Below are 57671 nucleotides of genomic sequence, written 5' to 3'. Positions count from 1 at the left end.
TTTCATCGCCAAGGTTTCGTTTGCCGCCCTTATCGCATTGGCATCGAACCCGTTCGGGGCACCGACCGCCTCGGCTTCGCAATGGGGACGTGCACCAGCTGTCGATGTCCAATACCGTCCCGTCTATGCCTGCTCGCCGGTGCAAGCTGTCCAGAAGGCACGTTGGACAGGTCTGCGCTACGCGCGCGTCACGAACGTCACGCCGCGGCGTGTGGTCGTTTCCGGCCGCAACTATTGGGGCTGGGACCGGATGGTGTTCGCCAACGTTGGCGGCTGCCCCTTGATCCGCCGCTGATTGGCGTCATCCACAATGGCGCCGTCAGCTTGCCTTGGCCGCGCCATTTTCGCCCTGCTTTGTGCGAATCGCATATGAATGCGCAGATCCGGAAAGGTTGGACCTGACCTTGCCGGTAAGAGTGTATCGAATGGGGAAGGGCTCTGCCGCACCCCGATGGAGAACTTTCGATGATGCAATTTCTGGCCAAGGCGGGGCTTGCGACGCTGCTCGCCGCCGGCACTGTTGCCGGGGCAGCTGCACCGGCATCCGCTCAGGTAGACGTCTACATTGGCAGTGGTCGCCCGCCACCGCCTCCCAGCTACTATCGCCCGCCACCGCCTGACTATGATCGCCCGCGGCCGCGTGCGCGTGGCTGTGACCCGCGGCTCGCAGAAGATATCGCGCGCGACTACGGCTTTCGTCGTGCCCGCGTGGTCGACGTCACGCCTCGCCGCGTGATCGTCGAGGGCTGGACGCGCCGTGGCGCCGATGAAATCAGCTTCGGCAATATCCGCGGCTGCCCGGTCCTGCGCCGCTAACGGTCCCGATCACCAGACTCTGAAAAAATAGAAGACCGCCTTTGCCAACGTCATTCGGTTCCGGCAAAGGCGGTTTTTTAGCGTTTAGGGGATCGCGTGCGCGGCCGATCGAGCTGGTTGCTCCACATCGCTGGCCTCCTCGCTCGATGTTGCAAGCGGCGCCTGGCTGTCGGCCGAAACGACGGCTCGCGGCAGCGGCGTGCCACGCTTCTTTTCACGCGCCAGCGTCAGCAAGCCCGAGCAGATAATGAGAACGATGCCGGCAGCCATCGGAAGGTCGATGGTGTCGTCGAAGATCAGATATCCGAATGCGATCGCCCACAGCATCTGGCTGTACTGCGGAGGGGCGACCAGATTTGCCGGTGCCAGCCGGGCGGCCGTCATCAGCAGCACGTTACCGGCCGCGCCAAGCAGGCCATAGCTTGCGATGAACAACCACTGGCGCGGGGTTGGAACGACCATCTCCGACAGCATCAGGATGCCACTGACGGCGAGTGTGCCAAGCAGGGCTGCGCCGTACAGCGACAGGCGCTTTTCGGCCGGACCCATCTTTCGCATGATGACGATCGAGATTGCTGCAGCCAGGCCGCCGATCGCCGCCGCAAGATGACCCACCGACAATTCGCGGAAGCCCGGACGGAGCACGACCAGAACGCCGATGAAGCCGACGATGACGGCGGCCCAGCGCTGCCAGCGTACGTCTTCCCCGAGAAAGATGACGGACAGAATGGTCACGAACGACGGCAGAAGGAACAGCAGGCAGAAGGCCTCAGCCATCGGCAGCTTCGTGAATGTGATGATCGAAGCGATTGCTCCGATTGCGCCGCAGCCGAACCGCAGCAGCCAAAGGGTGCGGTTCGTGCTTCTGACGACATCGCGCCAGGTATCATCTCTGCCTTTGATGAAGGGCAGCGCGGCGCAGCCGAACAGCGCGCCGATGAAGGCGATCTGATAGGCGGGCACGCCGCCATGCAATATCTTGATCGATGCATCGCTGAAGGCAAATACGGCATAGGCGCCAAACGCGACGAGAACACCGCGCAGCGGCGAAGAATGGGCTGTCATGGATTTAGAATCGTCCGGAGGAGAGTCTTTGAACTCTTACGGACCGCCGACGGCAACGCGAGAGCCGATTGCGAATAGCTGCCATGCACAATCGCAAGCCCGGCTGTCATCATCTATCAGCTCGCATATGCCTCCAGGGGACTTTGCGAGCGCCGTCGAAGGAAATCCACGAGCAGGGGGTGCTGACCTTTCAGGATCTTTCGCTCCGCATCCGCCAGCGTGAACCATTCGGCTCGATCCACTTCGGGAAATTCCACCATCACGCCGGAGCGCGGCGGCCACTCCATCCGGAAGCGATTGCTGGCAGTTGCTTCCAGATCGATGTCGGCCTCGACGGCCCAGGCAACAACGATCTTGCCACCGGGTTGCTTGTATTCCCCGAGATGATGAAAGCTTCCTTCGACGTCGATGCCCAGTTCTTCGCGGGCTTCACGTCTTGCCGCATCAAGTTCATCTTCGTCCTCGTCGACGAGGCCCTTGGGGATCGACCAGGCGCCGATGTCCTTCTTCGCCCAGTATGGTCCCCCCGGATGAACCAGGAGAACCTCGTAGCCACCATCGTGGAGGCGGTAAATCAGCAGGCCTGCACTTCGCTTCGCCATATCGACTGCATCCTTCTGCTTACGGGAAAGAGCACTGGGCGCGGTTCGCGCCCAGTGTGCTGTTTTAATTACGGGTCTGGCGAAGAGCCACGCCGTAGTCGCGGTAAACGCTCAGGCAATCGGTGTAGCTAAGCGAGCCGTTGTCGCCGTAAATGACATGGGCGCTGGATGCGCTGGTCGCCGCTTCTTCCGATACGAAGAGGATCGCCTCGCCAAGCGATTTTCCCGTGATCGGCTCTTCGGTGCCGTCTTCCTGCGTGATGCCTTCAATAATTGCCGCTATCTGGCGGTGGCTGAAAACCGCCCGTCTGTCTTCCGGTGTCATTGTCCTTACCTCTGCTTGAAATCAATGGATCTATCTGCCCAGCCGAAGCGGTTTCATGACTTCTTGCGCAGCTCTGCCGAAATAGCTGCTCCGCTCGTCGAATGCTCTAACAATGAGGGGCGGCAGGCGTTTTACCTGACCGTCGCCCGATATCGCCGTGCGCGCAAACCGCAGCTGCCGGCCGACTTAGGTCGCGATCCGCAACAGGTCGCGACAGGGCACTAGATAGAGTCGGATCATCGACCGACAAGATGGCTGCTGATAACTATCACCATCTAGTGACATGATGGTTCATCCTGCGCATAACGATTGCGTTTGGCAATCGGGATGCATGCCCCTATATCGACGCTCACCACGCAAACAGAAGCGACAACGGATATGTTTCAAACCGCGACCATAAATTCCGCCAGCAAGGTTGATTTCTACGCGGAGCTTTGCCAGCAGCTGAAGGGCCTGCTGCACGGTGAAAGCGATACGATCGCCAATGCCGCGAATACGGCGGCTCTGATGTTCGAAATGATGCCGGATCTGAACTGGGCAGGCTTCTACTTCCTCAAGTCGGATAGCGAGCTGGTTCTGGGACCGTTCCAGGGGAGGGCGGCATGTGTGCGCATTGCGGTCGGCCGCGGTGTTTGCGGGACGGCTGTGGAACAGGGGGCTTCGATCCTTGTCGAGGACGTACATACGTTTCCCGGGCATATCGCCTGTGACGCCGCGTCGCGTTCGGAACTCGTGGTACCGCTTCATCACGATGGTAAAATTCTTGGCGTCATCGATCTGGACAGCCCGACCGCGTCGCGCTTCGACGCCGAGGATCAGGCCGGCGTCGAAGCTCTGGCCCGGATTTTCGTCGAGGCGAGCTACTGAGCCTCTGCGGCTCGGTATCGCTCAAAGCAAAGGGACACGCTTCTAGGAAGCGCGTCCCTTCGTTGTTTTCAATGAGAGCTAAGCGCTACTGCTTTGGCTTCTTGGCCTCGTCGTCCATCAACTCATACCACATCGCGTTGAGGACGGCGAAGGCGGCGGCCAGAGGCAGGCCGAGGATCCATGCGAAATACCACATCGTCTTTCTCCTTCAGTAGGCGTGGCCGCTCTTGTCGGTGACCGTCTTCTCGTCGACCTTGCCCCAGAGGACTTTGTAAACCCAGGCGGTGTAGGCGACGATTATCGGCAGGAAAATCAGCGACACGACCAGCATGACGAACAGCGTCGTGTGGCTCGACGAGGCATCCCATACCGTCAGGCTCGACCTCGGGTCGAGCGAGGAGGGCAGGATGAACGGGAACATCGAGAGACCGACGGTCGAGATGATGCCGAAGATCGAGAGCTTGCTGAAGAGCAGGGTCGAGACTTCCCATTTTGCCCGGAGGGCGAGGAAGGCGGCTGCTGCTCCGAGGAAGCCGAGGATCGGCGCAATCAGCATCCACGAGTAGGTGCCATAGTTCGCCAGCCAGGAGCCATCGTGGGTGGCCGTCTTGAGCAGAGGGTTCGACGGGCCGGCCGGGTTGATCTCGCTGGTGATGCTGTAGCCGTTCACTGCGAGCGCCAGGAAGAGGCCACCGAGCGCGAAAAGGATGATGACGGCAAGCGCGGCGCGGCTGCCATAGCTTCTGGCCCGCTCGGCGACCGGGCCGCTTGCTTTCAGGACGAGCCAGGAAGCGCCGTGCATGACGAACATGGCGACCGAGAGCAGGCCACAAAGCAGAGCGTAAGGGTTGAGAAGGCCAAAGAACGAGCCCTCGTAGAAGATGCGCATGTCAGCCGGGTCGAAGCGGAACGGCACGCCTTGCAGCACGTTGCCAACGGCGACGCCGAAGATCAGCGACGGTACGAAACCGCCGACGAACAGCGCCCAGTCCCAGTTGTTGCGCCAGCGGGCGCTCTCGCGCTTCGAGCGGTACTTGAAGCCGACCGGGCGCAGGATGAGCGCGAACAGGATCGCGAACATCGCGAGGTAGAAGCCCGAGAACGACACCGCATAAAGCGGCGGCCAGGCGGCGAAAGTAGCGGCCCCGCCAACGATCAGCCACACCTGGTTTCCTTCCCAGACAGGGCCGATCGTGTTGATGGCGACGCGGCGCTCCGTATCGGTCTTGGCGACGAAAGGCAACAACGTGCCGACGCCGAGGTCGAAGCCATCCGTGACGGCAAAGCCGATCAGGAGTACGCCGAGTAGCAGCCACCAGATCAAGCGCAGGATTTCGTAGTCTATGAGTTCGTGCAGGATCATGACGGGTCACTCCGCGGCGGGAACGAGGGTTTCGGAAATAAGCTCTGCGTCCGGCTCGTCGTCCGGCTCCGGTCCCTTCTGGATGGCTCTGATCATAAGCGTCATCTCGACGATGATGAGCGTGGTGTAGAGCGCAGCAAAGCCGACGATGGTCAGCAGAACCGTGCTTGCGCCGAGGCTCGACACCGCCATTGCCGTCGGCAGAACGCCTTCGATAACCCACGGCTGACGGCCGATTTCGGCAACGATCCAGCCTGCTTCGATGGCAATCCAGGGAAGCGGGATCGCGAAAACGGCGATCTTCAGCAGGAGTGGGTACTTATCCAGGTGCCGTCGTGCCGATAGCCAAAAGAAGGTCGCCGTCAGGACGATGAAGAACATGCCGAGCCCGACCATGATGCGGAACGACCAGAAGAGGGTCGGCACATGCGGAATGGTATCATGTGCGGCCTGGGCGATCTGCGCCTCAGTCGCCTGGCGCGGATCGTCAACGTAGCGCTTCAGAAGAAGAGCGTAGCCGAGCTGGTGTCCCAGTTCCTCGAACGAGGTGCGGACCTGAGGCGCGATACCGTCCGGCGTTGCTGCAGCGCGGATCTGCATCAGCGCGTCATAGGCCTTGATGCCGTCGCGGATGCGGGCTTCCGCCTGCTGCTCGAGCTTGTCGATACCGGGTATCTCCGTCGTCAGCGAACGGGTGCCGATCAGACCCATGACCCACGGGATATGGACGGCGAAGTGCGTCTCGCGCGCTTCCTGATCCGGGAAGCCGAAGGCGGTGAAGGCGGCGGGTGCCGGTTCGGTCTCCCACATCGCTTCGATGGCGGCGAGCTTCATCTTCTGGTTTTCGGTGGCGAGGTAGCCGCTTTCGTCACCGAGGACGACGACCGAAAGCGCTGATGCCAGACCGAACGATGCCGCCACCGTCATTGAACGTTTGGCGACTTCGAGGTGCCGGCCCTTCAGCAGGTACCAGGCCGAGACGCCGAGCACGAAGATCGACGCACAGACATAACCGGCTGAGACGGTATGGACGAACTTCGCCTGGGCGACGGGGTTGAAGACCACGTCGAAGAAACTGGTGATTTCCATGCGCATTGTCTGCGGATTGAGCGCCGAGCCGACCGGGTTCTGCATCCAGCCGTTGGCAACGAGGATCCAGAGCGCCGAGAAGTTGGAGCCGAGCGCCACGCACCATGTCGCCACGAGGTGACCGACCTTCGAAAGCTTGTCCCATCCGAAGAAGAACAGGCCGACGAAGGTTGCCTCAAGGAAGAAGGCCATGAGACCCTCGATCGCCAGCGGGGCGCCGAAGATATCGCCGACGTAGTAGCTGTAGTAGCTCCAGTTCATGCCGAACTGGAACTCCATGACAATGCCGGTGGCGACGCCGATCGCAAAGTTGATGCCGAAGAGTACGCCCCAGAACTTCGTCATCTGCCGCCAGACCTGGCGCCCCGTCATGACGTAGACGGTTTCCATGATGGCAAGCAGCACGGAGAGCCCGAGCGTCAAAGGCACGAATAAAAAGTGGTAAAGCGCAGTCAGCGCAAATTGGAAGCGCGATAGCGCGACGATGTCTAGTTCCATTGTCTTTCTCCAACGATCCCACGGGGTACGAAGGGTTTCCGCCAAACCGGATTGCCTGGCGGTCGTGTGTGGTTCAGTCCGGTCTCAGCCGGTTCAAAGCCTTTTCGAACGCCGCCTCTCCACGGCGTGAAACTTCTGTGATGCGCCCGTCGTCCATGACCGCGATGATGTCCGCGATCGCGGCCTCCCGACGGATATGCGTGGCGATGACGAGCGAGCGTCCCTCCGCCTTTTGCGCCAGACGAATCATGACGTCGCGCGCGGTTGCGCCATCGAGGCCTTCCGTCGGCTCGTCCAGCAGCCAGAGCGGCGCGTCGTGCAGGAAGAGCCGGGCGAGGGCGAGGCGGCGCGATTGACCGCCCGAGAGTCCCATGCCGCCTTCGCCAAGCGGCGTGTCGAGGCCGCGCGGTAGAACGACGATATCGTGGAGGAGGCCTGCGGCGGCGAGTGCTTCACACAGCACTTCGTCGTCGGCGTCAGGTCGTGCCAGTTGGAGGTTGCAGCGGAGGCTGTCCCGGAAAAGCTCCGTGCGTTGGGTCAACAGCGTGGCGTTGAGACATTCGATGGATCCGTGAGTGGCCCACATTTCAGTTGCCAGGAGCGAAAGCAGGGTCGATTTTCCGGCGCCACTTGCGCCGATTAGAGCGAGCTTTTCGCCGGCCATCAGATCGAGGTTAATGTCGCGTAGCACAGGCATTTCCGCGTCATATCCCGCGGTCACTTCGCTCAGGCGAAATGCCACGCCGGGAGCCGATAAAGCATTGCGGTGCGCGCCTTCATTGGCCGACAAGCGCGGCGCGATGCGGCGGGCGGCGAGCAAGGTTCGGCCGAGCTCCATCGCACCGCGGCGCAGGGCGCCGAAGGGCTCGACCGCGGCGAAGGCAATCAGCACGCCAAGCGCGGCGACCGGCGGGCTGATCGTGCCTGCTCCGGCCAGGGCTGCAGCAGCCAGTAGCGAACCGCTAAGTAGGGCGGTTGACGTGAGCCCGAACCCGAATGTGACACCGGCTTCGATGCGGTTCAGGCGGTCGTCGGCGCCGGCGGCATAGTGATCGGCATCTGCGATCGCCGCACGCTGCGCGTCGAGGCGTCCGGCCATCAGCAAGTCGGTCTGGCCGGCGACGAGATCAATGGTGCGGGCGCGAACGGCCTCGATGCCGTGGGCGCGGCGGCGGGCATGCTTCATTGCCCGGCGTCCGGCGACGAAGGGAATGCCGAGACCGGCGGCAAGCAGCACGATGGCGACGGCCAGTGCGAAGAGCGGATGCATCAGCACAAGCGCTACGCTTGCGGCAATCGCCGCAGCGACCGCAACGCCGGCTGGAACCAGCACGCGCAGATAGAGGGAATCGAGCGCATCGATGTCGCCCGTTAGGCGGAAAAGCAGGCGTGCGGGCCGGCGAGCAAGCTCCCGTGCGGCACCGGGCATGGCCCATCCGCGGAACAGGCGCTCGCGCAAAGCGGCGAGTACGCTGAGCGTCGCGTCATGGGTCGTCAGCCGCTCGCCGTAGCGCGAGGCGGTCCGGCCGAGCGCAAGCAGGCGAATGCCGGCCGACGGCATGAAGACGTCGAAGGTGGCAATCGTTGCTGCCGAAAGTCCGGCGATGCCGGTTGCGGTAATGAACCAGCCCGAGAGGCCGAGCAAAGCAATTCCTGCGGATACCGTGGTCGCGGAGAGCGCTGCCCCGAGGAGCAAGCCCCGGCGGCGTTCGGCCAGGAAGAGCTTGACGATTGGCTTGAGGTTAAAAAGCGATGCGCTCATTCGGCTGCCTCGCGTGCAGTTTCGGGATCGAACACGACGGTCCGGTCCATGCGCGCGGCAAGCCGCGGATCATGGGTTGCAACGACAAGCGTGCGGCCCTTGGCAAGGGCAAGCAGGCTCTCGGTGATCTCGCTTGCGGTGTCAGCATCGAGGTGCGCGGTCGGCTCGTCCGCAAGTACGATGCAGGCTTCCCGATTGCAGGCGGCGCGGGCGATGGCGAGGCGCAGCGCTTCGCCGCCGGAAACTCCCATGCCACCATCGCCGAGCGGACGTCGAGCGTGGTTGCGGGCAAAGCGGCTGAGCTTGGCAAGATCGAGTGCTTCTGTCACGGCCCGCGTGGAAACGTCCGGCCGACCGAGCGAAATGTTGCCTGCGATGGTGCCCGCAAACATATGCGGCTTCTGGCCGACCCAGGCGACCTTGGCATGAAGGGTAGGATTGGCCGGCTGTTCGTCGATGGTGACGCTGCCGGTTTGGCAGGTCGCGTGGCCGGCGATCAGTGCGAGGAGGGTGGATTTTCCCGAGCCGCTGGCACCGAGCAGGGCAACGTGCTCGCCGGGACGGATGCGCAGATTGAACTCGTCGATGGCGGTGTTGCTGTTCTTGCCATAACGGAAGCTGACATTCTCCACTCGGATGGCGCAAAGCGCTGTTTCGGCCTTGGATGCATCGCTCGCAACGGGCAGCATCAGGCCATCCGCATTCAGCGCATCGATCGCCTTGATCGCAGCTTGGCCGGCGGCGCGGTCATGCCAGACGGCCGAGAGTTCGCGCAGCGGCTCGAAGAAAGCCGGCGCAAGCAGCAGCACGAAGAGGCCGGTCGTCAGATCGAGGCCGCCTGTCCAGGCGCCGAAGCGAATTTCTCCGAGCAGGGAAAAGCCGATATAGACGGCGACCAGCGCGACGCCCAAGGCCGCGAAGAGCTCGAGGGCGGCCGACGACAGGAAGGCAATCTTCAGCACAGCCATGGTGCGAGCCTTCAGCGAGCCGGCGTCGGCTCTCAACCTCGTTGCGGTCGCATCGACGGCGTCGAGTGAACGGATGGTCGCCATCCCACGCAGGCGGTCTAGGAGGAAGCCGTTGAGGCCGCCGGTTGCTGCCAGCTGCTTCTCGCTTGCAACCTGCGCGCGCCAGCCGATCAATGCCATGAAGACGGGGATCAACGGCATGGCGAAAAGGAGAATGAGAGCGGCAATCCAGGAAATCGGGAAGACGCAGGCAAGGATGACGAGCGGTACGGCACTTGCCTTGAAGCGGGCCGGCTGAAAACGCGAGAGGTAGGGAACGATCATCTCGGCCTGTTCGCCGATAACGCTTGCGGCCTCGCCCGAACTTGCCTTCGTGCTGTCGATCGGCGAGCGCCGGGCAAGGGCTGTGACGGCCAGTTCACGCCGGGCCGTCAGTTCGGCGCGGGCTGCGTGAAATGCCATGCGGCCGCCAACCGCCTCGAGACAGCTTTTCGCTATGCCAAGCAGCGCGATATAGACGGCAAACCACAAGACGTCGTTGAAGCCGCCGCCGTTTGCGATGCGACCGACTGCGGTGGCGAGAATTGCCGCCTGCGGTATCCATGTGAGCGATGCCAGGGTCTGGACGGCAGCTGCCTTTCGCAAGCCACCATGTCCGGGCACAGCTTTTCCCGGCTTGCCGAAAGCCTGCTTTCCTTTTGCGTCTAAGCAAGCACTCCCCATAGCGCTAACTCTTGTTCGCAGGATTGGGCCGGCGGCTGCGGCCGAGCGAAACGACTCGGTCCTTGGCCTCCAACAGCTTCGTCACTTTCGCACCTAAGGAGAGTAACGTCGCAAGCCGTTCGGTTTCAAGTTGTTTTACGTCCTCATACCAATGCGTTAGCTGTTCGATCAGCGCGTGCATCTCGCTCATACGTTCTTGCGCGTGGCGTTCTGCTTCGCTTGCCGGCCGCTGCATCAGGATTTCGCGGAGCACCGAGAGAGTGGGGTCGACCTCGCGCTTCTTGCGCTCTTCCGCCAGCGTCCGCAGGATCTGCCAGACGTCATCGGGTGTGGTGAAGAAGTCGCGCCGGTCATCCGGCTTGTGTTTGAGCAGAACGAGGTTCCAGGTCTGCAGTTCGCGTAGGCTCATCGAGACGTTCGAGCGGGAAATGCCAAGAGCGTCGGTGATCTCCTCGGCGCAGAGCGGCGATGGCGACACGTAGAGCAGGGCGTAGATCTGGCCGACAGTGCGGTTGATGCCCCAGCGCGAGCCCATTTCACCGAAGTGCAGGACGAAGGATTGAACAAGCGGCGGAAGGTTCATCTCGATTTCCGTTATGTCTGTGATTTCAGAAATTTCTGAAATCACTATAACTGGGTCGGCTCCACGGGCAATTGGCAAATGAGGGCTGCGGCAATTTGGTGTCGCGGCCACAAAAAGCCGCCGCAGCTCGCCCCGGATGACGACACTTTGATTTCAATCAAGAAAACGCTGTTCTCAATCGGTGGCCGTGGTCTATGTTTTTGCACGGAGCTAATTTGATGCGCAAAGACATACATAATTCAAACATACCAGTACGTTGCATGAGCTGTGAGGTTCGCCACAAGGGCATGTGCGGCGCACTCAGCGCCGACGAGTTGCTGGCCCTTTCCGCGCATACCCGCCTGGTCAATCATGAAGCCGGCGATGAGTTGGCCGGCGAGAAGATGCCGGCCGAATCCTATGCCACGGTGATCCGCGGCGTCGTGAAGCTTACGAAGACGCTGGAGGACGGGCGCCAGCAGATCGTCGGCTTGCAGTTCGCGCCTGATCTTCTCGGCAGGCTGAATGCGAATGAGAATGCCGTGTCGGTGGAGGCGGCTTCTGACGTCAATATCTGTCGCATTCCGAAGGCTGCGCTGGAGCGCATGGTCAAAAACAACCCTGCGCTTGCTGGGCGCCTCACGGCACAGACGCTGCGCGAGCTGGACGAAGCGCGGGACTGGATGGTAACACTCGGGCGTAAGACGGCGGCGGAGAAGGTCGCAAGTTTTCTGTTTCTGATCGCGACCCATCTCGATCCCGAGGCTGTCGGGGAAAAGCGCCAATTCGACCTGCCGCTGTCGCGGGCCGACATTGCCGATTTCCTGGGGCTGACGATCGAGACGGTCTCCCGCCAGATGTCGAAACTGAAAGCCGATGGCGTGATCTCGATTATCGCCAACAGACATATCAAGGTGGCGAAGTTATCGAAACTCAAGGCCTGCTGCGGCTCCTGAAGATCCCTGTGCGACATTCTTGAATGCATGTTGCCGAGCAGGCCCATTCCGTGCAGGAGTGACGGTTCACCTCGTTCGATAAGAGATCTGCATGTCTGCCTTTGCCAATCCGCTTGTTTCCCGCCTGTCTCCGCCACCCATTCCCTCGGTTCTTGCCTGGGCTCGCGAATACAAGGGCGCCAAGGGGTCGCTGGTCGATCTTTCGCAGGCGGTGCCCGGCTATCCAGCCCATCCCGAAATGCTGCGGTTGCTTGGCGAAGCGGCATCTTCGCCAAAGACTGCGGGCTATGGTCCGATCGAGGGTGAGGGCGTGCTGAGAGACGTCTATGCCCAGCATATGTCTGATGTCTATGGGGCGCAGGTTTGCGCCGCCAACATTCATATCACCGCGGGCTGCAACCAAGCCTTCATGTCAGCGGCAATCGCGCTTGCCGGCGCCGGCGATACGGTGGCGCTGACCAATCCGTTCTATTTCAATCAAGAGACGACGCTGTCGATGCTCGGCATCAAGCGTGTTCTGGTCGATTGCGACGCGGAAAATGGCTTCCTGCCCGAGGTTCAATCGGCAAAAAGGGCCCTGGTCGGCGGCGCCAAGGTGCTGGCGGTCGTGACGCCGAACAATCCGACGGGGGCGATCTATCCGCCTGAATTGCTGCTTGAGCTGTTCACGCTCTGCCGCAAGCATGGGGCATGGCTGATCGTCGACGAGACCTACCGCGACTTCCTTCCTAAGGGCTACGGCGCTCCGCATCCGCTGCTGACGATCCCGGGCTGGGAAGACACGCTGATCCTGCTCTATAGCTTCTCGAAGTCCTTCTGCATTCCCGGCCATCGTCTTGGAGCGATTACGGCTGGCGTCAACGTCGTCACCGAGATCACCAAGGTCATGGACAACATGCAGATTTGCGCGCCGCGCGCCGCGCAGGTCGCCGTTGCCAAGGCGATGCCGATCCTTGCGGATTGGCGGGCGGGGAACCGCCTGGAGATCGCGCGCCGTGCCGATGCCTTGCGGGCGGTGATGTCGGGACTGCCAGGCTGGGAGATCGGCGCGGTCGGCGCCTATTTCGCGTTTATCCGCCATCCCTTCGAGGATCTCAGCTCAACCGCTGTCGCAGAGCGTCTGGCGAAGGAAGTGGGCGTCGTTTGCCTGCCGGGAAGCTATTTCGGGGAAGGGCAGGAGCACTATCTCCGGCTCGCTTTCGCCAATGCCGATGCGGCTTCGATCGGCCTGCTCGCAGATCGCCTGCGGTAATTTCGAGTGACAAAGGCCCGCATGAGCGGGCCTTTGTTCTTTCTGGTTGGTTCTCGTATCAGACCACGGCAGTCAGCGGCGGTATCTGCTTGTCTGCCGGGCTATCCTGCTCGGAGGCCTCCAGCAGATTGAGCTCCCGCCGTTCCTTCTCCGACACAATCGCAAGGTCGATGACCTTCTGCAGGTTTGCGGCGTGGCGGAAGGTCGGGTCGTCCTGCTTTCCGGTTCTGACCGCTTCGGCAAAGCGCTGGTAATTTGTCAGCACTGCAGGGACCTCGATATCGCGCCAAATAGCGTTCTCGATGTCCTCGCCGAAGCAGCCGCGCAGTTCGGAACCGTCCGGACGGTGGATCACTTCCAGGCTGCCCCTTTCGCCGTAGATACGAAGCTTCAGCTCGTTGAGATGGCCGGTCGCCCAACGGGTGGCGTGGATGACGCCGAGTGCACCGTTGGTGAAATCGACCGACATGGTGAAGCTGTCGTTGGCATCCAGCAGATACTCGCCAATCTGGCCGCCCGGTGCCTTGTTGAAGGTCTTCAGGCGGGCAAAGACGTGGTCGATATCGGTCGCTGCTCCATAGGCCGCGAAGTCGAGGATGTGGATGCCGACATCGCCGAGCACGCCGTTCGAGCCGTGGCCGGTCGACAGGCGCCACAGCCAACGCGATTCCGTGCGCCAGTCGCCCCAGGCGCGCGAGACCAGCCAGCTTTGCAGGTAGGAGGCCTCGACGTGACGGATGGTGCCGAGTTCACCGGCCAGCACCATTTCGCGGGCGCGTTGCAGCGGAGCCACGTTGCGATAGGTGAGATTGACCATGTTGATGACGCCGGCAGCCTCTGCAGCCTCCGTCATCTCCAGCGCATCGGCATACTGCTCCGCCAGCGGCTTTTCGCAGAACACATGCTTGCCGGCGGCGATCAGCGCCAGACTGGTCGGGTGGTGGATACGATCCGGCGTTACGTTGGTGGCCGCGTCGAATTCACCCCAGGCGATCGCTTCCTCGAGCGTCTGGAAACGCTTCTCGATGTGGAAGTGATCGGCAAATTCGGCAAGGCGCGCCGGGTCAGTATCGACGGCGCCGACCACTTCCACGCCATCGATGGCGAGGAAGTTGGTAACCTGGTTTTTGGCCATCGTGCCTGTGCCAAGAACGAGTAGTCGCATATGTGTGCTCCTCAGCGGTAACCGGCTTCGCCGGCCTGATGCAGTCGCGGGCCGCGTTCGACGATGGGCTCGAGGGCCTTTTCGACCGGAACATTCGGGGCATCGGTGATGCTCTTCAGATCGCCCTGCGGGTTATAGGCCCATTTCACGCCGTTGATGAGTACCTTCTGAACGTTGGCATCATGATAGGTCGGATAGGTTTCATGGCCAGGGCGGAAGTAGAAAATGTTACCGGCCCCGCGGCGCCAGGTAAGGCCCGAGCGGAAGACTTCGCCGCCCTGGAACCAGGAGATGAAGACCGTTTCGAGCGGCTCCGGCACCGAGAACTGCTCGCCGTACATTTCCTCGTTCTCCAGCACGAAGTTTTCGTCGAGGCCGGCTGCGATCGGGTGGCGCGGGTTGATCGTCCAAAGACGCTCGCGCTCGCCGGCCTCGCGCCACTTCAGCGCGCAGGGCGTGCCCATCAGGCGCTTGAAGATCTTCGAGAAGTGGCCGGAATGCAGCACGAGGAGGCCCATGCCTTCCCAGACGCGCTTGGCGACGCGTTCGACGACGACGTCGGAAACGGCGCCGTGGTCCTTGTGGCCCCACCAGGTGAGCACGTCGGTTTCGGCAAGGCGTGCCTCGGTCAGGCCGTGTTCCGGTTCCTGCAGTGTCGCTGTCGTCGCACTGATACCAGGATCGGTGTTCAGCGCATTGGCGATGGTGGTGTGCATGCCTTCGGGATAGATGCCCCGAACGATGGCATTGGTTGTTTCGTGGATGTTTTCACCCCAGACGATGGTGCGAATGGCCAAGTTGCTGCTCCTTCATGCGATAGTGGACCGAAACCGATGGGAAAGCGGTCGGATCCTGTGGTTTGATTGGTGTCAGGCCGCGCCTTTGAGGGACATCCTCTCGAGCGCGCGTCCGGATTGGTCGAAGCGGTGAACGCAGCCCTGAACCGGTGCGACGCCGAGTTTCTGGCCGGGTTGATGGCTCGATACGCCCGTTTCGCGAACGACGAGCGGTTCCGGTATGCCGATGTCTAGATAGATGAAACTATCCGAGCCGAGGATTTCGGAATGGATGACGGTTCCCGTCCAGGCGGGCGCCTGCTGGACGATCTCGATGTGTTCGGCCCGCACGCCGATGGTGTGGGCGTTATAAGGTGCCGAAAATTCGCCCGTCAGAAAATTCATCTTCGGCGAACCGATGAAACCGGCGACGAAAACGGAATTCGGCGCCTCGTAGAGTTCAAGCGGGGTGCCGACCTGTTCGACAACGCCGTCGCGGAGCACGCAGATGCGGTCGGCAAGCGTCATTGCCTCGACTTGGTCGTGGGTGACGTAGATCATCGTCGTGCCGTGCATGCTGCGGTGAAGCTTTGCAATCTCCAGCCGCGTTGCGACGCGCAGAGCGGCATCTAGATTCGATAGCGGCTCGTCGAACAGGAACACCTTGGGGTCGCGGACGATGGCGCGACCGATCGCGACACGCTGACGCTGACCACCCGACAGTTGACGTGGCAGACGCTCAAGATAAGGCGACAGCTGCAGCATACAGGCAGCCTGCTCGACGCGGGCCTTGCACTCGTGCTTGGTGCGTCCCGACAGCTTCATGCCGAAGGCCATGTTCTCGAACACGGTCATATGCGGATAAAGCGCATAGGATTGGAAGACCATGGCAATGCCGCGCTTCGAAGGAGCGTCGCGGTTGACCGCCTCGCCATCGAAGGAAAGCGTGCCCGAGGTGATGTCCTCTAACCCGGAGATCAACCGCAGCAACGTCGACTTGCCGCAGCCGGACGGGCCGACGAAGACCATGAATTCGCCCTTGCGGATATCAAGCGAGACGCCCTTGATGACGTCAAGCGCACCGAAGCTCTTGCGGATATTATCGAGTCGAATCTGTGCCATATCGTGCTTTCTTCAACCTTTGACGCCGCCGGCTGTCAGGCCGGAGATAATGCGCCGCTGGAATATCAGGACCAGGACAACGACAGGGACCGTGACGATGACGGAGGCTGCCATGATGTTGCCCCAAGGGATTTCAAACTGGCTGCCGCCCGAAAGCAGGGCGATGGCAACCGGCACTGTTCGTTGAGCGTCCGATGAGGTGAATGTTAGGGCGAAGAGGAATTCATTCCAGGCCGTAATGAAGGCAAGCAGCCCGGTCGTCACCAGAGCCGGCCACATCAGCGGCATGAAAACCTTTGTGATGATGACCCATGGAGAGGCGCCGTCAACGATTGCCGCTTCCTCGATTTCGATCGGCAGGTCGCGCATGAAGGTGGTCAGAACCCAGACCGTAAAGGGCAGGGTAAAGATCATGTAGGAGAAGATCAGCGCGAAAGGCGTATTGAAGATGCCGATCCAGCGGATCAGCTCGAAAAGGCCGGCAAGCACGGCGATCTGCGGGAACATCGAGACCGACAGGATCGTCAGCATCAACAGCGCGCGGCCGCGGAAATTGACGCGGGCAAGCGCATAGGATGCGGTGACGGCGAGCAGCAGCGAGGCCGCGACAACGAGGATGGCAACCAGCAGCGAGTTGCCGAGACTGCGGATGAAGCTGCCCGTGGTCAGGACCGTCGTGTAGTTGGTAAGCGAGATCGAGGTCGGCCAGTAGTTGACCTCGAAAAGGGCGGTGCCGGCTTTGAAACTCGTCAGGATCGCATAGTAGAACGGAAAGACCGCGACGATGACGATAATGGTGACGAGCAGGTAGAAGAGGGTGTTCTTGGTCAGGGTCAGCAACATCAGCGATCGCTCCCACCGAGTTTGACGCGACCAAGCCACATGTAGAGCACGGTGATTGTCGCGATGATCAGGAAGAGCACGGTCGAGGCCGTCGCCCCATAGGCGAACTTGTCGAAGTCGAAGAGATTTTCGCGGGCCATGACGGACATGGTCTTGGTCTGCGCATTGTTCGGCGTCAGCACATAGATGAGGTCGAAGATGCGCATGGCGTCGAGCATCCGGAAGATCACGGCGACCATGATGGCCGGGCGAACCAGCGGCAGCGTCAGCCGCCAGAAGACGCGGATCGGGTTGATGCCGTCGATCTTGGCCGCCTCGTAGATATCGGCGGGGACCATCTGCAGCCCGGCGAGAATGAGCAGTGCCATGAAGGGCGTTGTCTTCCAGATGTCGACGATGAGGACCGCGACCATCGCGGTGTCGGGATTGGCCGTCCAGGCAATCTTCTGACTGATCAGCCCGAGGCCGAGCAGGATGTCGTTCAGGATGCCGAACTGGTCGTTGAGCATCCACGCCCACATCTTGGCGGAAACGATCGTCGGGATCGCCCAGGGAATGAGAATGGCGGCGCGTACGATGCCACGACCGGGGAAATTCGCGTTCAACACAAGGGCGACAACAAGGCCGAGGATCGTTTCGATGGTCACCGACAGGAACGCGAACTTCATCGTGTTCCATACCGCTTTCCACCAGTTCGGGTCGGCAAGCAGGCCACTATAGACGGTTCGCCCGCTCTTCAACGTGATCCAGGAGAGATAATTCTTGAAGCCGACGAACTGCGCCTCGCCGAGGCTCGTGAGCGATGCGTTCGTGAAGCTGAAATAGATCGTTCTGAAGAGGGGCCATCCGGCAACGACGGCCAGAATGAACAGGGTGGGGGCCAGGAATATCCAGGCGGAACGGACGCGCTCGGCGCGCAAGTCCGACGAGGTATTGACGGCGCGCGCTCGCGATCCGACGCTTTGGGAAACTGCGACTTCTGTCATGAGGTACCCGCTTCTTGAGGCGATTTGACGATGGCGTCTTCAGGCAAAGGCAGCGGCGGACGTCCGCCGCTGCCGATGCCGTCGATTACCAGTTCTCGCCCTTCAGCGTCGTCAGGTCGGCCTCGAGAAGCTCGAGGTTTTCTGCGGAGGTGCCGTTGCCCGAAAGCGCGTTGTGAACGGCGGTCCAGAACTTCGAGGAGACTTCGTTGTACTTGACCTTGGCGGATGCCGACGGACGCGGAACGGCGTTCTGGAAGATCGGCTTCCAGTTCGGCATGAACGGCTGTGCGGCCGCGATGTCCTTGTCATCATAGAGCGCCACAAGCGTCGGCAGGTTGGAGAGTTCGATCGCGCGCTGCTTCTGGCTTTCCTTGGAGGTCAGGAACTTGACGAGGGCAATCGCGGCGTCCTGGTTCTGCGAGTACTTGGAGACGGCAAGGTTCCAGCCGCCGAGCGTGGAGGACGGCGTGTCGCCCTCCTTGGCAACCGGAAGCGTCGTCACATCGAACTTGCCCTTGACGGCGCTGTCTCCACCATTGCCGAGAGCGTAAGCGTAGGGCCAGTTGCGCATGAAGACGGCATTGCCGGTCTGCCAGACGCCGCGGGACTCTTCTTCCTGGTAGGCCAGCACGCCGCCGGGTGAGATCGTTCCGACCCACGCCTTGGCGCGGTCAAGCGCTGCTGCTGCGTTTTCGTTGTTGATGGAGATCGTGCCATCGGCTTCGATGATCTGGCCACCGCCCGAGGACTTCACCCATTCGAGCGCGTTGCAGGTCAGGCCTTCATAGGCGTTGCCCTGGAAGACATAGCCCCACAGATCCTTCTGGCCGGCGGCGCGTTCCTTCTCCTGGATTTCCTTGGCGGTCGCCGCCATTTCGTCCCAGGTCTTCGGCGGCTGCTTTCCGTACTTGTCGAGCAGGTCCTTGCGGTAGAAGAGCGCCGGGGCATCGGTATAGAGCGGCATGGCGACGAGGCGACCGTTCACGGTCTGCGAGGCGATGATCGACGGGAAGAAATCGCCGACGACGTCCTTTGCCGCATCCTTCAGGTCGACGAACTGGTCGGCAAGCTGCGGCGCCCAGATGACGTCCGTCTGATAGACGTCGACGTCCTTGTTGCCGGCGGCGAGCCAGAGGCGATACTGCGAAAACTGCTCCGTCGACGACGACGGCATGGTCACGATGCTGACCTTGTTGCCGGTCGCCTTCTCGAACGCGTCGAGCTGCTTGCGAAACAGATCGAGATTCTTGCCGGTCGAGCTTGCGGAAATGCTGATATTGGCCGCGAACGAGGGCTGTGTGATACCGATCAGCGCGGCCGCGACGGCGACCGCTGTGAAACGAAACTTCATATCTTCCTCCCAAAAGAACCAAACATTGGAAAAATTGAAAACGGTTTGGCTGGAAAAAACTGTCAGAAGGTCGATATTGAGTCAAGCGGGTGCTCGTGTCAAAGTCGTACAACCGCGATCACATATTGATAACAAAGCAAAATCATAGGGATGCCGCTGAGTTCGGTTGTGGGAAAAGAGCAGGATCTTCCGCCGAGGAATATCTAAAATTGAAAACGGTTTGGCTGTTTGTATGCTGCTATGCTTAGGCCATAAGGGAAGACAGCACTTGCTGGCGCAGCCAGCTGGATCAGCACGAAAGACGCAATGTCGCATGAAGCTTAAAGAGTTCGCGAAACAGGTGGGATTGTCCCCGACAACAGTCAGTCGTGCCCTGAGTGGCTATCCCGAGGTGAGTGAGACGACACGCGCCCGTGTTGCGGAAGCCGCCGTCAAGTTGGGTTACAGTCCGAACGTCAATGCTGTGCGGCTGAAGACCGGCCGGGCCGGGGCAATCGGCGTGGTGATGGGGCGTGCCGGCGAATTCCACTTCGCCGAGTTCATGGCCGGCATGGCGGAGCGACTGGTCGCGGACGAGACCGACATTCTCGTCATCCCGATGGCGGATCCTAACCATGAAGACGAGATGCAGCTCTACCGGCGACTCGTGGAAAGTCGACGCGTCGATGCGATCATCGTGCATTCGCCCAAGCCCAATGACGAGCGCATTGCGCTGCTCCACGAACTCGGCATGCCGTTTCTTGTGCATGGCCGATCTGCCATCGACGTGCCGCATGCCTGGCTCGACATCGACAACGAAGGTGCGATCAAGCGGGCAACATCACATCTGATCGATCTCGGCCATCGGCGCATCGCCATGATCAACGGGCGGCCCGGCGCGACCTATGCCCTTCATCGAGACAGCGGCTTCCGCAAGGCTCTCCAGAGCCACGGTATCGAGCCTGATCCGCAGCTGATGGCGAGCGGAAACTTCACCGACGAGCTTGGCTTCCGATTCGCACGCTCTTTCCTCGAACAGCCCAACCCGCCAACGGCCTTCGTTGCGGGATCAATGATGACGGCACTCGGCGTTTATCGTGCGGCTCGGTCGCTGGGGCTTCAGATTGGTCGGGATGTCTCGGTCATCGCGCATGACGATGTCTTTCCATATCTGACAGCAGACAACATGGTGCCGTCGCTTTCGGCAACGCGGTCGTCGATGCGTGCGGCCGGATCGCGTTGCGCCGATCTTGTCCTGCAACTGCTGTCGGGCCGGTCGCCATTGGAAATCCACGAGCTCTGGCCTGTCGAACTCATTCTGCGGGAATCGACCGGGCCGGCGAGGCCGTCCAAGGCCTGATCTTCCTCGTTTCGGCGCGAGAGGTTCCCTACTGCTTTGCCACTCCGGGGTGGTGGCGGGTAGAATATCGCGCGCTTTTGCGAAAATCTGGAAAGATGGTTTCCGCAAATAGCCGATTTCGGTCCGTGGTTGATTGAGCGGACGGCGCCAAAGCCGCATATTGGCATCGGTTGCTGACGCATGTCGACCATCCTCCCGGTCGATGACGCAACTGTTCCCTCTGGAGGTCCTTGACCTCATACTCCCAGCCACCGTGTGAAGCGGTGGCTTTTTTTTGTGCGCTGGGCGCCGCGCCGCGGGTCGCAAGTCGGAACATTCGGTTGTGGCTTCCGTTCTCCCAGAAGAAGAAAAGCTGAAAGGAGAGCGTCATGCAGGTCGTCGGCACACAGGTCATTCCCGAAATGGGCGGCAAGCTGGGCTTCACGGTGGAATTCGTGGGCGACGGCGGGGAGGTGGTTTCCGTGGTGTTGCGCAATGACGAGACGCAATCCGTCAACTTAAGGAATGCCGTCGAATTGGCCAAGGCGGTCATGTTGGAGATGGCTGCCGCGAAGGCCGGTGACCTCAACTCTGATGGACCGAGGGCGCGGCTGAGCGCGCGTGCAGCAGGCGATCGCAACGCCATAGAAGAACAGCTCGACGAGGGATTGGAAGGCACATTTCCGGCGAGCGATCCGGTTTCGGCAACCGGCTCCACGATATCGAGGGGGCGGGCAAAACATTGAGAGGGCAAGGAGAAGATCGTTTCATCTGCTCCGCTGCGGTTCCAGGGTTGCCATCAAAGCAAAAAAGAATGCCGGAGCTGCGGGGGTCCCCGGAACTTTTTTGCCTCCAATCTGTTGAATCCTCTCGTTGCAAACGCGGGCGGGTGATCACGTGCCTCACATCCGAAAGATCGATCGCAAGAGCGGGCAGATGGATGCCCGAGACCGGCTGATCATTGCGCTCTACGCGCAGCTCAAGGCCGAGCGCCAGACCCGCGAAACTCTTGAATGGGTGATCCGCAACGGCGCATTGTCGAAGGATGTGCTCGAAGCCATCGCTGCCGACCCGGTTCCGGTGGTGACGAGCGACGACGTCGCATCCGTTGAGAAGATCATAGCCTTGGACGAAAGGCGCCGGCGTAAACTGCAGAACGACAACTGAGGGGGATGTCATGGCAGCTCGGGCAAGCTGGAAAGGCCATCTGAAGGTCGGGGACCTCGTGTGCGGCGTGGGACTATATACCGCCGTCTCCACCTCGGACCGGATCTCATTCAACATCATCAACCGCAAGACTGGCCATCGCGTAGAGCGCCAGTTCGTCGACAGCGAGACCGGCAAGGCCGTCGAACGCGATGATCAGGTCAAGGGATACCAGCTGGACAGCGGCGAATACATCGTGATCGAGGGCGATGAGATTGCCGGCGTCATGCCGGAGAGCGACAAGGTGCTGAACGTCCAGAACTTCGTGCCCTACAACGAAATCAACAAGCTCTATTTCGATAAGCCCTACTATCTGGCGCCGGCGGGCGAAGATGACGAGGAGGCGCTTGGGCTGATCGCTCGGGCGATGCGCGATCAGAAGGTTGCGGCGATCGCAGAGGCGGTGCTTTTCCGCCGCAACCGCACGGTCCTGATCCGGCCGCAGGACGACTATGTCGTCGCGACGACGTTGAGCTTCGACTACGAGGTCCGCAAGCCGGATACGGTCTTCAAGGATATTCCGGAGATGAAGTTCGATAAGGAAATGCTCGAACTAGCCGGGCATATCATCGGCACGAAAAAGGGCGCCTTCAATCCGCAGGAGTATGACGATCGCTACGAGATGGCGCTTTCGGAGCTGGTGAAGGCGAAAATCGAGGGCAGGGAACTGCCGAAAGCAAAGCCAAAGCCTCAGGGCAAGGTCATCGATCTCATGGATGCCCTGCGTCAGAGTGCCAAGCTGAGTGCTAAGCCACGGGCCGGCAAGCGCGCCGCTAGCGGGCAGACGAAGGCGAGCTAACCATGGCTCTGGAGGCCTATCAGGCAAAACGCAACTTCAAGGTAACGCCCGAGCCGCGGGGGAGCCGGCGTGGCGGCAAGTCTCCAGTACCCGCAGCGCTCAGCTTCGTCGTTCAGAAACACGATGCGACGAGACTTCACTATGACTTCCGGCTTGAGCTCGATGGCGTGCTGAAGAGCTGGGCCGTTACTCGCGGGCCAAGCCTCAATCCTGATGAAAAGCGGCTTGCCGTTCACGTCGAGGACCATCCGCTGGACTATGGCGACTTCGAAGGCATCATCCCGAAGGGGCAATATGGTGGCGGCACGGTGCTCGTTTGGGATCGGGGCACCTGGACGCCGAATGGCGATCCGCACAAGGGCTACAAAAAGGGCCACATGGAGTTCGACCTCGACGGAGAGAAGCTCAGCGGTCGCTGGCACCTCGTGCGCATGCACGGCAAACCAGGTGAACGGCAGGAAAACTGGTTGCTCATCAAGGCAGAAGACGCGCAGGCCCGCCGCAAAGGCGACATTCTCAAACAGCGGCCGGAATCGGTGAACAGCGGCCGCAAGATCGAAGAGGTGGCCAAGCACCCTGACGCCACCTGGAACTCCCGAACCAAGGGCACATCAAAGCCGGCCTCCGTGAAGCCTGTAGCGGCCCGGGCGAAGCCGAAACGACATGAGTGGCCGACGGGCGCCGAAAAGGCCCCGATGCCTGCCTTTGTCGAGCCCGAACTTGCCAAGCTCAAGGCCAAACCACCGTCGGGCGAAGAGTGGATCCACGAAATCAAGTTCGACGGATACCGGCTGCAGGTGCGGCTTGAGAACGGCAAGGCCGTGCTTTTGACGCGCAGTGGGCTCGACTGGACCGAAAAGTTCGGCCAGGAGATTGTTGACGCCTTCGCGGCACTGCCGGCCAAGTCGGCGATCATGGACGGAGAGATCGTCGTCGAGCGGGAAAGCGGCGCCCCCGACTTTTCGGCCCTCCAGAACGATCTCAGCGAAGGTCGTCACGATCGGTTCGTCTTTTACGCCTTTGATCTGCTCTATCTCGACGGATACGACCTGCAGCAAGCGCGGCTCACCAGCCGCAAGGAGTTGCTGCTGGGTCTGCTGGCAGATGCTGACGGAGGGCTCCGCTACAGCGAGCATTTCGCCGAGAAGGGTGCCGTGGTGCTGGAGCATGCCCGCCAGCTCGGTCTCGAGGGCATTATTTCGAAAATGGCCGACAGCGAATATGTGTCCGGGCGCACCGGCGACTGGGTCAAATCGAAGTGCCTGCAGAGGCAGGAATTCGTGGTCGGCGGCTATGTGCCTTCGACCTCGATGAAAAGTGCGATCGGCTCATTGGCCATGGGCGTCTACCGCAATGGCAAGCTGGAGCATGTCGGCCGGGTCGGAACAGGCTTCAGCGTCAATGTCGCGCACGAACTCTATGAGACACTGTCGGCAATGGAGCAGACAGAGAATTCGTTTGACGACGAACTCACCGCCGAGGAGCGGCGCGGGCTTGTTTATGTCAGTCCGAAGCTTGTTGCCGAGGTCGAGTTTCAGGCATGGTCGGCGGACCACAATTTGCGGCATGCCGCGTTTCGTGGGTTGAGGGAAGACAAGGCGCCAGAGGATGTGATGCCCGAAGCAACAAATACAACTGCTCAGGAACTGCCTCAGTCCAAGGTCACGCTCACCCACCCGGATCGCATCTATTGGCCGGAGGAGGGCATCACAAAACAGGGGCTGGCCAGCTATTATGCGCGGGTGTGGCGGTTTATCGAACCCTATGTGACCAAGCGGCCGCTGGCGCTGTTGCGTTGTCCTGATGGTATCGGCGGGCAGCGGTTTTTCCAGAAGCATGCCTGGAAGGGCATGAATTCAAGCATCGAACAGATCACCGATCCGAAGGACAGAGGCGGCGAGAAATTGTTGCGCATCATGGACTTCGACGGGATGATTGCGCTTGTCCAATCCGCCGTGCTGGAGATCCATCCCTGGGGTGCCACGACAGCCAGCTGGGAACGACCCGACATGATCACCATGGATCTCGATCCGGCCGATGGTGTCAGCTGGACAGATGTGATCGCCGCCGCCAACGAGCTGAAGGAGCGTCTGGAAGCGGCCGGTCTCGCGGCCTTCGTCAAGACCTCCGGCGGCAAGGGACTGCATGTCGTGACGCCGCTGAAACCGAAGGCGAGCTGGGTTCAGGTCAAGGCCTTCGCCAAGGCACTCGCCGATGGCATGTCGAAAGATCAGCCGGACAAATATCTTGCGACCGCCACGAAGGCCAAGCGGACCGGCAAGATTTTCATCGACTACCTACGCAATGGGCGCGGCAATACGGCAGTCGCCGCCTATTCGACGCGTGCGCGGCCAGGGGCTGCCGTCTCCATGCCGCTTGAGTGGAAAGAGTTGACCGAGGAAATAGGTCCGGCCTATTTCACGGTCGACAACGCGCCCGCGCGTCTCGATACCTTGAGAAGCGATCCGTGGATGGATTTCTTTGCTGCCGCCGTCCCGCTCGAGAGGCGAAAGTAGCGGGGGGCGGCTACGATCTCTCAGTGAGACTTCGGACGTGGCGGTTCCTTGGCGAGGCTCTTTTTCAGAGCGTCCATGATATTGACGACGTTGCCCGTCGGCCTCGGTGCCGGCCGCTTGGCTGATGGCGGTGTGGCTTTGACGAGGCTTTTCTGCTTCGCTTTGATCATCGCCCTCAGCCGTTTCTGGACCGGATCCTGCAGCATGGCCGGCTGCCATTCCTCGGTCCGGTCCTTCACCAGCTTCTTCATCATGGAGAGCACGGTGTCATCAACCTTGCTGTGGCTGTCCAATGTCGCTGCCGGCGGGCGAACCTCGTCGCCGAAATGCAGCGTCCAGAGAATGATGCCCTTGCCCTGGGGCTCAAGCAGGACTGCCCTCTCGCGCCGGTAGAGAACAAGTCGGGCGATGCCGACGACATCGTTTGCCTTCATCGACTCCCGGATCACGCAAAAAGCTTCCGTGCCAACCTTGTCTTCAGGCGCGAGAAAATGCGGCTTGTCGTACCAGATCCAGTCGATCGAGCCGCGCGGCACGAAGGTATCGATGTCGATCGTCTTCGTGCTTTCCAGCCCGACTTCATCGAGTTCCTTGTCTTCCAGAATGACGTAGTCATCTTCGCCGCGCGGATATCCCCGGGCTTGATCCTTATCGGCAATCGGCTTGTGGGTGACGCTGTCGACGTAGCGGCTTTCGACGCGGTTCTTCGTCTTACGATTGAGGACGTGAAATCGAAGCTGGTTGCTGTCTGTCGTCGCCGGCGTCAGCGATACCGCTGCGGTGACGAGTGACAGTTTGAGATAGCCCTTCCAATAGGTCTGACGTGCCATTTGCGCCCTGGCGCCCTGGCGCCATCTCCCGTGGCCGCATTCGCGACAATTCCTCATAACGACGTGAGCTGCAGTTTGGTTCCATTGCAAGCGTCGCGAAACGTGCGCATACAGGGAAATAGCCGCTGTCAGCAGCCGTTGAGGCCTTTCAGCCAGCGTAGCACGGCGATTTCACCCTGATCCATCCAGCGCAGCAATCTGGCGTTTCTGCTCGGCCGGGCGCTAGCGAGCTTGGCCAGCTCGTCCGTTTCGAAGCTTTCGAACACCTTTGGATGAATGTAGGACGATCTGCATACGGCGCGCGTGTTGACGAGGCGTGCGGCAACCGCATCGATGACCTCGTTCATCTGTCGCGCGCGCCCAAGCCGGCTTTGCTCCGGTTCGAGCGCCGCAAGCCCTCTCGCAGCCATTTGCGTCGCACCCCACGTGCGAAATTGCCGGGAGCTGAAACCGGCTCCGGATGCCTGTCTTATGTAGGCGTTGACATCTTGCGACTGGATGGGATGGGAGGCGCCCTGGTTGTCGATATACTGGAACAGCTGCTGGCCCGGCAGTTCCTGGAGCGTGCGCACGGCGCGCGTGATGCGCCGGTCGCTGTGGCTGAGACGCCATTCCTTCCCAGATTTGCCCTTGAAGCGGAAGTGAATGCTCGAGCCCGATATTTTCACATGCCTGTTGCGCAGCGTCGTCAGGCCGTAGGAGGCGTTTTCCGAAGCGTAGCTTGCATTGCCGACACGGATATAGAGATTATCCAGGAGCCAGACGATCGTCGCGAGCGCTTTGTCGAAATCGGGCGCCCGACGCCTGAGGTCGGAATCCACCTTCCTGCGGATTGCCGGGAGCGCCGAGCCGAAATCGGCAAGCCGCTCGAACTTGCTTCTGTCTCTTTGCGCAGTCCATTCGGGATGGTAACGATACTGCTTGCGGCCGCGTGCGTCGCGGCCGGTGGCCTGCAGGTGGGAATTCGGATCCGCGGAAATGAGAACCTCGGTATAGGCAGGCGGAATGGCTAACGCCGAGATTCGCTCGAGTTCCGTCGGATCGCTGATGCGTATGCCTTTGGTGTCGTAATAGAGAAATCCATTCTTGCCGGCTCGCCTCGTTATGCCGGTTTCCAGGTTCGCGACAAAGACCAGACCGCCGACTGCCGGTGGCTCGCTGAGCGCAGCCGCCCGTTTCTCGTCAAGTTCGCGTCTGTAGGTCGCTCTCTGGTCCACAGTGAGCAGGAAACGCCGTTGCCCCCGGTAGGTTCCGATGCACTGATGGTAACTTTTTGCCCTTGGGGCACTCAAGAACGGCTTGGCACCTTTCGGTCGATCGAACGGAAGAACGGCTACTGCACGTTTATTTTTTTGCGGCCGAAATGTAACTTTAGGTTTATTTCTTGTCGCGCATCGCAGCTTGCATCGGCAACTATTTATCGCGTGCGTTGCTATTGCTTTTCGCGGAAACATTGTCCCATACTATGCTTAGCCTCGGCGTTTGGAGCGTTGGGATCCACTGCGGGGCACGCATGAAATCCAAAGCTCGTGCATCCGTCGAGGTAGGGAAAATGCGTGGCAGATCGTATCGGGGGCTATACCTAATCGGGATTCTTGCAGTGGCCGCCGGCTTGTCGTCGTGCGACAGCGGCAGCAATGCGTATGTGCCACCGCCACCCCCGAAGGTGAATGTTGCACAACCGTTGCAGCAGCCAGTGGTTGAATATTTCGAGCTGACCGGCAACACGGACGCGATCAATGCGGTCGACATCGAAGCGCGAGTTCAAGGCTTTCTCGAGACCATCGACTACAAGGATGGAACTGCCGTGAAGAAGGGCGACAAGCTCTTCAGCATCCAGCGCGACACCTATAAGGCGCAGGTCGACCAAGCCCAGGCGCAGCTGGCCTCGCAGCAGGCGTCGCAGGTTGGAGCGAAGCAAGAATACGACCGGCAGCTCAATCTCATGAAGCAGGAGGTGACGACGCAGACGGCCGTCGACAGCGCCAAGGCGACGCTCGACGAGGCAAACGCCGCCATTCTGAACGCGCAGGCGAGCCTCGATCTCGCAAATATCAACCTCGGATATACGCAGGTGGTGGCACCCTTCGACGGCACGGTGACCGACCATCTTGTTGATGTGGGCGCGCTGGTCGGTGTGTCCGGCCCGACAAAGCTTGCCACGATCGTCCAAATTGACCCGCTCTACGTCTATTTCAACGTCAGCGAATCGCAGGTGCTGATGATCAAGCAGAGCCTTGCAAAGGCAGGGCGTAAGCTGACCCAGACGGATCTTCCGAGCATACCGATCGAGATCGGGCTGGGCGACGAAGAGGGATACCCACACAAGGGCCACCTCGACTATGTCGCTCCGCAGGTCGATGCCTCGACAGGCACGCTCTCGGTTCGAGGCATTATCGATAACAAGGACCATGCGCTCTTGCCGGGCCTCTTCGTGCGCGTTCGTGTCCCGGTCGCCCACAAGGACAAGGCGCTTCTCGTTCGCGACGATGCGATCGGCACCAACCAGCAGGGCAACTATGTACTGGTTCTTGGCAAGGACGATGTGATCGAGCAGCGACCCGTCAAGATCGGTCAACGCGACGGGTCGATCCGCGTTATCGAGTCCGGTATCGATGCTGGCGACTGGGTGGTCATGGCCGGCACTCAACGGGCCGTGCCCGATATGAAGGTCACACCTGAGAAAATCACGATAGACGCTGCCGCGGCAACAGGGGATCCCAGCGGATCGAAGGTCCCATGAACCGAGGCCAGGCCCAATCAAGGAGGCGAAGCAGATGATCTCGCGCTTCTTCATTGAGCGGCCGGTGCTCTCCAATGTTCTCGCGCTGGTCATCGTCCTGATCGGCGCGGTGGCGCTTCTGCAGCTGCCAGTCGCTCAATATCCCAACGTGGTTCCGCCCACCGTACAGGTGACGACGCGCTATCCGGGCGCGAGCGCCAAGACCCTCGTCGATACCGTTGCGTTGCCAATCGAACTGCAGGTCAACGGCGTCGAAAACATGCTCTACATGCAGTCAACGAGCGCCAGCGACGGCACCTACTCGCTGACTGTGACCTTTGCCATCGGTACGGACCCCGATCAGGCGCAGGTCCTGGTCCAGAACCGCGTTGCCATTGCGATGCCATCATTGCCGCAGGCGGTGCAGGTGCAGGGCGTGACGACGCAGAAGAAGTCGACATCGATCCTCGGTTTCGTCAGCCTGACCTCACCGGACAGCCGTTACGACAGCCTCTTTCTATCGAACTACGCGGTCATCAACCTGCAGAACGAGCTCGCCCGGCTCCCTGGCGTCGGCAATGTCAGCGTCTTTGGCGCCGGCCAGTATGCCATGCGGATCTGGATGGATCCGAACCTCCTGCAAGCCCGCGGGCTGACGCCGCAAGATATCATCAACACGGTGCAGCAGCAGAGCCAGGAGGTCACGGCAGGGCAGGTGGGATTGCCGCCGGTGCCCAACGGGCAGGACTTCCAGTATACGCTGAACGTCAGCGGTCGGCTGAACGACGCCCCTGACTTCGAAGACATCATCGTCAAGGTCGATTCCACAGGCGGCGGCCGGATCACGCGTGTCCGCGACATCGGTCGTGTCGAGCTCGGGGCGCAGACCTATAGCCAGTCCTTCCTGCAGAACCGGCGACCGGCGACCGGTATCGGCATTTTCCAGTTGCCGGAAGCCAATGCCATCGCGGTTGCCGAATCCGTCAGGGCGAAGATGGCGGAGCTTTCAAAGAGCTTTCCGCCCGGCCTTGAATACAGCATGCCGTTCGATACGACGAAATTCGTCCAGGCCTCGATCCGCGAGGTTTACGTGACGCTGATCGAGGCCGGTGTCCTGGTCCTGATCGTGATCCTGCTCTTCCTGCAGAACTGGCGGGCTATGCTCGTGCCGGCGACAACCGTTCCGGTGACGATCATCGGGGCGTTTGCCGCGATGGCAGCCCTCGGTTTCACCGTCAATCTGTCGACGCTGTTTGCGATCGTGCTTGCGATCGGCATCGTCGTCGATGACGCGATCGTCATCGTCGAGGGGGTTGCGCGTCACGTCGAGGAGGGAATGCCAGGCAGGCAGGCTGCAGAGAAGGCGATGGATGAACTTCTCGGTCCCGTCATCGGCATTACGCTCGTTCTCATGGCGGTCTTCATTCCGGCTGCCTTCCTGCCGGGGCTAACCGGGCAGCTCTACCGGCAATTTGCGCTCGTCATCGCCGCGACCGCGCTGATCAGCGCAATCAACGCGATCACATTGAAACCGACACAATGCGCTCTCTGGCTGCGGCCGCCCGTGCCGCCCGAAAAGCGTAACTTTCTTTATCGCGGCTTCAATCGAATCTACGACGCGGCGGAGAACGGCTATTCCAGGCTTGTTGGCGGCCTCGTTCGCAACAGCGCGATCGCGGTCCTCGTTGGGCTGGGGCTGATCGGTGTCGCTTTCTGGGGACTGACCCGGCTTCCGACGGCCTTCCTCCCCATCGAGGATCAAGGCTACGTCCTGATCAGCGCGCAGTTGCCTGACGGCGCATCGAAGGAACGCACCGATGCCGTGATGCAACAGGTCAGCGAGATCGCCGAGTCAACGCCGGGCGTCGACCAGGTTCTAACGATCAGCGGCATTTCGGTCCTCGACAACAGCGCAAGCCTGCCGAACGCCGGTGTCGCCTATGTCGTTCTCAAGGACTGGGACATGCGCGGAAAGGAAAAAGGCCAGGATCTGCTGTCGATATACCAGCATCTGAACGGCGCTCTGGAGAGTGTCATGCAGGCTAAGACGCTGGTCATGGTCCCACCGGCGATCCAGGGCATCGGCAATGCCAGCGGTTTTACCATGCAGGTGCTGCTCAAGGACGGTAGCTTCGATTTCCCGCTGCTGCAGACACTGGCTGACACCATCGTCGAACACGGGAATTCGCAGTCCTCGCTACAGCGGCTGCAAACGTCGTTCCGCGCGGACGCTCCCCAGCTCGAGGTTTCGGTCGACCGCATCAAGGCCGAGACGCTCGGCGTCACGGTTGGGCAGGTATTTTCCGCCCTCTCGGGCTACGTGGGATCGAGCTATGTCACCCAATTCAACAAGTTCGGCCGCACCTTCCAGGTCTATGTGCAGGCGGCTCCGGATTTCCGCGTGCGACCCGATGACATCCGCAATCTGAAGGTCAAGGCTGGCGACGGCACCATGGTCCCGCTTGGTACAGTGATCGACGTTAAAAGCACGCCGGGCCCGACGCTGATCAGCCTTTACAATCTCTATCCCACTGCCACGATCGTCGGCGGGCCTGCCACCGGCTTCAGTTCGGGGCAGGCGCTCGATGTCATGGAGCAGATTGCCGATCAGACGTTGCCGCCGGGCACCGGCTTCGAGTGGACGGCGCTGTCCTATCAGGAAAGGGCGGTCGGCAGCCAGATCTACTACGTCTTTGGCCTCGCCATTCTGCTGGTCTATTTCGTTCTGGCCGGACAGTACGAAAGCTGGATCTTGCCGTTCGCCGTTATTCTCGCCGTTCCCCTTGCTCTGCTCGGGACCGTCGGCGCGCTGACGGCGCTCGGGGTCGCGAACAATCTCTACACGCAGATCGGTCTCATTCTGCTCATCGCACTTTCCTCGAAGAACGCCATCTTGATCGTTGAGTATGCGCGGGAAAAACGCCTGCAGGGCATGGAGATTGCCGCTGCCGCCGTGCTCGCGGCGCGACTGCGTTTCCGCCCGATCCTGATGACCTCTTTCGCCTTTATCCTGGGCGTGCTGCCGTTGGTTCTGGCGACGGGGGCTGGCGCCAACGCCCGCCGATCGATCGGTATTTCTGTCTTTAGCGGCATGATCGCATCGACATGCCTGGCGGTTTTGCTGGTGCCGTCCTTCTACGTGATCCTGCAGCATTTCGAGGAATACCGGAAGCGCCGTGCAGTGGCGGTGCCCGACGCGCAGACGTAGGTGATGCGACAACACGCTGTTGGCCAGAGCGGATACCGCATTGAGAATTGCTATTCTCGGCTAGGGAACACATGCGCGTTGCGCTTGATCGTCTGCCCCGCGGATAAGCAATGGAGCGCCCTCGGAGGAAGAGGGCTAGGTGCAGCCTCACGATGCCGACATGGTCGACACTGTGATTTCCGAAGGGAGAGGAACTATGGAGAATTTCTCGTCATCACTGGAAATCGCATCCGCGGAACGTTGCATGTGGAGAATGAGACTTGGCTTGTCCGTGCTGGGAGGCATCGTCCTGTTCGCGGGCGCGGCCTTGGCGCAGCAGCCGACCGACGCGCAACGCAACGCGATCAAGTCCGCCTGCCGCAGCGATTTCCTATCCAATTGCTCCGGCGTCACGCCGGGCGGCAAGGAGGCGCTTGCCTGCCTGCAACAGCACGAAGCGTCGCTCTCGTCGGGATGCGAACAGGCAATCAGCGCACTTGGCGGAAGCAGCAGCGCTGCCACCCCGAAATCGTCTTCAGGGGCATCGTCCGCGCCGGCGGCGCCGGATGCCGGCACACCCAAGGCCGCCGCGCCGGCGGCGACGGCCGCACCGCAGCTTTCGCCGCGGGAGGAGATGGTCATTGCCCGCGAGGCCTGCGGGCCGGACTTCCGATCTTACTGCCGCGCCGTTCCGCTCGGCGGCGGACGCGGCATCGCCTGTCTTAGGGAAAACATGGCGCGGTTGTCCCCGGCTTGCCAAAAGGTCTTGGCTCACGGGCTGTGATTCTCTTTTGCTTTCACGGACTTCGGCGCTCCTGTGGTGATGGGGGTGCCGGATGTGCCGGTCTCGATTCGCAAAATGCCAGTGAATTCGTCAGACCTTAGTCCAACTACCCAATCGGTGCGCCTGCGCTAACTGAACCTTGTCCTTCTGCCCCGAAGGATGAGGGAGGCTTTGGGATGTCGCGGACAAACCCTCCCGCAGCCTCCCTCCTTGCGGTCGGACCTTGGTCCAACTTTCCAAGCGCGTAACCTATGCCTAAGTTGGCCTTGTCCTTCCGCCAAAAAAGGACACGCAGGGGCACCTTCGGTCCCCTGAGAGGGCTTGAGAGGTCACCAACGGGTAGGCTGACCTCTCAGCTCTCCTCGTCCAGGGCAACACCTGACTGTGGCGACCGGGCATCATTGCATCTAAACTACAGGTGGTTCTCGGCTTCCGTGATAAGCGACATGGGTCAGCTCCAGTCGTGCATCCAATCCGTGGACGAAGGTGAGGATTGCCCAGCCGGCCTTGAGCAATCATGTGATGGCGCTGGAAAGGGAGCTCGCATGCCCGCTGTTCATCCGCTCGACCCGGCGGGTCGAGCCGAGAAGCGGCGGACATGAAGCTGTCGACCCGCTTCAAGAAGCGGAATGCCGCGGTTGGCGGCCTCGGTCAGATAGCCCGAACGCAAGCCATGCGCCGAGAATGCCGCTCGATCGAGACCGGCTTGTTTGACGCGTGCCTTCAGGATCAGGTTGACCGATTGCGGCGTCTTCAAGTCGCTCCGCTGCCTCGGCAATTTCGACGCAGATCTTCACCGCTGTTGCCCTTTACCAGACCCGCTCATGCAAAATCGCGTCGAACACAACATCGGTCGAGACGAAAGCGCAATGTTCAAGTCGTGCCTGGGCCGCCAGGATCCTATCCCAGGGATTGCGATGATCCCAGTCGAAGGCGGCTGCCAGTTCGGCATGCAGATCGCTGATGGCGATTGTCTGCAATCCGCTGGCAGTCACTGCGGCCCGCAATTCCTGCGGCTTCAGGTCGAGCTTCTTTAGGCGCATCTTGTTGTCGAGCTCGTAGAAGGAGGCGGCACTGACGAGGATGGTATTGGTCTTGTCCTCGATCAGCGATCGCGCTCTCGACGAGAGGCGATCGCTGCCAATGGTCCACCAATAGACCGCATGGCTGTCGAGCAACACCTTCACGAGCGGTTGTCCCGATCGCCAGGCTTCCCTTGCCACAGGCCAATGTCATCGTTCCAGTCGCCGGCGTCGATCCCCGCCTGTTCGGTGTCGTGATCATCGAAGAGATCGTCGGGAAGGCCGTGCTGGCGCAACAGCCCGAACGGTCGTTTGCCCCCAAGGTCGGCTGGACCGATGCGGGCGTAGACGTCGTTGCCGCGCATGATGATGATTTCCTCCCCCTGGTTGGCGCGTTCGAGGACCTCGGCGAAATTCTTGCGGGCCTCGCTGATCTTGTAGCTGGTTTGCGGCATGCTGTCGGACTCCGGGAAAGACTGTTGACCACCGTACCACGGCTTATCTGAGCGCGTACAACGGTCTTGTACGTATCACTATCGATACCGGAACCTTTTCGGAAGTTAGACATTCATCTGCAGCCATCGAGAGTGACGGAAATTAAAGCCGCACTTGATTCCTTTATAGAAAATAACAGCGTTAATTCACTCACGACAAAAGCTTAACGGCGAACTTCCAGTCTTGTCGCGACGATCTGCGAGTCTTGTTCATGCCGTGAGTGGTTCGTCGTATCGCATCATCCGGCCGGCATTGGCGAGCACCAGCAAGGTGCTGAAATTATGGAGGAGGGCAGCGACGACGGCGCCCGCCGCTCCGAGAAAGCCGAATCCCGCCAATGCGACGATCGCTACGGTCCAGCCGAGGCCGATGATGACGTTGGTTTTCAATGTCCGGCGGCAGAGCCTGCTGAGGCGGATGCATGTGCCGAGCCGCCGCAAGTCGCTGCCGATCAGGATGATGTCGGAGGAGGCGAGCGCGATATCGGCACCGCCCGCGCCCATCGCGATACCGACGGCACCGGCCTTGAGAGCCAGCGAGTCGTTGATCCCGTCGCCGACGACAAGGGGTTTGAAGCCGCTTTCCGTCTCGCTTAACACGCGTTTCAGCTTGTCGGCGGGCAGGGCCTCGGCCGCAACATCGGTTATGCCGATCTCTCGCGCAAGGGCATGCGCGACCGACTGACGGTCACCGGTCAGCAGAAGCTGCCGGTTGAGCCCAAGCGCCCGCAATTCCGTCATCGCAATCGCTGCCTCCGGCTTGACGGTGTCCGACAGGAGAAGCCAGGCGACAAAGTCTCCGCCGACGGAAATGCCCGCGAGCGGACCGTCATGCGAGGGGACCAAGGGAGCGATGACGGACAAGCGTTCAAACAATTCGGGACGTCCGAGGGCGACTTCGCCCGCTGCCGTGCCCGCAACGACACCCAGCCCTTGAAGTTCCCGGACGTTCGTCATCGGATGGTAAGTATTGACGAGCGAGGCCAGAGCCCGGCTGACCGGGTGACTGCTGGCGGCGCCCAGAGAGGCCGCCAGGGCCAGAACAGTCTCCCGATCCGTATTGCCCGTAAGCCTGATCTCCTGGAGCCGAAGCCGACCGAAGGTGAGGGTGCCGGTCTTGTCGATGACCAGGGAGGTCAGATCGGCCAGCTCTTCCAGAAATGCGGAGCTGCGGATGAGGATGCCGTGTCGCGCTGCAACCGCGATACCGGCAATCGCTGTTGCCGGCGCGGACAGGACCAGGGCGCAGGGGCAGGCCGCGACCAGGATCGCTAGCATGATCTGGTCATTGTAGGTGAGGAACCAGGCGATGGCCGCTATCGTCAGTACGAAGCCCAGATATTGCTGGGCGTAGCGCTCCAGCAGCCGCGTGATCGGTGGCTTCGAGTTTTCTGCCCGCTGCATCAGCGCGATGACCTTTCCGAGTGTCGAATCTTCGCCGATTCGGGTCACCTCGATCTCGAGGCGGCCGTCCAGATTGATCGCGCCGCCGAAGACGTCCGTGCCGGCGGAGACTTCGAGAGGTATGGATTCGCCGGTAAGTGGCGCGGTGTCGAGGCTCGCCTGTCCCTCCCGGACGCGACCGTCGGCGGGAATGCGGTCTCCCGCTCTCACCTCCACCAGATCGCCTGGCTTGAGCGCGATATTATCGACTTCACGCGTGCCACCATCCGGCGTGATCAGCCGTGCATGGCTACGGGTCAGACGCGCCAATGCCTCCATCGCTTCTTTCGATCCAATGACGCTTCGCTCCTCCAGCACATGGCCGAATATCATGATGATCGGGAGGAGGGCCGCGGTCAGCAGATCGCCGGTCGCCCAGGCAGCCAGCATTGCAAGAGCGATTAACTGGTCGGTGATGCCATGCAGGCTTGGATGGCGCAGACTGTGCCAACCGGAGCGGATGACCGGAACTGCGACGATCAGCGAGGCCGCTGCGAGCAGAAGCTGACCGACGCCCTCTTCGTCCGGCGCAAGCCAGCGCCAGGCAATGCCGAGCGCAAGCAGGCTCAAGGCGATCATGGCCAAGGTAAGCTGAACGGCCGCCGCCTGCTTTTCGTTGGCGGTCAGCAGGCCGGCGCTGAGGACATGGTGGTGATGGTGCGCGTGGCCATGGGAGCCGTGCGAATGATCGGTCGCGACGCTCATTTGTCGGCTCCCTGCAGAATGAGGCGCGTATCGTCCCTGGGGTCGACCGTGATTACCGAGCCTGCTTGCGACAGGATTTTGGCAACGCGATCTCGATAGAGGCGCCAGGCAAGACCGGAATCGCTATGGGATCCCTGCGCGCTTGCAAAGCCGGTGATGGTGGCCGTGTCGGCGCGCGCCTTTGCCAGACGTTCGCTCGATTGGGCTTCCGCCATCTGCAAAATCCGGTCGACTTCCTGATCGGCGGCCTGCCTGTCCTTCTCCGCATCATTCTGCGCTGACGCGATCGCCTGTTCTGCCTGCTGGCTTGCCGTCAGCACTCCATCGAAGGCGCCCACGGCCGTCGCCGGAAGCGCGGATTGAACGTCGGCACGGTCGATCTCGATTCCGAGACCCATGCCCTTCGATTTCAGCGCGTCTAGGCTGGCGTTGATGCTGTTCACCAGGTCGGCGCGCAACCGCTCGCGGCGCTCGGCGGTATCGCTGTCGGCAGAGACCAGTTCCGGGCGCGCGACCAGAATGCTGTCCACATCGCGTGAAGCACAGATCACAACGGCGCTACGGGTCACGAGGCGGTCGAGCGCCGGAAGGACATGCTCCTCTTGCAGGGCATAGGCGAAGGGGTCGGTTACCCGATAAAAGACACGGATATCGAGCTGAACGACACTCGCGTCTGCGGTCAGCAGATATCCCGATCCCGCCAGAGTATCGCTCTCTGTCTCAGCGTTGGCCTCGCCGGCCTGCGCGGCTGGCGAGCGAAGCAATCCATCGATCCGGCGTTCCAGAACCGTTGCGGCGTCGGGCAGAAGCAAGACGTTTTCGAACGGCGCGGGCAAAGCCCATAACAGGCCGGATTCCTGCACCCGGTTCAAGGCGCCCAGCCGGAGGACAACAGCTCGGTTTTGTGGAGTGATCTCCCGGATATTGGATATTGCCCAGCCGACCGCCGCCAGCACCATGATCGCGGAGAGCAGCATGGACACCAGACGAATAGCCTGATGTTGCGCCGTTGAATTCCTATCCCCGATGGTGCGCATCTCTAATGTGCTCCACCAGCCGACGCGGCGCTGGGTGGCCCATCGACCAAAGCCCGGAAAGGTGCTGCGTCGGTTCGTAGGACAAGGCGCGTATTGGAGCTGACGATCGCGCCGAGCGTGTCGAGGGAGCGGAGCAGTTCGTAAAGTTCTGGCGCACTTTTATAAGCCGCTCCATAGATCTGTGCCGCTTCGACCCGGGATTTGGCTTCTATATCGGCGGCTTTCACGGTCGCGTCCGCCTGCAGCACTCTCGCGTCGCGTTCTGCTGCTGAGCGGATTTCCGCGGCCTGCCGCTTGCCGATCGCAGCACGTTCGGTGGCGATGGTCTCACGCTCGGCCCGCATGCGGTCGACGGTGGCGCTCAACGTCACCGAAGGTAGGGTCAGGCGCTCGATACCGACATCGACAACCTGTAAGCCGTAGGTATCGAACAATTGCTGTGCGATCTGGGCTTTGAGCTGCGTCTCCAGGGCATCGATCCGGAGCTTGTCCGGATCGGGGTTGATCAGTGACGACAGTTCGAAATTGCTGGCCGTGGTCTCCAGCGACGATCCGAGGAACGTGCGGATTTGTGTCGCTGCCTGGTCCGGCTGGTTCCGAACCGACCGGACGAAGCGCTTGATGGCATCCGGATCGGGCGGGACCTGCCAGATGGCATAGGCCTGCGCGATGATCCGCAGCCCATCCTTGGTTCCGACATCCTGCAGGCCGCTGGACGTCGATTTGGCGCGAAGATCGACGTCGATGGTCTTCTCCAGGGGAACGGGAAGCCGCAGGGCGAGGCCTGGATTGATCAGAACGCGAGCCGGATTGCCAAATCTGGTGATGATGGTTGCGGCTCCCGATCGCACCTGCACGAGGCAGGCGGCGATCAGAATGATGGCGACGACGATTATCGCGACGATCAGGCGGGACCACCGAAATGGCATCGTCTCGTTGTGATCATCGCCGTGAGAATGATGATGGTCGTGACCATGATGGTCTAAGTTCGGATGGGCGTGCGCATCAGTCATGGGCCAGTTTCTTCGCTTTGGTATGGAGTGTTAGGCTCAGGCGTTGTGTCGGGATCGACCGGCACCGTCATGCTCCGGAGATCGAGGGTCGGAGCGATATTTCCGCCGATACGGTGATCGAGGACGAGAGCCTTCGAGTGGGATAGTCCCATCGTCAGTTGATTGAAGTACTCCTCTGTCAGGAACGCCTGCCCCGCCTCGTGGAAAGCCGATTTCTCAGCCTGGAAGCGCAGTTTTGCGACCTCTGAAGCCGCTATGCCTTCCTTTGCCGTCGCCGTCGCATTGTCCTGCTGGAGGCTGGCATTCAATTGCGCCTCATTCGTCTGTTCGGCCGCCGTTCCCCGCTCGCGCGCAACCAGCGCCTCCGCGCTGATCTGCGCTGCCTGGACCCCGTGAAAGGCGTTGGCCGCACCGGCGGGTGGGTGGATGGCCTCGACGACGACCGCCAGGATTTCGATGCCACTGTTCAGTTCATCCATGTTCTTCTGGACTGCCAAGGCGATATCGTTTGCCAGCGACAACCGGCCTTCGCTGAGGACATCGTTGAGCGTTCTTCTGGCAAAGTCATGGACCAGTACACGGTTTGCGGTACTTTCGATCAAGGCCGGTAGATCGGCGACCCGATAGGCCGCTTTCATCGCCGCCTCATCCGAAAGACCGATGCGGTAGACGAAGCGCACGTCCATGTTGACGATCTGAAAACCTTGTCCGCCGCTGGTGCCGCTCGCGATGACCTGCGATTTCTCGCTGATATGCGAGGCATCCCACAGCCGGTTCGCACTTTCCGGCGCTGGCCCTTCGGCATCGGCCAGCGGTTCGCCGTTGCCGTTCGTGCTAACGGAAGTTGCCAGCTCGTGCACGGTGCCGTTCTCGATGGGAATGATACGACCAAACGGCCATGGAAGGCCAATGTGCAGGCCGGAGTGCCGGATGCCCTCGGCCTTGCCGAACCGCTCGTACACGCCCCGGCCGGTCATCGGAATTTCGCGTATGCCGCTCAACAGCCAGCCTAGAAGGAGCGTTCCGAGCATGATGGTCGGAGCCGTCTTTCGAATGAACGAAAAGGCCCAGATCTGCCGAAGGTCGATGCCCTGCTTCGTCCGCAATTCAGATTCGATGCCGATCAAAGGCTGAGGCGGCCACTGAAGAGTGCCTGCGACAAGGCTGGTGGCGATCAATGCTGGCTCGCGGCTGTCGTCTTGCGGGCGGAACATGGCGGCGACCGCACGCAGCAGAAGCTCAAGCCCGACAAGGGCAACAAAGCCTCCCAATGCCGCCAGGAGTTTGACGGAGAGCCCGGATCCACGCGTGCTCAGGAACAGGCAGAAGGAAGACAGGACGAGGACGAAAATAGGTAAGCGCGCCAATTGCGAAATCGCTTTCGCCTCGGGCCATTCCTCCGCATCGATCGCGGCAAGCCGCCTCTCCGTTACCAGCAGTAGAAAGGCGAAAGCCATACAGACCGCAATGATGAGAAAGGTCATCGTTCCGATCGTTATGTCGTCCGCCTCCAGGCTCCAACCGGCATAGACGATCAAACATGCGAAAAGGGAAAGGCTCCAGACTGAGAGCGGGCGGGTGCCGATGCGCGACACGAGCGACTTTCCTGCAACAAAGACACTTTCGCTCAAACGGTCGATGTGGTCCGGCTCTTCGATTTCCTGCAGGGACCACAACGAGGTTAGAAAAGCAACGAGCCATCGCATCGGCCTTCCATGCGGGATGCTGGGGAGACCGGCTTTTTCCTGACGCCATCTGACGACGTCGTAGGCCGATCGCAGCCCAGCACCGAACAGGACAAGTGCAGCCGCGTTATTGCAGAAGAAGGCGACCCAGATTGCGTTCAGGTTGAAGGTATTCGCAATCAGAGCGCAGAGCAAAAGCAGGGCCACGAAAACCGAGATGCCGAGGCCGTGGCTCGCAAGGTCATGCGCTTGAGCCGCCGCAAGTTGGAAATCTGCTCGGTCTTTGATCTCAGGAAGCTGCTGGATATTGTTGGAATTAGCTTTCGGTATTGCCATACTGTATGCGCTCTTCCGTGGAGCTTTGAAGAAAGGCTTTCTATCTGTCTCGCCAGCACCACAGCGATTTTGGGTGTGGGGATACGTTATTACGTATCATCCTTTTATCTGCAAGACTTCGCCGTGATAAAGGTATTGACGGGGCGATGCTCTGATATGTATGCCTCAGAAACTGACGGTGCCGCAGAAGGTTTCTACCAAACTAAGCCCGGTCGTCATCATCGCTATCAATCTCATCTTCAGCGAATGGGCGCTTCGCGACGCGCGGCGGTAAAGCTGTCACCGTCCGATGGGCACGACAGCATGTAACAAGATTGTAAACCTGGCGCGTCGACAAGTGCAGGGCCGCCGCCGCCCGAGCGATGGCCGATTGTCGTGAACCGAGCCGTGGAGTGGCATTTCTACACCAGTCCTGTTACCGGACTTCGCGGCCCGTCGGACGGCCAGCCGGTGCTGGACGGGCTGAAGGCCATCCACCTCAATCCGGTGAGCGTATCCCAAGCACTTGGGTGGGGAATTGCACGCGCAGAGAAGGCCGGCCAGGACTTGCACAAAACGTTTGGAAATAACGTGAACTGCGTGAAAAAATGCGCAACAAATGATCGCACCGAAGGCGACGTCTTATTGTTACCTCGATTACGCCACCTGCCGGATCTGGGATTCGGACAGGTGAAGTCAATGAGAATTCTGGTCGTCCGGGAGGTGACCTGAGAATTTGAGTGCGCGCTCGTCTTCGCTGAGGAGGTCTCCGCGAACACGGGCGGCAAGGGCCGCCGACTTGACGAGGCGGGCAACTGCTTGTCGTTGAGGCGATCTGCTCCACCGTCTTTGCCTTTACCGGTGACCCGGCGGAAGAGGGGGCCTTGGCGAGCTTTGCGAACTTGATCCAGGTTTGGACGGCGACGGTCGGGCAGGTGGCGTCGGAAGAGCCGCGCCCGACCTCCACCTCGCGCCAGCCTGGCTTGCCGCGCAACGTTACCAGCATGCCCTTATCGAGGATTTCAAGCCAGCCGCGACCATCTTCGCCCTGCTGCTGGCCGACATCTACACCGACGATTTCGGAGCGGCGCAGGCCGGTAAAGCCGATCAGCAGCATCGCCCGATCCCGCAAGCCGCGTAAGCTACCGCGATCCAACGTCTCCAGCATTGCGATCAGGTCTTCCGGCAGTATGGCTTCTTTCTGGCGGGGAGGGGCGACGTGGGTGCTGCGAATGCCAGCGAGCACCGTGGCTAAATGGCTGTCTTTCCGATCGAGCGGCGTCCCTGAGGCGCAGGCGAGGCCTGCCCGGCGCTGGCCGGTGTTGCAGAGGCTATCCTAATTTGACAACCCCGGTACTTGCCCCCAATTCTGCTTGCATGGGGTTGGAGAGTTGAAGTCGCGATGCGGAGTGATGCTCACCGAAAAGGTGCATTGATCAAATGGATGCTCGGCCGTGAAACGCCGCACCACGCAAGCCGTGTTTCCTCGATGCGCAGCTTCTGGGGTCTGATGAGCGCCTATTGGCTTTCCGAAAGCTGGCGCGAGGCTTGGGGACTGACACTTGCCATTCTGGTCCTCACAACATTATCCGCCAAGGCCAGCGTTTGGTTCGCTGTAACCTCGGGCGAACTGGTCAACGGGATAGCCTACTTCCATCATCCAACAACGCCCACCACGCTCACATCGCTGCTGACCACCGCGGCAACCCTTGCCGCGATCGCGATCCTAAGGGACGCAGGTTTCACAGCAGTCCGTCATTTCTTTTCGACCACGCTTCACCGCAAGTGGCGTGAGTGGCTCGACCGATGCTTCAACGAAGCACTGCTCGATTCCAACCATACGCATTTCCATCTACAGCAAATCGGATCCGACGCGGCCGGATCCGCCGTCCCCGCGCCGGACAATGTCGACCAGCGCATCCAAGAATCAATCAAAGGCATGACCGGGGGCGCCCTCGGTCTCGCGATGGGCATCGCGGGCGTCGTGCTGTCGCTGGGCTTCGTGGGTAGCAAACTCATAGAGACGTCGAGCGACGTCAGAGGGCTCGAGTTTCTGGGCAGTTACGGCAGCGCCTGTGTGGCTTTCGCGGCAATCACGATTTACGTGCCGCTTAACACCTTCATCGCAACGAAGCTGGGCGGGATGCTCCAGCGCCTATCGGTGCGTATGCAATGGGCGGAAGGCAGCTACCGCACCGAATTGAACACACTCCTGCACCGCAGTTTCCATGTTGCTGTCCTCCATGGCGAAAGAGCCCAAAAACTCGTGAACAAGCGTCGCTATCTCGACATAGACCAAACCTGGACCAGCCTTAACCGGGTTACTGCCATCTACATGGGATTCGAGCTGGTCCACAATTTCATCGGCTCGCGGATTGTCGCTTACGCACCCGGCCTATTCCCCTTCGTGGACAACAAGCTCAGCCTGCAGTCCTATGTCACCGGTGCCGAACTGGCGAATGCACTCATCAACGAATGCTCGTGGTTCATTCACGTCATGCCCGACATTGCGACGCTCAAGGCGAATGCTCGCCGAATAACCGATCTCGCAAAAGCGATCGAAACCGTTCGGCGGCCTCAGGAGTTTTATGCGCAAACCGGCCCCTACGAATTCCAATACGCCAAGCAGGACCCCGTGCTCGGACTCACTGTTCAGCAGATCGAACTCCTGCATGCGTGCGTCGATCTTCCTTTTCTGGCCGCCGACAAGCTACACTTTCTGCCAGGCGAGTGGACTTTGGTCGTTGGCGATTCAGGTAGCGGTAAAACCTCACTTCTCAAGGCGATAAACGGCCTTTGGGCGCACGGCCGCGGCACAATCGTGACGCCAAGGCATGTGAGGAGCCTTTATGCCGCTCAGGATGTAAAGCTCCAGACCGTGTCTTTGAAAGATCTTGTCTGCCTTCCGGACTCGGTCGACGAGCACTCCGACACGTGTGTCGCAGCGGCGTTGCATAAGGCGGGGCTCGGCGAGCTCATCGAAGAACTCTCAAAGGATGGCCGCGATGGCCAGAGCTGGGATCAGCTTCTGTCCGGAGGCCAGAAGCAGAAGCTCGTCCTTGCTAGAATCCTTTTGCTGCGACCAGGACTCCTGTTCCTTGATGAGGCAACGAGCGCACTCGATACCCAGGCGGTGCATGCGTTCCTCCACGCGATCAAGGATCATTGCGGAAAGGCGACAGTGATCGCCGTCATGCATGACGTTTCGCCTATACAATCAGCGAGCGGCATCGATTTCTTCGACAGCGTGCTCACCATCGAAAAAGGCGTGGCCAAAAAAAATGCCATCGCAGCTTGGCGTCTGACGGGGAAGTGAAGGCGGTTGGCCAGATCCGGAACTCCGCAGAACCTACAGCGTGGGCCCGGTAAAATTCGACCGAGTGTCCGGTTGAAGGAATCACCGGGCTCTGCCACCATCTCTACGTTCCGTTGAGTTCGGATCGAGTCGTCAATGTTGTGCGCGGAGCGCGACGACTGCGAATGATCCTGTCTAAGCCAAACCGAAGAGGGAAAAGCGATGACAGCCGCCGAGAAAAGACCAGACCACCAGTATAACGCCGTGGAACAAGCGATTGCATGGCATTCGGGTGATTTGAGAGCTACGATTTCCACGTTGATCGAAGACTGCAGGCACCTAAGAGATCAACTCGATACCGCTCAGAAATGCATGAGCAGAGGCTTGACGCGAGGTTGGTTTCCCAGTCCGGAGCGCTAAGGCAAATGCGGCGGGGTATTCGCAGGCCGCAGGGCAGGTGCTCCATTCCCGCTGTTCTTTAGCTGGCGCTAATCGTCTATATCATCGCGGCCAGAATCGAAGGAACACGATGACAAAGAAGCTGAACTCGTTGGAAGCGACAAGAGATTGCGTTTCGACTGCTCGTCCGTTCAAGGGAGCTTTTATGTACGTTGCTGTTGCCGCCGTTGCGGTGATGGCATGGTCAGTGACGGAAACGCACGAAGCGCCGGCAAGAACGGGCGAGCACGTGGCAACAGTTATTCACTGAGGAATATCAAAAGACGGGATTTCGGCCCGGAGCGATCTGCTCGGGGAGCGAGAAGATCGCGGAAATACTTCGCGATCCTGCCTTTGCGGCTGGCATCTTCGGCTTCACAGCCGAATTTCCAAGCGTCGTGACGCGCCATCCAATCACCAATCGCAATTGCGTCACGGGCACTGTCGGCGCGACCTGTAACAGGCTTGGACGGAACTCAATCCTGATTGAGCAACAGCTTAACTACGTCGAGATCGCGCGCGCAAGGCTGCCGCCGCTAGGACTACGCGTCGCGAGCAGGATGTCACTGCGTAAAACCCGGCAGAACGTCTTTCTTTAATGCTCGTCGGTGTCTCTATTCGGAGACATGGTCGGTATGTCGCAGTCCTAATTTCCGGAGACCGGTTGCGGTGGCCTTGATGGATTGTAGTCGAGGCGAGGCAGATCGGGGGCGCTTCTATCGAATTCAGCGAAAATGTGAGACTATTTGCTCTGGCAATTTTGTACCGCAGGAGCGAGCACTTCAGTGGATCGAAAGCTTGCAGCCATCCTCTCCACAGACGTTGCCGGCTTCAGCCGCCTTGCGGCGCTGGATGAGGAGGGCACGGTTCGCGCGCTCGGCTTGTGCCACGATCGGATTGCGACGTTGGTTCGCGAGCACGGCGGTCGCATATTTGGTAGCGCGGGTGACGGACTTGTTGCGGAATTCCCGAGTGCTGTTCAGGCCGTCCGTTGCGCGGTTGAAATCCAACGTCAACTTCCCGGCCTTTCGGAAGACCTCCCACGAGATCGTCGCCTGGAGTTCCGGATCGGCGTGAATCTAGGCGATGTGGTGGTGTCAGGCGACGATCTTTTAGGAGATGGCGTCAATATAGCGGCGCGCTTGCAGGAAATGGCCGCCCCCACAGGCATTTGCATATCCGGATCAGTGCGCGAGCATCTGGACGGAAAGGTTCCGTTCACGCTGACCAGCCTTGGCGAACGGGCTTTGAAGAACATCCCGCGGCCAATCTGGGTCTTTCGGGTCGACTGGTCGCGAGATATGCCTGATCAGGGCGGTGATGGGCCTGCGCCCTTGCTCGCGACGCGGTTCGGGAAAGATCAGCCGTCGATCGTGGTTATGCCCTTCGACAACCTGAGTGGTCCCAGCGATGAGTATTTCGTTGACGGAATGGTGGAGGAGATCACCGCGGCCTTGTCCCGCGTTCGAGACTTTTTCGTGATCGCGCGTCAGTCCGCGTTCACGTACAAGGGGCGTTTCGTCGATGTGCGTGACGTTGCCAGGGAACTCGGCGTCACTTACGTGGTCGAAGGGACTGTCCGCCGGGGAGGGGATCGGCTTCGCATTTCCGTCCAATTGGTCGACGCCGAGCGGCGGACTCAGCTTTGGTCGGAGCGTTATGAGGGCGCGACCAAGGACCTCTTCGAGCTCCAGGACAGGATCGCGGCGCAGGTCGCGGGCGCAATACATCCGGCGATCCGCAGCGCAGAAATCGAGCTGTCGAAGCGCAAGCCGCCAAGCAGTCTGCGGGCATACGACCTTGTCATGCGCGCCTACCCATACCTCTGGGGCCACAATAAGGACGCCATCAAACTGGCAATTCCATTGCTGCAAAGTGCCATTGCCATTGACCCGGCTTACGGCCGAGCCCACGCATTCCTGGCGTGGTGCCACGCCCAGAACGTCGGATATATTTGGACCGAGGAGCCGGAACGGGAACTGGAACTCGCATTGAGCGCCGTCGAGGCTGCAACGCCGTCGATTGACGACGATCCGACTGCTTTGACTGCGGTCGGGGGCGCATTGAGCCACTGCGGCGATCAGGAGCGAGCGGCGGCCTTCCTGCAAAGAGCGCTGGCACTCGATCCAAACAGCTCATGGGCATGGGCCAGGTTTGGCTGGGTTGCAAGCTACAAAGGCGAGCCTGATCGCTCCAGGGAGCGGTTCGAGCGAGCGATGACGCTTAGTCCGGCGGACCCGCTAGCCTTCAACATGAGAATGGGGTTCGCTCTCTCGTTGGCCTTGGCAGGCTCCCTTTCCGAGGCAGTGTCCATTGCCCGTGAGGTGGTCAACAGACATCCAGAGGTGACCTGGCCCTACCGGATGATGACTGCCTGGTCGGCCATGGCTGGCGACCATGAAACGGCCCGATGGGCCGCAAAGAGGCTGTTGGCAGCCGAGCCGGACTTTACGATCGAGCGTTACATGACCCGTCCTGTGTTTCGGGACGTACCGGGATGGGCAGATGAGATGACTAACGGCTTGCGGCAAGCAGGATTGCCGGAGCGCTGACGCCAGTCTAGGACTTGCCTTCGAAAGCATTGTTACCACAGCCCATTCAGTTGGCCGTTACGCCATGGAAATGTTAGACCGTGCCTGGAAAACTGACAGGTCCGGAAATGAACATCATACTCCTCCCTGGTTTCATGACAGATGCATCCCTTTGGGATGACCTCCTCCCGACATTGCAGGCCATCGCGCGCGTGAAAGCGATCGATCTCAGCGGCGCGACTACCATGGCCGAAATGGCAGACCTAGTCCTTGCCGAGGGGCCGGACACATTCGTCCTGATCGGCTTCTCAATGGGCGGTTATGTTGCGCGCGAAGTGGTGCGCAAGTCGCCGGAACGGGTCACGGCTCTGATATTGATAGCAACGTCTGCCAGAGGTGACACGGACGAGCAGGCGAAAGGCAAGAAGTTCTCGGTCAAATTGGTCGATCCTGAGCGCTTCCATGGTCTGAGCCGAGGTGCCATCATTAGCTCGTTGCACCAAAGCCGCTCTTCGGACGAGGCGATGATCCAAAGAGTACGCACCATGAGCGAGCATGTTGGCGCGGATGTTTTCATTCGTCATGCCAACGAAGCGAGAGGCGGGGATTTGGAGAGGTTGCACGCCATAACGTGTCCAAGTCTCGTCATCGCCGCTGATGGCGATCGACTACGCACCCTCGATGAGGCTCGCGAACTGGTTCACGGCATTGTCGGTTCTAGCCTTATCGTGATTGAAGGATCGGGACACATGATACCGATCGAGCAGCCTCAAGCGTTGACCGATGCGATCATACCTTGGCTTGAGAAGCTGAAGGACCGCGCGCCCCGCTAGCCGTGCGAACTGGCAACGGCGTTCGAACCCAGCTGGCTTAGCTTCTGGCGAGGATAGGTTGTGTCCGCCATTGGGTTCCAGGCCGCGAAGACGGAAAACCAGGCATTAGAGGTCTTGCCACCCGAAGAATGTCGGGCCAATTGCGTTCGATCAGAGCAACTAAGGCGTGCCCGCAGTGAAAGATAACAATGACGGCGGTTCAAAAGCCATTCCGGCAGAAAAATAGAATAACGTTCCTGTGGCTGTTTGCGGCATCGGTGATGATCGTGATGATCCTGTGCCGCCCGGCTATCAGCGAGAGGTCCCCCATCCACGATCTCTTTGAAGTATCCGGATTTCTGCTTGTACTGACCGGGGTGTTCGGCCGTCTTTGGTCAATCCTGTACATCGGCAACAAGAAAAACGTCTCGTTGGTGACGACGGGACCGTATTCCGTGACACGAAACCCGCTCTATTTTTCCTCCACGATCGCCGTCACCGGCGCTGGGCTTTACTATGGGTCGATCGCTCTCGCCGTCGCTCTGTGCGCTGGCTCCTGCATCGTGTCCTACTACACGGCAAAAAGGGAAGAAAGCGATCTGCGAAGCTTGTTTGGGGCGCGATACGGGCTATATGCCGAAACCGTGCCGTTCTTCTGGCCGGACTTCAGGCTGTTCAAATCCGCAAAGGAAGTGACTTTCTCGACACGCCCCCTGGCGAGGACCTTTCGAGACGCGATTTTCTTCGTGATGCTCTATCCTGCGCTGGAACTGCTCGAATATTTGCACGTCAATGAACTGACGGTCACCCTGTTTCACCTTCCATAGTCACGTTCTGGTGAGCGGATGCCTCTTGCTCCACGATACCACTCTGCTCTGCAGGACCCGCGCTTGGCGTAGGATTCCGCCCCCTCCCGCAAACGACCCCAAGTTCATAGCTCGCTCTCTCTTCGCAATGCGTGCCAGCCGAGAGGCTGCGAAGAGGGGGCTAGACCTCACCTCTCGGGCCGGCAAACGCGACATTCGGGGATCAATCCGATCGCTGGAGGGACTATCAAGTTTTAGGGAAGGTCGAAAGAGCCCGATGTCTTATTCGACGTTCTCGCGGATTTCGCTCTCGTCGGGCAGGGCGGTGGCAGCTTGCTCGCGCTTCCAGAAGTCACCTACCACTGCGCGTCTAAGTTCCGTCTCTGACACGACGCGATCAGGGTCCACTGCCTCGCCCCGCTTCAGCGCCTCGCGGTGAGTTGTCCACATCATATCCGGACGGACGCTCTCGTGCCGTGCTGCTTCGGCCGCAAGTTTGGACGTGTGAAGTCCGATCACGACTTCCTTCTTGCCAGGTGCTTCGACTAGGTCAGTCGGCACCCGCCGACGCATGCTGTAGGTGCTTCCTCGTCTGACAAGGCCGGTCACTTTGGTCATGCTTCTGACCTCGCTGTGTAGCATTCTCATGTAACAGCGCGGCAGAGTAAAGCATTGATTTTATTTAAATATTTTTTTACAATCCCTCAGAAGGGGATTGGTGGGCCCGGAGGGAGGAAGCGGGCACACCGGCGCGAGCCTGGATTAGAAACGAAAACAATGCCTTGTGGGACTTTTGGGTACGTTTTCGAGCTTGTTTCTGTGTACGGAGCGATCCGGTAAATGTCAACATTTCGCCTGATAAGCGACGACCTGTTTAGTGTTCAGTTGCCCGCTCTTGGTTGAGGGCGAACAGACGGGCAAGCACGTCTTCTTCCGTCAGGTCGGCCGCCCAACCATATGCTGCTGCTACAGCCTCATCCAGGGCCTTGTGTGCAAGGTCTAACCAAGTGGGACGCTCGTTATATAGGTTTGTCAGCGTCCGCTTCTTCAATATTTTTCCGGCCTCTTCGTTGGCAGGAACGATCCGGTCTGGAAATCCAGGCACAACTTCTGGGGTTCGGCGAACTAGGTCTGGAGGGTTTAGCCAGTTTTCTCGTAGATCGTTTAGCCGTTTCGCGGCATCTGCAATTTTGACGGCCCTGGGATCAGTTGCGTACTGGTCAGCGCGAATGTCGGGTGTCAGCCCCTTAGGGAACGGGAAGGTCTCGAAGGTACTGCCGGGGGTGTATACTGGATCATTACCGACACCGTGAAACTGGCAGTTGTTCAGCGACCAAATCTCGTGAAACCTCGACGACAGGATACCAAAGGTAGTGTCATCGTTTTTATCGATAGCAACAATTCTGGTGTCCGGCACATAGCCAGCCGAAACCCATCTGAAGACTCTGTGTTTGGATACGAGTCCAGTGGCAAGGAAGCGGGTTCCGCGACCATATATGGCCCGCACGTCATCACCGGACCGTCGGAATTTCCACCAATTGCTCGCGGTTCGCCCCTCGTTGTTTGATGCTCTAACTTGTTTCACTGCAGAAAGAAGATGATTGAAGGGTTCTTCGAACTGGGAGGCCGCCAATTCGTCCAGACCAAAAAAATCGATGATCCAGCAATCCCTCGGGCGTCCGGCTAAATCGGACCAAGCGACGAACGGACGCAACACGTCGGAGTTATATCTGCCGTTGACGTTTTGCGGTGATAATAACCAAGACCGTGCCGCATCTCCGAGAACATCAAATGCGCCACCTCGTTCAATGCCACGCGCACAGAGACCCGTATTTGCCACAAGAGTAGCTGGCGTGGACCGATCTTTGCTGCCGCCCGTCAGATTGGCGAATATTTGGGGCACATAGCTTCCGTTGAGAGAGCCGCCGTTTTGCGGACCTCCAAAACAGACAATCGAAACTCGAACGCTCGCTCCGGCGACTACCCAAGGCTCGTCGGGCCAGGCTGCAAAAATGTTGTTCGCGGCAACAGCGTCCATTGCGACGCGGTTCACAGGAGCCCTCACCATATTGGTTGTGACGAATCCTACCCGCTCGACAGAACCTTCCGAGATCAGCGCTGCAGCCTTGACCAACCAGTACGATACTAAGTCGGAGGAATTTCCGATGCGCCCAGAATAAACAGCACGAAGAGCGTTAGTGTATTCTGACCCTAATTCGTTTCTCATCCACTTCCCTCCCAAAAACGGAGGGTTCCCGATGATAGCGTTCGCCTGGGGCCAATTCGCCTCCGTAAAGCTGCCTTCGCCAGCATCACCCGCTACCTGGTTCAAAAGAGCATCCCGATACTCGATGTTGCTAAGCGGCTTCAGGATAGGATTCTCGCTCGCTGAAAAGCCATTTTTCAGCATCCATTGAATTTCCCCGATCCAGACTGACACCCGTGCCAATTCCGCAGCATAAGGGTTGATCTCGATACCCCTTACAACCTCTGGCCCTATGCGGGGAAATCCCCTTGGCAGCCCCAGTGCTTCGGCTTCCACCTGGGCTCTATGTTCGAGGTCCTTCAAGGCTCGCAGTGCTAAATAAAGAAAGTTACCCGAACCACATGCCGGATCGAGAATGCGAAAATCGCCGAGCCGCTTTAGATACCCATCCAAAACGCCCTGGGCCTGGTTCTTGGCCTTGGTTCTCCCTCCGCCTTTGCCAGCGGAGGCCTTGTCCATCAAGGCAGTAATTTCTGCTTTGGCTTGTTCCCACTCGGCTGCTAACGGCTCCACGATCACTGGATTTATGATCATCATGATCTTGTCGCGGTCTGTGTAGTGAGCGCCCAGCTGACTACGCTTTTCAGGGTCGAGACCGCGTTCGAAAAGCGTACCAAGAATTGAGGGATCAATGTCGCCCCAGTATTGGGCGGCCGCATCGCGAACGATTTTGATTTCGCTTTTGGTAAGTGAAATCACCAAATCATCATCAAATAGTCCGCCATTGAACCATGCGATGCGCTCAAAGCCAACGCGACCACCTGATTTCATTGCAGCGAACAGATCACGAGCAAATGCCTCAAACTCTGCCGGTTCTTCAAGTGCCCGCTCAAGCATCCTTGTGAAGATACCATCAGGAAGAAGCTTGACGTCTTCGGCGAACATGCAAAACACGAGACGATTGATGAAATGTGCTACCAGCTCGGGCGCATGTCCGCGTTCACGAAGCGAGCGTGCGAGCTTGGCAAAGTCACCCGCTACTTCTTCAGTGAGTTGCTGTCTGGTCTTTTTGGGTCGAAGTGTCTCGGGATCGGAAAAGACGGCCTTGAGCCACCCTCTTTTTTCTGGGTCTCCCAAGTCGGAGATCGGAATCTCGTAGACCTTCGAGACGGAGTTCGTCCAGTTGGTATGGACGCGGATCAAGCTGCCAATGTCAGAGACCACCAGTAGCGGTGGGTTGTCGAGTGCAACGGCATACCGTTGGAGCTGGGCAAATGCGGTGTCGAGGTTGGCTTTCGTTCCCTTGTATTCCCATGCAAAGAAACCACGCTTGAAAACGTCTGCAAATCCCTTGCCACCCGTCGTTTTCGTCGCCCCTACCTCAAAACCGTAGTCAAGGCCGGTGGGATCAACTTGGGCTGGCGTCGCCTCGTCCAGTAATCGGCAAAGGTCGAGGAAGTGCTCCTGGGCTGCGGAGCGTTCCTTGAGCGCCGAATTCGACCATTTTTGAGTGAATTCTTTTGGTTGCATGATTTGACTTGCCTGTTGATCGTTGGCAGTTAAATCAGATTCGCAATGCAACGAGAACTGAGTCCAGTGCGGGGACCTAACTTCGGTCTCCCTTCTCCCTCTACGGACATTTGAGCCATGATCCGCGTGCGGCATCCGCATGGGCGGCATCTATTCCAGTTCGGTGCGGGAGCGGCCCAATCAGCGTGGGATAACGTGAAGTTGGTCATCGAGGGTTGAGTGATTAACATTCATCCCCAAAAGCGTGCGTGCTAAGAAAATACCTCGATTCAGCAATGTGATTCTTTAGCAACCCAAAGGCATCGGATGGCTACTCACGACGTTGTCAGGCAAGTAAGCTATGTCCAGCAGGCGCTCTCGCAAAATAGGAAGCATCTCGGCTTCTTTATTGGTGCTGGGTGTCCCCTCTCTGTTCGAGTAAATCACCGCGAAGAGGGTGATAAGGTTGTCTCGGATGCGCTGATACCGGATGTTGTTGGTCTCACAGGGATTATCAATGAGAAGCTAAAAGGCGCTAACTCCGACAAGCCAACGACCTGGGACCGAGTAATCAGCCTTGTTCGGCAGGATGGCGGCAACGATAAGAACATTGAACACGTGCTCACACAGATAAGATTGCTGGCGAGCGTGGCCGGAAAAGGTACTGTCAGAGACCTCACCGCCGACCAGTTGTCGAATTTAGATAGAGATATTTGTACAATAATTTCCAAGGTAGTAGATCAAGAGCTGCCTAACTCGAAGACTCCGTACCACAATCTAGCTGTTTGGACGCGGTCTATCAAACGAGAGCAGCCTGTTCACATCTTTACGACTAACTATGACCTGCTACTTGAGCAGGCTCTTGAGGAGTCCTCTGCGCCGTATTTTGACGGCTTTATCGGCACCCGGAGAGCGTTCTTCGATTTAGGGGCGGTGGAAAACGAAGGTGATCTTCCGGCACGATGGTCTCGCCTTTGGAAAATCCATGGATCGCTTAACTGGCAACTAGATAAAACGAACAATGTCGTCAGGTCCGATCAACCAACAGAAGGGCAGAAGCACCTAATATATCCGTCGCATTTGAAATATGATCAAAGCCGAAAGATGCCATACTTGGCAATGCTAGACAGATTAAAGGAATTTTTGCTCAGGCCTTCATCTATATTGTTTATGTCCGGATATTCATTTGGTGACGAGCATATCAACGACGTGATTTGCCGAACATTGGCGTCTAATCCGACTGCGCATGTATTCGCGCTCTTATTTGGTCAATTGAATGACGAGAAGTACGGACAAGCTAGAACATGTGGACTTGGCACGCCTAACTTAAGCGTCCTTGCCTTCGACGGCGCTATTGTTGGTCGTACTCCAGGTAAATGGAAATATTCCGATCTACCTTTCCCCTTGCCGGGCGGTATCGTCGTTCCTGACGAAAAGGGGGAAACGTGCGAGCTGAAGCTCGGAGACTTCATGCAGTTTGGAAACTTGCTCCGAAATATCACTGCGGCCGGTGACGACGCCAATGGATGAACTCGCAAGCCAAGCCACCTTGCTAGGAACGGTGCAGGATGTCAGCGGAACGTCCGTCAGCGTGACTCTTCAAGGAAATCAGTTCTCGGGTCTCAGTTTTGTAAATGGCCAGGGATATCGAATTGGTCAGGTGGGGAGTTTCGTGAAAATCCCTATTGGGTACGTTGAGCTTTTCGGAATTGTCTCGCAGGTGGGTGCCAGCGCAGTCCCTGAACGCATGGCCGCCGAGATGCCCAACGGGCATAGATGGATCAAAGTTCAGCTGATAGGCGAGGGATACAAAGGCGGAAAGTTCCAACGCGGGATTTCGCAGTACCCGACCATCGAAGATGAGGTTCATCTCGTATCTGAAAACGACCTGGCCTCTATCTATGGCAGAAAGGCGGAGCAGCACCATCTAGTTAAGGTGGGCCATATTGCTGGCAGTGAATCAATTGAAGCTCTGGTGGATATCAACAAGCTCGTCACACGACACTCTGCGATTGTCGGCACAACCGGGTCAGGTAAGTCAACTACGGTAGCTGGCCTTCTAAACGCCCTAGCCGACACCAGTCGCTTCCCATCGGCAAGAATAGTGGTTCTTGATATCCATGGCGAGTATTCAAAGGCGCTTGGTGATCGCGCGAACATCTACAAGGTCAATCCGGACCCCCACAATGATCACGAAAGGCCGCTCCAAATCCCGTTCTGGGCGATGAGTTTTGATGAGCTACTAGGGGTGACATTCGGCAGCTTACCGTCTGATGGCAAGGCGAAGAATGTCATCATGGAGAGGATAATCCAACTAAAGACGGAAACCCTCCAAAAATATCCGCAGCCAGGCATCACTCTTGACAATCTGAGCGTCGATAGCCCGATCCCGTTTTCCCTCAACCGCCTTTGGTATGATCTCTATTGTCTTGAGTTTGGTACGTATTATTCGGACGGTGGAAAAACGCCCATCCGCGCCAATTGGGCGTACGAGAAGAACGCGGCTGGTGACGATTTAGTGGGAGATGCAGAGAAGGGCGTTCCCCCAAGGTTTCGCAAGCCGAAATCTGTGAAGGACGACCCCGAGAAGATTAATTGGTTGCCTGACCCCCTCAACATACGAGCGCAACTCGATAGTTTGGGCGCAAAGCTGCGAATTTCTCGGTTCGATTTCGTGCTCAGGCCAGGGAAGTGGCAGCCGAAAGAAGATGGTGAGCTTGAGGCCGATCTGGCCGAACTGATGCAAAGTTGGCTCGGTAGTGCCAGGCCAGTTACGATTCTTGATCTGTCGGGAGTGCCGACGACGCTGATGAATGACATCATCGGCATCCTGCTTCGGGTGCTTTACGACGCCTTGTTCTGGGCGCGTAACCTATCGCAGGGCGGCAGGGAGCGGCCCCTGCTGATTGTTATGGAGGAGGCGCACACATACTTGAATGACAATTTCCACGGGGCAGCTTCGTCAATTGTCCAGCGAATTGTGAAAGAGGGACGGAAGTATGGTATTGGCGCGATGATCGTCAGTCAGCGCCCGTCTGAAATCAACCCCACTATTTTGTCGCAATGCGGTACGTTCTTTGCGCTGAGGCTTAGCAATGCAACCGACCGCTCCCACATTACAAGTGTGTTGACGGACAATCTGGAGGGATTGACAAACATGCTTCCGATTCTGAGAACGGGTGAGGCCATCATATTAGGCGAAGCTGTCGGGCTGCCGATGCGAACACTGATACAAGCCCCTCCAAAAGATCAACGCCCCGACAGCCAAGACCCGGTGGTATGCGATGATTTGGCTCCTGAATTATCAATGATCCCAGGTGGCTGGAATATTTCAATGGAAGAGAACCCGAATTACGACGAGTTCGTTCTAGTTTGGCGGCAGCAAAACCCTCGCATTGTTCGACAAGTTGAAGAGGAACAGAAGCAATGACCTGGCATACTTATCCTTCATTTGAATCATCGAACATTCATTCAATTAGATACAATGAGTCTACGTACACTTTAGAAGTGGCTTTTCAGAATGGCGGCGTTTACGAATACTACGATATTCCTTCGCACGTCAGCAAAGAATTCGAACAAGCACCCTCGAAGGGGCAGTACCTCGCGGCAAACATCAAGGGCGTTTATCGCTATAGCAAAGTTTAGAAATGCCAATTGTAACTCTGAATCACCAGACAAAACGACTTCAAGTGAATTCATTTGAGGTCGAAAATCAGATACTCTTTAGTTTCTTCGACAATCTCCCTGCTGCTGACCGAGACGAGAAGCTCCATAGGGCTCTTTACATCGGCGTTCTGGCTCTTATGGAAGATCGGATATCATCCTTCCTTGCAAAAACATCCAACGAATTAGGGACGGAGCTGGAAAGCCTTAAGCTGATTTTCGACATGAAGAAGGAGCTTTTCTTCAAGTCGTCGGTCAAGGGTAATCTCGCTGAAGAGGAGATAGCCGAATACCTTTCTGCTTTCCTCTCGGAGCGTCGCCTTTCTGATAGGGTTGAACTGACGGGAAACGCAGCAGGTAGTCTACATAAAAACAAGACTGGCGATATCGTTTGTTACATTGACGGCAGCAATGATATTAAAATTGCTATCGAGTGCAAGTTTGATAAGGGCATTCGACTTGGAGATATTCAATCAAAAGATATCTTCACGAAGAAGAGCGATACTGCCTGGAGTCAGCTCATTGAAGCTCAAGCGAACCGCGACGGTAGGGTTGGCATTATTGTTTTCGACGCGTCCCTGGTCGACGGCGGCATCTTATCCGCTGTTCAAGACGTGAGGTATATACCTGCGATAGGGTTCGTTGCGATCATAGACTCGCTCAAAGGCGATTACCGGAACCTTACGATAGCTTATATGTTGGCGCGAGATATCGCGATCAATACAAAATCTATCGAGTTCGACAAAGATATTATGTCTATTATTGTCAATAGAATTATCAAGGACATCAATGAAGCTCTGAGTGTTAAATCGTTAGTGAATTCAAATATTGAAAATTGCAAAAAGATATTACTGCAGCTCGACAAAAGCATGCTGTCGATGGAGTTTAATCAGAGATATATGGCGAAATTCCTGAAGGATGGACAGTTCACAAAGGAAGACCTTCTCGATTTTTATTCGGGAGAAGAAGTAAGGGACAGGTTCCGACTGCTGGAGAGAGAGATAAAGGCCATTTAGGTATACCCTGGCGGGCGCTTGCCATCGACGGTCAGATGGCGTCCGCAAGGGTGGCTACTTGCATCCGGAGCCCCAGCCTCCGAACGTTACCCAATCGGAGTGTCTTGTCCTAACCTCCGCCGATAGCGATCCTTGTTCAAAGGAGATCGCGATGCAGCTTAGGCCCACTCAAAAGGAAAAAGTCAAAAAGCAGGAAGAAAGCCGACGCCGCGAACGGCGGCGGCGAGAAGACGAATATCGCAGGCGCATTGAGCGGCTTCGCCGTCAGATCGCGGAAGCTCGCAGGCGGCGGCAGCAGATGCTCTTACTCTTCCTGTTGGCCGTAATAGCAATGCAGGAATCGATCCTTGCGACCTTCCGGCGCTCGTATATCCATTGGCCCGATCCCGCCCCAGAACCCAAGGATTGGACACCCGATCCGGCAAACGACTTTGCGCCCAGGCCCGGTCACGACGACCATTGTGATGGCTTCAGCCGCGAGCAATGGAACCGGATGCTGGATGAGCGCGGTATTCGCATCAGTCGAAAGGCCGAGATTAAAACTGCGTGGGAGGCCGATCCCGACCGCGAGCTTTTTCCAGAGCGTTATCAACTGTGGGGCAGCAAGCCCCATCTTGGCCAGATCATGTACGACCTGACAGCGCCATATTGGCAACAAGACGCTTTGACCGCCCTCAAGCTCTTGTCGCCGCCCGAGACGCACAAATACTTGAAGGAGGCGTGCCTAACCGATCTACGTGATTTGTTGATGTGTCGCGCTGAATCGAGCGATGAGATCGTCAGAAATTTCCGGGTAGCTGCGATTCACTGGGATATCCGCAAGGAGAAAGAGGCCGAGGAAGTACGACGGGAAAAGGAATTGTCGCGAAAAGACGACGACGGCAAAGGAGTTCCGGGGCCGAAATAAAGGGATTTTTCGGAGAATTCCTTGGCTGGAGACCCGAAGGTCTTTCGTTGCAAGGAATTTTCTAAGAAAATCGGTTCGACCAAAGGAATTCTAAAAAATATTCCATAAATTTCGATTTTTATGAGAATTCCTTTGCTAAAATAGCCTATTGACGGAATGAAATTGCTCACCTAGCTATTCGCTGTCCACAACGAAAAGGAGCTTGGGCATGGCGAATACAATCTACATCTCTGCGGACGTGATCCAGAACTCGCTGCTCGACACGGGTGATGCAATTGCCGCATTCGTCAAATGGAAGCCGAAGCGGCGAGAGACGGTCTT

Annotated in this window: 49 protein-coding genes and 4 pseudogenes (1 of these 53 running past the window's edge); 26 read left to right on the top strand and 27 right to left on the bottom strand. The window is 59.0% G+C overall.

Annotated elements, in window-relative coordinates; genetic code table 11:
- Positions 1-295: the 3' portion of a hypothetical protein gene (locus K9B32_RS13700; RefSeq protein ID WP_224562969.1), read on the top strand. It extends 8 nt beyond the left edge of the window; 295 of the gene's 303 nt are visible here — the last part of the coding sequence; its start codon lies beyond the left edge, outside the window; the stop codon is at positions 293-295.
- A gap of 170 nt (positions 296-465) precedes the next feature.
- The gene (locus K9B32_RS13695) at positions 466-816 is read left to right on the top strand and encodes a hypothetical protein (protein WP_224562968.1); all 351 of its coding nucleotides are present in this window, start codon (positions 466-468) and stop codon (positions 814-816) included.
- A gap of 84 nt (positions 817-900) precedes the next feature.
- Here the strand turns inward: K9B32_RS13695 and K9B32_RS13690 are convergent, their stop codons facing one another.
- The 3 genes from K9B32_RS13690 to K9B32_RS13680 form a co-directional block, all read right to left on the bottom strand.
- Positions 901-1881 (bottom strand): DMT family transporter, encoded by a 981-nt coding sequence (locus K9B32_RS13690; protein WP_224562967.1) that lies wholly within the window; start codon positions 1879-1881, stop codon positions 901-903.
- A gap of 116 nt (positions 1882-1997) precedes the next feature.
- On the bottom strand, positions 1998-2483 hold the full coding sequence (locus K9B32_RS13685; protein ID WP_224562966.1) for an NUDIX domain-containing protein: 486 nt from the start codon (positions 2481-2483) through the stop codon (positions 1998-2000).
- A 64-nt stretch (positions 2484-2547) separates the two neighbouring features.
- Positions 2548-2808 carry a hypothetical protein gene (locus tag K9B32_RS13680; RefSeq protein ID WP_224562964.1) on the bottom strand — a complete coding sequence of 87 codons (261 nt, stop codon included), beginning with the start codon at positions 2806-2808 and terminating at the stop codon, positions 2548-2550.
- Between the two features lie 378 nt (positions 2809-3186).
- On the opposite strand from K9B32_RS13680, the gene K9B32_RS13675 reads away from it, so the two are divergent.
- A complete protein-coding gene (locus K9B32_RS13675; RefSeq protein WP_224562962.1) occupies positions 3187-3675 on the top strand; it encodes a GAF domain-containing protein in 489 nt (162 codons plus the stop codon).
- Positions 3676-3760: 85 nt separating this feature from the next.
- Here the strand turns inward: K9B32_RS13675 and cydX are convergent, their stop codons facing one another.
- The 6 genes from cydX to K9B32_RS13645 all read right to left on the bottom strand — a co-directional run bounded on the left by cydX (position 3761) and on the right by K9B32_RS13645 (position 10661).
- Positions 3761-3871 carry a cytochrome bd-I oxidase subunit CydX gene (cydX, locus tag K9B32_RS13670; RefSeq protein ID WP_224562960.1) on the bottom strand — a complete coding sequence of 37 codons (111 nt, stop codon included), beginning with the start codon at positions 3869-3871 and terminating at the stop codon, positions 3761-3763.
- Positions 3872-3883: 12 nt separating this feature from the next.
- The gene (cydB, locus tag K9B32_RS13665) at positions 3884-5038 is read right to left on the bottom strand and encodes a cytochrome d ubiquinol oxidase subunit II (protein ID WP_224562957.1); all 1155 of its coding nucleotides are present in this window, start codon (positions 5036-5038) and stop codon (positions 3884-3886) included.
- 6 nt (positions 5039-5044) lie between these two features.
- A complete protein-coding gene (locus K9B32_RS13660; RefSeq protein WP_224562954.1) occupies positions 5045-6625 on the bottom strand; it encodes a cytochrome ubiquinol oxidase subunit I in 1581 nt (526 codons plus the stop codon).
- Positions 6626-6698: 73 nt separating this feature from the next.
- Positions 6699-8387, bottom strand: coding sequence for a thiol reductant ABC exporter subunit CydC (cydC, locus tag K9B32_RS13655; RefSeq protein ID WP_224562951.1), 1689 nt, complete (start codon positions 8385-8387; stop codon positions 6699-6701).
- Entirely contained in the window at positions 8384-10078 is a 1695-nt protein-coding gene (gene cydD / locus K9B32_RS13650; protein WP_224562948.1) for a thiol reductant ABC exporter subunit CydD, read from the bottom strand. The genes cydC and cydD overlap by 4 nt, the downstream gene beginning before the upstream one ends.
- A 4-nt stretch (positions 10079-10082) precedes the next feature.
- Positions 10083-10661 carry a GbsR/MarR family transcriptional regulator gene (locus K9B32_RS13645; protein ID WP_224562945.1) on the bottom strand — a complete coding sequence of 193 codons (579 nt, stop codon included), beginning with the start codon at positions 10659-10661 and terminating at the stop codon, positions 10083-10085.
- A 260-nt stretch (positions 10662-10921) separates the two neighbouring features.
- On the opposite strand from K9B32_RS13645, the gene K9B32_RS13640 reads away from it, so the two are divergent.
- Positions 10922-11596 carry a Crp/Fnr family transcriptional regulator gene (locus K9B32_RS13640; RefSeq protein WP_224562942.1) on the top strand — a complete coding sequence of 225 codons (675 nt, stop codon included), beginning with the start codon at positions 10922-10924 and terminating at the stop codon, positions 11594-11596.
- Positions 11597-11687: 91 nt separating this feature from the next.
- Positions 11688-12848 (top strand): aminotransferase, encoded by a 1161-nt coding sequence (locus tag K9B32_RS13635; protein WP_224562939.1) that lies wholly within the window; start codon positions 11688-11690, stop codon positions 12846-12848.
- 58 nt (positions 12849-12906) lie between these two features.
- On the opposite strand, the gene K9B32_RS13630 is transcribed toward K9B32_RS13635, so the two are convergent.
- The 6 genes from K9B32_RS13630 to K9B32_RS13605 all read right to left on the bottom strand — a co-directional run bounded on the left by K9B32_RS13630 (position 12907) and on the right by K9B32_RS13605 (position 19091).
- Positions 12907-14013 (bottom strand): Gfo/Idh/MocA family protein, encoded by a 1107-nt coding sequence (locus K9B32_RS13630; RefSeq protein WP_224562937.1) that lies wholly within the window; start codon positions 14011-14013, stop codon positions 12907-12909.
- An 11-nt stretch (positions 14014-14024) separates the two neighbouring features.
- On the bottom strand, positions 14025-14810 hold the full coding sequence (locus K9B32_RS13625; protein ID WP_132588715.1) for a ThuA domain-containing protein: 786 nt from the start codon (positions 14808-14810) through the stop codon (positions 14025-14027).
- 72 nt (positions 14811-14882) lie between these two features.
- Complete coding sequence (locus K9B32_RS13620) at positions 14883-15911, bottom strand: ABC transporter ATP-binding protein (RefSeq protein ID WP_224562933.1); 1029 nt, start codon at positions 15909-15911, stop codon at positions 14883-14885.
- Positions 15912-15923: 12 nt separating this feature from the next.
- Positions 15924-16754 carry a carbohydrate ABC transporter permease gene (locus tag K9B32_RS13615; protein WP_224562930.1) on the bottom strand — a complete coding sequence of 277 codons (831 nt, stop codon included), beginning with the start codon at positions 16752-16754 and terminating at the stop codon, positions 15924-15926.
- Positions 16754-17740, bottom strand: coding sequence for a carbohydrate ABC transporter permease (locus K9B32_RS13610; RefSeq protein WP_224562928.1), 987 nt, complete (start codon positions 17738-17740; stop codon positions 16754-16756). Before K9B32_RS13610 ends, K9B32_RS13615 begins: the two co-directional genes overlap by 1 nt.
- An 85-nt stretch (positions 17741-17825) precedes the next feature.
- A complete protein-coding gene (locus tag K9B32_RS13605) occupies positions 17826-19091 on the bottom strand; it encodes an ABC transporter substrate-binding protein (protein ID WP_224562926.1) in 1266 nt (421 codons plus the stop codon).
- 313 nt (positions 19092-19404) lie between these two features.
- Here K9B32_RS13605 and K9B32_RS13600 point away from each other — a divergent pair, with 313 nt between their 5' ends.
- The 5 genes from K9B32_RS13600 to ligD all read left to right on the top strand — a co-directional run bounded on the left by K9B32_RS13600 (position 19405) and on the right by ligD (position 24930).
- On the top strand, positions 19405-20430 hold the full coding sequence (locus K9B32_RS13600; protein WP_224562924.1) for a substrate-binding domain-containing protein: 1026 nt from the start codon (positions 19405-19407) through the stop codon (positions 20428-20430).
- 368 nt (positions 20431-20798) lie between these two features.
- Positions 20799-21155, top strand: coding sequence for a hypothetical protein (locus tag K9B32_RS13595; protein ID WP_224562922.1), 357 nt, complete (start codon positions 20799-20801; stop codon positions 21153-21155).
- Between the two features lie 190 nt (positions 21156-21345).
- Positions 21346-21576, top strand: a complete 231-nt coding sequence (locus K9B32_RS13590; protein WP_263490864.1) for a hypothetical protein — start codon at positions 21346-21348, stop codon at positions 21574-21576.
- A gap of 10 nt (positions 21577-21586) precedes the next feature.
- On the top strand, positions 21587-22414 hold the full coding sequence (locus tag K9B32_RS13585) for a Ku protein (RefSeq protein WP_224562918.1): 828 nt from the start codon (positions 21587-21589) through the stop codon (positions 22412-22414).
- Between the two features lie 2 nt (positions 22415-22416).
- Positions 22417-24930, top strand: coding sequence for a DNA ligase D (gene ligD / locus K9B32_RS13580; RefSeq protein ID WP_224562916.1), 2514 nt, complete (start codon positions 22417-22419; stop codon positions 24928-24930).
- 20 nt (positions 24931-24950) lie between these two features.
- Here ligD and K9B32_RS13575 read toward each other — a convergent pair whose 3' ends face one another.
- The gene (locus K9B32_RS13575; protein WP_224562912.1) at positions 24951-25760 is read right to left on the bottom strand and encodes a Ku protein; all 810 of its coding nucleotides are present in this window, start codon (positions 25758-25760) and stop codon (positions 24951-24953) included.
- Positions 25761-25888: 128 nt separating this feature from the next.
- Entirely contained in the window at positions 25889-26977 is a 1089-nt protein-coding gene (locus K9B32_RS13570; RefSeq protein WP_224562909.1) for a DNA topoisomerase IB, read from the bottom strand.
- 335 nt (positions 26978-27312) lie between these two features.
- Between K9B32_RS13570 and K9B32_RS13565 the strand changes: the two genes are divergently transcribed.
- From K9B32_RS13565 to K9B32_RS13550, 4 genes and pseudogenes are all read left to right on the top strand, one after another.
- A complete protein-coding gene (locus tag K9B32_RS13565; RefSeq protein ID WP_224562906.1) occupies positions 27313-28503 on the top strand; it encodes an efflux RND transporter periplasmic adaptor subunit in 1191 nt (396 codons plus the stop codon).
- A gap of 34 nt (positions 28504-28537) precedes the next feature.
- Positions 28538-31690, top strand: a complete 3153-nt coding sequence (locus tag K9B32_RS13560; RefSeq protein ID WP_224562903.1) for an efflux RND transporter permease subunit — start codon at positions 28538-28540, stop codon at positions 31688-31690.
- Between the two features lie 310 nt (positions 31691-32000).
- Positions 32001-32453 (top strand): annotated as a pseudogene (locus tag K9B32_RS13555) (hypothetical protein); the annotation flags it as partial.
- Positions 32454-32939: 486 nt separating this feature from the next.
- Positions 32940-33050 (top strand): annotated as a pseudogene (locus K9B32_RS13550) (LysR family transcriptional regulator); the annotation flags it as partial.
- A 7-nt stretch (positions 33051-33057) separates the two neighbouring features.
- Here the strand turns inward: K9B32_RS13550 and K9B32_RS13545 are convergent.
- The 7 genes and pseudogenes from K9B32_RS13545 to hflK all read right to left on the bottom strand — a co-directional run.
- Positions 33058-33204: pseudogene (locus K9B32_RS13545) on the bottom strand (integrase); the annotation flags it as partial.
- 58 nt (positions 33205-33262) lie between these two features.
- Positions 33263-33640, bottom strand: a complete 378-nt coding sequence (locus K9B32_RS13540) for a type II toxin-antitoxin system VapC family toxin (RefSeq protein WP_224562900.1) — start codon at positions 33638-33640, stop codon at positions 33263-33265.
- Positions 33637-33930 carry a type II toxin-antitoxin system Phd/YefM family antitoxin gene (locus K9B32_RS13535; RefSeq protein WP_224562898.1) on the bottom strand — a complete coding sequence of 98 codons (294 nt, stop codon included), beginning with the start codon at positions 33928-33930 and terminating at the stop codon, positions 33637-33639. Before K9B32_RS13535 ends, K9B32_RS13540 begins: the two co-directional genes overlap by 4 nt.
- Positions 33931-34179: 249 nt before the next feature.
- Positions 34180-36117 (bottom strand): heavy metal translocating P-type ATPase, encoded by a 1938-nt coding sequence (locus tag K9B32_RS13530; protein WP_224562896.1) that lies wholly within the window; start codon positions 36115-36117, stop codon positions 34180-34182.
- Positions 36114-37154, bottom strand: a complete 1041-nt coding sequence (locus K9B32_RS13525) for a protease modulator HflK (RefSeq protein WP_318013335.1) — start codon at positions 37152-37154, stop codon at positions 36114-36116. Before K9B32_RS13525 ends, K9B32_RS13530 begins: the two co-directional genes overlap by 4 nt.
- A gap of 2 nt (positions 37155-37156) precedes the next feature.
- Positions 37157-38167, bottom strand: coding sequence for a protease modulator HflC (hflC, locus tag K9B32_RS13520; protein ID WP_224562893.1), 1011 nt, complete (start codon positions 38165-38167; stop codon positions 37157-37159).
- Positions 38164-39873, bottom strand: a complete 1710-nt coding sequence (hflK, locus tag K9B32_RS13515; protein ID WP_224562891.1) for a protease modulator HflK — start codon at positions 39871-39873, stop codon at positions 38164-38166. Before hflK ends, hflC begins: the two co-directional genes overlap by 4 nt.
- A 9-nt stretch (positions 39874-39882) precedes the next feature.
- On the opposite strand from hflK, the gene K9B32_RS13510 reads away from it, so the two are divergent.
- Complete coding sequence (locus K9B32_RS13510; RefSeq protein ID WP_224562889.1) at positions 39883-40497, top strand: hypothetical protein; 615 nt, start codon at positions 39883-39885, stop codon at positions 40495-40497.
- 66 nt (positions 40498-40563) lie between these two features.
- The gene (locus K9B32_RS13505; protein ID WP_224562887.1) at positions 40564-40899 is read left to right on the top strand and encodes a hypothetical protein; all 336 of its coding nucleotides are present in this window, start codon (positions 40564-40566) and stop codon (positions 40897-40899) included.
- Here the strand turns inward: K9B32_RS13505 and K9B32_RS13500 are convergent.
- Positions 40891-41452 (bottom strand): annotated as a pseudogene (locus K9B32_RS13500) (integrase); the annotation flags it as partial. The gene K9B32_RS13505 and the pseudogene K9B32_RS13500 sit on opposite strands and share 9 nt — an antisense overlap.
- Positions 41453-41656: 204 nt before the next feature.
- On the opposite strand from K9B32_RS13500, the gene K9B32_RS13495 reads away from it, so the two are divergent.
- The 5 genes from K9B32_RS13495 (at position 41657) to K9B32_RS13470 (ending at position 48070) form a co-directional block, all read left to right on the top strand.
- Positions 41657-43483, top strand: a complete 1827-nt coding sequence (locus tag K9B32_RS13495) for an ABC transporter ATP-binding protein/permease (RefSeq protein WP_224563259.1) — start codon at positions 41657-41659, stop codon at positions 43481-43483.
- Between the two features lie 508 nt (positions 43484-43991).
- Complete coding sequence (locus K9B32_RS13485; protein ID WP_224562885.1) at positions 43992-44171, top strand: hypothetical protein; 180 nt, start codon at positions 43992-43994, stop codon at positions 44169-44171.
- A gap of 514 nt (positions 44172-44685) precedes the next feature.
- Positions 44686-46452: an adenylate/guanylate cyclase domain-containing protein gene (locus tag K9B32_RS13480; protein WP_224562884.1), complete on the top strand. Its 1767-nt coding sequence runs from the start codon at positions 44686-44688 to the stop codon at positions 46450-46452.
- A gap of 107 nt (positions 46453-46559) precedes the next feature.
- On the top strand, positions 46560-47264 hold the full coding sequence (locus K9B32_RS13475; protein ID WP_224562883.1) for an alpha/beta fold hydrolase: 705 nt from the start codon (positions 46560-46562) through the stop codon (positions 47262-47264).
- Between the two features lie 188 nt (positions 47265-47452).
- A complete protein-coding gene (locus K9B32_RS13470) occupies positions 47453-48070 on the top strand; it encodes a methyltransferase family protein (protein WP_224562882.1) in 618 nt (205 codons plus the stop codon).
- Positions 48071-48331: 261 nt separating this feature from the next.
- Here K9B32_RS13470 and K9B32_RS13465 read toward each other — a convergent pair whose 3' ends face one another.
- The gene (locus tag K9B32_RS13465) at positions 48332-48667 is read right to left on the bottom strand and encodes a DUF6538 domain-containing protein (RefSeq protein ID WP_224562879.1); all 336 of its coding nucleotides are present in this window, start codon (positions 48665-48667) and stop codon (positions 48332-48334) included.
- A 256-nt stretch (positions 48668-48923) separates the two neighbouring features.
- On the bottom strand, positions 48924-51785 hold the full coding sequence (locus K9B32_RS13460) for a class I SAM-dependent DNA methyltransferase (protein WP_224562877.1): 2862 nt from the start codon (positions 51783-51785) through the stop codon (positions 48924-48926).
- A gap of 306 nt (positions 51786-52091) precedes the next feature.
- Between K9B32_RS13460 and K9B32_RS13455 the strand changes: the two genes are divergently transcribed.
- The 5 genes from K9B32_RS13455 to K9B32_RS13435 all read left to right on the top strand — a co-directional run bounded on the left by K9B32_RS13455 (position 52092) and on the right by K9B32_RS13435 (position 57350).
- Complete coding sequence (locus K9B32_RS13455) at positions 52092-53294, top strand: SIR2 family NAD-dependent protein deacylase (protein ID WP_224562874.1); 1203 nt, start codon at positions 52092-52094, stop codon at positions 53292-53294.
- Complete coding sequence (locus K9B32_RS13450; protein WP_224562871.1) at positions 53287-55194, top strand: ATP-binding protein; 1908 nt, start codon at positions 53287-53289, stop codon at positions 55192-55194. The genes K9B32_RS13455 and K9B32_RS13450 overlap by 8 nt, the downstream gene beginning before the upstream one ends.
- A complete protein-coding gene (locus K9B32_RS13445; RefSeq protein WP_224562868.1) occupies positions 55191-55409 on the top strand; it encodes a KTSC domain-containing protein in 219 nt (72 codons plus the stop codon). Before K9B32_RS13450 ends, K9B32_RS13445 begins: the two co-directional genes overlap by 4 nt.
- Positions 55410-55411: 2 nt before the next feature.
- The gene (locus tag K9B32_RS13440; RefSeq protein ID WP_224562866.1) at positions 55412-56443 is read left to right on the top strand and encodes a hypothetical protein; all 1032 of its coding nucleotides are present in this window, start codon (positions 55412-55414) and stop codon (positions 56441-56443) included.
- Positions 56444-56594: 151 nt separating this feature from the next.
- Positions 56595-57350, top strand: a complete 756-nt coding sequence (locus K9B32_RS13435) for a hypothetical protein (RefSeq protein ID WP_224562863.1) — start codon at positions 56595-56597, stop codon at positions 57348-57350.
- Positions 57351-57671: the final 321 nt, after the last annotated feature.

The sequence above is a fragment of the Rhizobium sp. 3T7 genome (assembly GCF_020166565.1).
Taxonomy (GTDB): domain Bacteria; phylum Pseudomonadota; class Alphaproteobacteria; order Rhizobiales; family Rhizobiaceae; genus Rhizobium.
Note: the sequence above shows the minus strand (reverse complement) of the source record. Positions and strands in the feature narration are given on the sequence as shown.

Excerpts from the sequence above, each read along its gene's own strand:
- K9B32_RS13695 (WP_224562968.1), top strand. The coding sequence starts at position 466 with ATGATGCAATTTCTGGCCAAGGCGGGGCTTGCGACGCTGCTCGCCGCC.
- K9B32_RS13690 (WP_224562967.1), bottom strand. The coding sequence starts at position 1,881 with ATGACAGCCCATTCTTCGCCGCTGCGCGGTGTTCTCGTCGCGTTTGGC.
- K9B32_RS13685 (WP_224562966.1), bottom strand. The coding sequence starts at position 2,483 with ATGGCGAAGCGAAGTGCAGGCCTGCTGATTTACCGCCTCCACGATGGT.
- K9B32_RS13680 (WP_224562964.1), bottom strand. The coding sequence starts at position 2,808 with ATGACACCGGAAGACAGACGGGCGGTTTTCAGCCACCGCCAGATAGCG.
- K9B32_RS13675 (WP_224562962.1), top strand. The coding sequence starts at position 3,187 with ATGTTTCAAACCGCGACCATAAATTCCGCCAGCAAGGTTGATTTCTAC.
- cydX (WP_224562960.1), bottom strand. The coding sequence starts at position 3,871 with ATGTGGTATTTCGCATGGATCCTCGGCCTGCCTCTGGCCGCCGCCTTC.
- cydB (WP_224562957.1), bottom strand. The coding sequence starts at position 5,038 with ATGATCCTGCACGAACTCATAGACTACGAAATCCTGCGCTTGATCTGG.
- K9B32_RS13660 (WP_224562954.1), bottom strand. The coding sequence starts at position 6,625 with ATGGAACTAGACATCGTCGCGCTATCGCGCTTCCAATTTGCGCTGACT.
- cydC (WP_224562951.1), bottom strand. The coding sequence starts at position 8,387 with ATGAGCGCATCGCTTTTTAACCTCAAGCCAATCGTCAAGCTCTTCCTG.
- cydD (WP_224562948.1), bottom strand. The coding sequence starts at position 10,078 with ATGGGGAGTGCTTGCTTAGACGCAAAAGGAAAGCAGGCTTTCGGCAAG.
- K9B32_RS13645 (WP_224562945.1), bottom strand. The coding sequence starts at position 10,661 with ATGAACCTTCCGCCGCTTGTTCAATCCTTCGTCCTGCACTTCGGTGAA.
- K9B32_RS13640 (WP_224562942.1), top strand. The coding sequence starts at position 10,922 with ATGAGCTGTGAGGTTCGCCACAAGGGCATGTGCGGCGCACTCAGCGCC.
- K9B32_RS13635 (WP_224562939.1), top strand. The coding sequence starts at position 11,688 with ATGTCTGCCTTTGCCAATCCGCTTGTTTCCCGCCTGTCTCCGCCACCC.
- K9B32_RS13630 (WP_224562937.1), bottom strand. The coding sequence starts at position 14,013 with ATGCGACTACTCGTTCTTGGCACAGGCACGATGGCCAAAAACCAGGTT.
- K9B32_RS13620 (WP_224562933.1), bottom strand. The coding sequence starts at position 15,911 with ATGGCACAGATTCGACTCGATAATATCCGCAAGAGCTTCGGTGCGCTT.
- K9B32_RS13615 (WP_224562930.1), bottom strand. The coding sequence starts at position 16,754 with ATGTTGCTGACCCTGACCAAGAACACCCTCTTCTACCTGCTCGTCACC.
- K9B32_RS13610 (WP_224562928.1), bottom strand. The coding sequence starts at position 17,740 with ATGACAGAAGTCGCAGTTTCCCAAAGCGTCGGATCGCGAGCGCGCGCC.
- K9B32_RS13605 (WP_224562926.1), bottom strand. The coding sequence starts at position 19,091 with ATGAAGTTTCGTTTCACAGCGGTCGCCGTCGCGGCCGCGCTGATCGGT.
- K9B32_RS13600 (WP_224562924.1), top strand. The coding sequence starts at position 19,405 with ATGAAGCTTAAAGAGTTCGCGAAACAGGTGGGATTGTCCCCGACAACA.
- K9B32_RS13595 (WP_224562922.1), top strand. The coding sequence starts at position 20,799 with ATGCAGGTCGTCGGCACACAGGTCATTCCCGAAATGGGCGGCAAGCTG.
- K9B32_RS13590 (WP_263490864.1), top strand. The coding sequence starts at position 21,346 with ATGGATGCCCGAGACCGGCTGATCATTGCGCTCTACGCGCAGCTCAAG.
- K9B32_RS13585 (WP_224562918.1), top strand. The coding sequence starts at position 21,587 with ATGGCAGCTCGGGCAAGCTGGAAAGGCCATCTGAAGGTCGGGGACCTC.
- ligD (WP_224562916.1), top strand. The coding sequence starts at position 22,417 with ATGGCTCTGGAGGCCTATCAGGCAAAACGCAACTTCAAGGTAACGCCC.
- K9B32_RS13575 (WP_224562912.1), bottom strand. The coding sequence starts at position 25,760 with ATGGCACGTCAGACCTATTGGAAGGGCTATCTCAAACTGTCACTCGTC.
- K9B32_RS13565 (WP_224562906.1), top strand. The coding sequence starts at position 27,313 with ATGCGTGGCAGATCGTATCGGGGGCTATACCTAATCGGGATTCTTGCA.
- K9B32_RS13560 (WP_224562903.1), top strand. The coding sequence starts at position 28,538 with ATGATCTCGCGCTTCTTCATTGAGCGGCCGGTGCTCTCCAATGTTCTC.
- K9B32_RS13535 (WP_224562898.1), bottom strand. The coding sequence starts at position 33,930 with ATGCCGCAAACCAGCTACAAGATCAGCGAGGCCCGCAAGAATTTCGCC.
- K9B32_RS13530 (WP_224562896.1), bottom strand. The coding sequence starts at position 36,117 with ATGAGCGTCGCGACCGATCATTCGCACGGCTCCCATGGCCACGCGCAC.
- K9B32_RS13525 (WP_318013335.1), bottom strand. The coding sequence starts at position 37,154 with ATGCGCACCATCGGGGATAGGAATTCAACGGCGCAACATCAGGCTATT.
- hflC (WP_224562893.1), bottom strand. The coding sequence starts at position 38,167 with ATGACTGATGCGCACGCCCATCCGAACTTAGACCATCATGGTCACGAC.
- hflK (WP_224562891.1), bottom strand. The coding sequence starts at position 39,873 with ATGCGATGGCTCGTTGCTTTTCTAACCTCGTTGTGGTCCCTGCAGGAA.
- K9B32_RS13510 (WP_224562889.1), top strand. The coding sequence starts at position 39,883 with ATGCGGGATGCTGGGGAGACCGGCTTTTTCCTGACGCCATCTGACGAC.
- K9B32_RS13495 (WP_224563259.1), top strand. The coding sequence starts at position 41,657 with ATGCGCAGCTTCTGGGGTCTGATGAGCGCCTATTGGCTTTCCGAAAGC.
- K9B32_RS13485 (WP_224562885.1), top strand. The coding sequence starts at position 43,992 with ATGACAAAGAAGCTGAACTCGTTGGAAGCGACAAGAGATTGCGTTTCG.
- K9B32_RS13475 (WP_224562883.1), top strand. The coding sequence starts at position 46,560 with ATGAACATCATACTCCTCCCTGGTTTCATGACAGATGCATCCCTTTGG.
- K9B32_RS13470 (WP_224562882.1), top strand. The coding sequence starts at position 47,453 with ATGACGGCGGTTCAAAAGCCATTCCGGCAGAAAAATAGAATAACGTTC.
- K9B32_RS13465 (WP_224562879.1), bottom strand. The coding sequence starts at position 48,667 with ATGACCAAAGTGACCGGCCTTGTCAGACGAGGAAGCACCTACAGCATG.
- K9B32_RS13460 (WP_224562877.1), bottom strand. The coding sequence starts at position 51,785 with ATGCAACCAAAAGAATTCACTCAAAAATGGTCGAATTCGGCGCTCAAG.
- K9B32_RS13455 (WP_224562874.1), top strand. The coding sequence starts at position 52,092 with ATGGCTACTCACGACGTTGTCAGGCAAGTAAGCTATGTCCAGCAGGCG.
- K9B32_RS13450 (WP_224562871.1), top strand. The coding sequence starts at position 53,287 with ATGGATGAACTCGCAAGCCAAGCCACCTTGCTAGGAACGGTGCAGGAT.
- K9B32_RS13445 (WP_224562868.1), top strand. The coding sequence starts at position 55,191 with ATGACCTGGCATACTTATCCTTCATTTGAATCATCGAACATTCATTCA.
- K9B32_RS13440 (WP_224562866.1), top strand. The coding sequence starts at position 55,412 with ATGCCAATTGTAACTCTGAATCACCAGACAAAACGACTTCAAGTGAAT.
- K9B32_RS13435 (WP_224562863.1), top strand. The coding sequence starts at position 56,595 with ATGCAGCTTAGGCCCACTCAAAAGGAAAAAGTCAAAAAGCAGGAAGAA.